The organism is Saccharopolyspora kobensis, from assembly GCF_900108315.1.
Classification (GTDB): domain Bacteria; phylum Actinomycetota; class Actinomycetes; order Mycobacteriales; family Pseudonocardiaceae; genus Saccharopolyspora; species Saccharopolyspora kobensis.
Genome location: NZ_FNVB01000009.1, coordinates 115,343 through 171,333, shown reverse-complemented (window position 1 = coordinate 171,333; position 55,991 = coordinate 115,343). Strand labels below are relative to the sequence as shown.

The 55,991-nt window shown below is 71.2% G+C and carries 53 protein-coding genes, 2 tRNA genes and 1 pseudogene (2 of these 56 running past the window's edge); 27 read left to right on the top strand and 29 right to left on the bottom strand.

What is annotated here, in order from left to right; translation table 11 throughout:
- The 5 genes from C4T78_RS27960 to C4T78_RS27940 form a co-directional block, all read right to left on the bottom strand.
- A protein-coding gene (locus C4T78_RS27960; RefSeq protein ID WP_235863479.1) for a GNAT family N-acetyltransferase crosses the window boundary here: on the bottom strand, window positions 1-502 show its 5' portion. The gene continues 53 nt to the left of window position 1, outside the view; only the first 502 of its 555 coding nucleotides appear in the window; it begins with the start codon at window positions 500-502; its stop codon lies off the left edge, out of view.
- A 5-nt stretch (window positions 503-507) separates the two neighbouring features.
- Window positions 508-918: a nucleoside-diphosphate kinase gene (ndk, locus tag C4T78_RS27955; RefSeq protein ID WP_093152336.1), complete on the bottom strand. Its 411-nt coding sequence runs from the start codon at window positions 916-918 to the stop codon at window positions 508-510.
- A gap of 105 nt (window positions 919-1,023) precedes the next feature.
- On the bottom strand, window positions 1,024-1,452 hold the full coding sequence (locus tag C4T78_RS27950) for a type II toxin-antitoxin system VapC family toxin (protein WP_093351543.1): 429 nt from the start codon (window positions 1,450-1,452) through the stop codon (window positions 1,024-1,026).
- Window positions 1,442-1,672 carry an AbrB/MazE/SpoVT family DNA-binding domain-containing protein gene (locus C4T78_RS27945; protein ID WP_093351541.1) on the bottom strand — a complete coding sequence of 77 codons (231 nt, stop codon included), beginning with the start codon at window positions 1,670-1,672 and terminating at the stop codon, window positions 1,442-1,444. The genes C4T78_RS27950 and C4T78_RS27945 overlap by 11 nt, the downstream gene beginning before the upstream one ends.
- 117 nt (window positions 1,673-1,789) lie before the next feature.
- Window positions 1,790-3,334: an alkaline phosphatase D family protein gene (locus tag C4T78_RS27940; RefSeq protein WP_093351539.1), complete on the bottom strand. Its 1,545-nt coding sequence runs from the start codon at window positions 3,332-3,334 to the stop codon at window positions 1,790-1,792.
- A 155-nt stretch (window positions 3,335-3,489) separates the two neighbouring features.
- Here C4T78_RS27940 and C4T78_RS27935 point away from each other — a divergent pair, with 155 nt between their 5' ends.
- The gene (locus tag C4T78_RS27935; protein WP_093351536.1) at window positions 3,490-4,590 is read left to right on the top strand and encodes a zinc-binding dehydrogenase; all 1,101 of its coding nucleotides are present in this window, start codon (window positions 3,490-3,492) and stop codon (window positions 4,588-4,590) included.
- Between the two features lie 3 nt (window positions 4,591-4,593).
- Here C4T78_RS27935 and C4T78_RS27930 read toward each other — a convergent pair whose 3' ends face one another.
- From C4T78_RS27930 to C4T78_RS27920, 3 genes are read right to left on the bottom strand one after another with little or no spacing between them, the layout of a single operon-like run.
- On the bottom strand, window positions 4,594-5,067 hold the full coding sequence (locus C4T78_RS27930; protein ID WP_093351534.1) for a DUF4233 domain-containing protein: 474 nt from the start codon (window positions 5,065-5,067) through the stop codon (window positions 4,594-4,596).
- Window positions 5,064-6,431: a bifunctional tetrahydrofolate synthase/dihydrofolate synthase gene (gene folC / locus C4T78_RS27925; protein ID WP_093351532.1), complete on the bottom strand. Its 1,368-nt coding sequence runs from the start codon at window positions 6,429-6,431 to the stop codon at window positions 5,064-5,066. Before folC ends, C4T78_RS27930 begins: the two co-directional genes overlap by 4 nt.
- Window positions 6,432-6,471: 40 nt before the next feature.
- Window positions 6,472-6,921 (bottom strand): helix-turn-helix domain-containing protein, encoded by a 450-nt coding sequence (locus C4T78_RS27920; RefSeq protein WP_093351530.1) that lies wholly within the window; start codon window positions 6,919-6,921, stop codon window positions 6,472-6,474.
- 28 nt (window positions 6,922-6,949) lie between these two features.
- Here C4T78_RS27920 and C4T78_RS27915 point away from each other — a divergent pair, with 28 nt between their 5' ends.
- Window positions 6,950-7,678, top strand: coding sequence for a methyltransferase domain-containing protein (locus C4T78_RS27915; protein ID WP_093351528.1), 729 nt, complete (start codon window positions 6,950-6,952; stop codon window positions 7,676-7,678).
- 54 nt (window positions 7,679-7,732) lie between these two features.
- Here the strand turns inward: C4T78_RS27915 and C4T78_RS27910 are convergent, their stop codons facing one another.
- Entirely contained in the window at window positions 7,733-10,366 is a 2,634-nt protein-coding gene (locus C4T78_RS27910) for a valine--tRNA ligase (RefSeq protein WP_093351525.1), read from the bottom strand.
- Between the two features lie 124 nt (window positions 10,367-10,490).
- Between C4T78_RS27910 and C4T78_RS27905 the strand changes: the two genes are divergently transcribed.
- The gene (locus C4T78_RS27905; protein ID WP_093351523.1) at window positions 10,491-12,773 is read left to right on the top strand and encodes an FdhF/YdeP family oxidoreductase; all 2,283 of its coding nucleotides are present in this window, start codon (window positions 10,491-10,493) and stop codon (window positions 12,771-12,773) included.
- A gap of 42 nt (window positions 12,774-12,815) precedes the next feature.
- On the opposite strand, the gene C4T78_RS27900 is transcribed toward C4T78_RS27905, so the two are convergent.
- The 3 genes from C4T78_RS27900 to C4T78_RS27890 all read right to left on the bottom strand — a co-directional run bounded on the left by C4T78_RS27900 (window position 12,816) and on the right by C4T78_RS27890 (window position 15,475).
- Window positions 12,816-13,430, bottom strand: a complete 615-nt coding sequence (locus C4T78_RS27900) for a YwqG family protein (RefSeq protein WP_093351520.1) — start codon at window positions 13,428-13,430, stop codon at window positions 12,816-12,818.
- 87 nt (window positions 13,431-13,517) lie between these two features.
- Window positions 13,518-14,303, bottom strand: coding sequence for an SDR family NAD(P)-dependent oxidoreductase (locus C4T78_RS27895; protein ID WP_093351518.1), 786 nt, complete (start codon window positions 14,301-14,303; stop codon window positions 13,518-13,520).
- 11 nt (window positions 14,304-14,314) lie between these two features.
- Window positions 14,315-15,475, bottom strand: coding sequence for an SDR family oxidoreductase (locus tag C4T78_RS27890; RefSeq protein ID WP_093351516.1), 1,161 nt, complete (start codon window positions 15,473-15,475; stop codon window positions 14,315-14,317).
- 71 nt (window positions 15,476-15,546) lie between these two features.
- Here C4T78_RS27890 and C4T78_RS27885 point away from each other — a divergent pair, with 71 nt between their 5' ends.
- Window positions 15,547-16,461: a LysR family transcriptional regulator gene (locus C4T78_RS27885; RefSeq protein ID WP_093351513.1), complete on the top strand. Its 915-nt coding sequence runs from the start codon at window positions 15,547-15,549 to the stop codon at window positions 16,459-16,461.
- Window positions 16,462-16,508: 47 nt separating this feature from the next.
- On the top strand, window positions 16,509-17,333 hold the full coding sequence (locus C4T78_RS27880; RefSeq protein WP_235863478.1) for an LLM class flavin-dependent oxidoreductase: 825 nt from the start codon (window positions 16,509-16,511) through the stop codon (window positions 17,331-17,333).
- On the opposite strand, the gene C4T78_RS37495 is transcribed toward C4T78_RS27880, so the two are convergent.
- Both C4T78_RS37495 and C4T78_RS27875 read right to left on the bottom strand, forming a co-directional pair.
- Window positions 17,323-17,430: an MFS transporter small subunit gene (locus C4T78_RS37495; RefSeq protein WP_434094043.1), complete on the bottom strand. Its 108-nt coding sequence runs from the start codon at window positions 17,428-17,430 to the stop codon at window positions 17,323-17,325. The two genes, C4T78_RS27880 and C4T78_RS37495, sit on opposite strands and share 11 nt — an antisense overlap.
- A complete protein-coding gene (locus C4T78_RS27875; RefSeq protein WP_093351511.1) occupies window positions 17,427-18,755 on the bottom strand; it encodes an OFA family MFS transporter in 1,329 nt (442 codons plus the stop codon). The genes C4T78_RS37495 and C4T78_RS27875 overlap by 4 nt, the downstream gene beginning before the upstream one ends.
- 107 nt (window positions 18,756-18,862) lie before the next feature.
- Here C4T78_RS27875 and fdhD point away from each other — a divergent pair, with 107 nt between their 5' ends.
- Together fdhD and C4T78_RS27865 are read left to right on the top strand one after the other, a co-directional pair.
- Entirely contained in the window at window positions 18,863-19,702 is an 840-nt protein-coding gene (gene fdhD / locus C4T78_RS27870) for a formate dehydrogenase accessory sulfurtransferase FdhD (protein WP_093351508.1), read from the top strand.
- Window positions 19,703-19,761: 59 nt separating this feature from the next.
- Window positions 19,762-20,637: an alpha/beta hydrolase gene (locus C4T78_RS27865; protein ID WP_093351505.1), complete on the top strand. Its 876-nt coding sequence runs from the start codon at window positions 19,762-19,764 to the stop codon at window positions 20,635-20,637.
- 4 nt (window positions 20,638-20,641) lie between these two features.
- Here the strand turns inward: C4T78_RS27865 and C4T78_RS27860 are convergent, their stop codons facing one another.
- From C4T78_RS27860 to tig, 5 genes are all read right to left on the bottom strand, one after another.
- Window positions 20,642-21,280 (bottom strand): RBBP9/YdeN family alpha/beta hydrolase, encoded by a 639-nt coding sequence (locus C4T78_RS27860; protein WP_093351503.1) that lies wholly within the window; start codon window positions 21,278-21,280, stop codon window positions 20,642-20,644.
- Window positions 21,281-21,482: 202 nt separating this feature from the next.
- Window positions 21,483-22,760 (bottom strand): ATP-dependent Clp protease ATP-binding subunit ClpX, encoded by a 1,278-nt coding sequence (clpX, locus tag C4T78_RS27855; RefSeq protein ID WP_093351501.1) that lies wholly within the window; start codon window positions 22,758-22,760, stop codon window positions 21,483-21,485.
- Window positions 22,761-23,369: 609 nt separating this feature from the next.
- Window positions 23,370-24,002 (bottom strand): ATP-dependent Clp protease proteolytic subunit, encoded by a 633-nt coding sequence (locus tag C4T78_RS27850; RefSeq protein WP_093152379.1) that lies wholly within the window; start codon window positions 24,000-24,002, stop codon window positions 23,370-23,372.
- Between the two features lie 40 nt (window positions 24,003-24,042).
- A complete protein-coding gene (locus C4T78_RS27845) occupies window positions 24,043-24,666 on the bottom strand; it encodes an ATP-dependent Clp protease proteolytic subunit (RefSeq protein ID WP_218161572.1) in 624 nt (207 codons plus the stop codon).
- 238 nt (window positions 24,667-24,904) lie between these two features.
- Window positions 24,905-26,263 (bottom strand): trigger factor, encoded by a 1,359-nt coding sequence (tig, locus tag C4T78_RS27840; RefSeq protein ID WP_093351499.1) that lies wholly within the window; start codon window positions 26,261-26,263, stop codon window positions 24,905-24,907.
- Window positions 26,264-26,462: 199 nt separating this feature from the next.
- On the opposite strand from tig, the gene C4T78_RS27835 reads away from it, so the two are divergent.
- Window positions 26,463-27,404, top strand: coding sequence for a ferredoxin family protein (locus tag C4T78_RS27835; protein WP_093351496.1), 942 nt, complete (start codon window positions 26,463-26,465; stop codon window positions 27,402-27,404).
- On the opposite strand, the gene C4T78_RS36185 is transcribed toward C4T78_RS27835, so the two are convergent.
- Together C4T78_RS36185 and C4T78_RS27830 are read right to left on the bottom strand one after the other, a co-directional pair.
- On the bottom strand, window positions 27,352-27,543 hold the full coding sequence (locus tag C4T78_RS36185; protein ID WP_143185823.1) for a hypothetical protein: 192 nt from the start codon (window positions 27,541-27,543) through the stop codon (window positions 27,352-27,354). The two genes, C4T78_RS27835 and C4T78_RS36185, sit on opposite strands and share 53 nt — an antisense overlap.
- Window positions 27,544-27,687: 144 nt before the next feature.
- Window positions 27,688-27,761: transfer RNA gene (locus C4T78_RS27830), tRNA-Pro, on the bottom strand.
- A 115-nt stretch (window positions 27,762-27,876) separates the two neighbouring features.
- On the opposite strand from C4T78_RS27830, the gene C4T78_RS27825 reads away from it, so the two are divergent.
- The 5 genes from C4T78_RS27825 to C4T78_RS27805 all read left to right on the top strand — a co-directional run bounded on the left by C4T78_RS27825 (window position 27,877) and on the right by C4T78_RS27805 (window position 32,350).
- Window positions 27,877-27,950 (top strand) — tRNA-Gly (locus C4T78_RS27825).
- A gap of 646 nt (window positions 27,951-28,596) precedes the next feature.
- On the top strand, window positions 28,597-30,054 hold the full coding sequence (locus C4T78_RS27820) for an MDR family MFS transporter (RefSeq protein ID WP_093351494.1): 1,458 nt from the start codon (window positions 28,597-28,599) through the stop codon (window positions 30,052-30,054).
- Between the two features lie 55 nt (window positions 30,055-30,109).
- Window positions 30,110-30,736 carry a 2'-5' RNA ligase family protein gene (locus tag C4T78_RS27815; protein WP_093351491.1) on the top strand — a complete coding sequence of 209 codons (627 nt, stop codon included), beginning with the start codon at window positions 30,110-30,112 and terminating at the stop codon, window positions 30,734-30,736.
- A 313-nt stretch (window positions 30,737-31,049) separates the two neighbouring features.
- Complete coding sequence (locus C4T78_RS37160) at window positions 31,050-31,433, top strand: GNAT family N-acetyltransferase (RefSeq protein ID WP_093351490.1); 384 nt, start codon at window positions 31,050-31,052, stop codon at window positions 31,431-31,433.
- Window positions 31,434-31,504: 71 nt separating this feature from the next.
- Window positions 31,505-32,350, top strand: coding sequence for a hypothetical protein (locus C4T78_RS27805; protein WP_093351488.1), 846 nt, complete (start codon window positions 31,505-31,507; stop codon window positions 32,348-32,350).
- Window positions 32,351-32,507: 157 nt separating this feature from the next.
- Here C4T78_RS27805 and C4T78_RS27800 read toward each other — a convergent pair whose 3' ends face one another.
- From C4T78_RS27800 to C4T78_RS27790, 3 genes are read right to left on the bottom strand one after another with little or no spacing between them, the layout of a single operon-like run.
- Window positions 32,508-33,317 (bottom strand): Fpg/Nei family DNA glycosylase, encoded by an 810-nt coding sequence (locus C4T78_RS27800; protein ID WP_093351486.1) that lies wholly within the window; start codon window positions 33,315-33,317, stop codon window positions 32,508-32,510.
- Window positions 33,318-33,335: 18 nt separating this feature from the next.
- Window positions 33,336-33,650 (bottom strand): hypothetical protein, encoded by a 315-nt coding sequence (locus tag C4T78_RS27795; protein WP_093351484.1) that lies wholly within the window; start codon window positions 33,648-33,650, stop codon window positions 33,336-33,338.
- 3 nt (window positions 33,651-33,653) lie between these two features.
- A complete protein-coding gene (locus C4T78_RS27790; RefSeq protein WP_093351482.1) occupies window positions 33,654-34,124 on the bottom strand; it encodes a ribose-5-phosphate isomerase in 471 nt (156 codons plus the stop codon).
- A gap of 161 nt (window positions 34,125-34,285) precedes the next feature.
- Here C4T78_RS27790 and C4T78_RS27785 point away from each other — a divergent pair, with 161 nt between their 5' ends.
- The 6 genes from C4T78_RS27785 to C4T78_RS27760 all read left to right on the top strand — a co-directional run bounded on the left by C4T78_RS27785 (window position 34,286) and on the right by C4T78_RS27760 (window position 42,019).
- Entirely contained in the window at window positions 34,286-34,963 is a 678-nt protein-coding gene (locus C4T78_RS27785) for a 2-phosphosulfolactate phosphatase (protein WP_093351480.1), read from the top strand.
- Window positions 34,964-35,000: 37 nt separating this feature from the next.
- Window positions 35,001-35,804 carry an MBL fold metallo-hydrolase gene (locus C4T78_RS27780; protein ID WP_235863477.1) on the top strand — a complete coding sequence of 268 codons (804 nt, stop codon included), beginning with the start codon at window positions 35,001-35,003 and terminating at the stop codon, window positions 35,802-35,804.
- Window positions 35,805-36,015: 211 nt separating this feature from the next.
- Complete coding sequence (locus C4T78_RS27775) at window positions 36,016-36,594, top strand: YbaB/EbfC family nucleoid-associated protein (protein WP_093351477.1); 579 nt, start codon at window positions 36,016-36,018, stop codon at window positions 36,592-36,594.
- Window positions 36,591-36,920, top strand: a complete 330-nt coding sequence (locus C4T78_RS27770) for a WXG100 family type VII secretion target (protein ID WP_235863476.1) — start codon at window positions 36,591-36,593, stop codon at window positions 36,918-36,920. Before C4T78_RS27775 ends, C4T78_RS27770 begins: the two co-directional genes overlap by 4 nt.
- Before the next feature lie 14 nt (window positions 36,921-36,934).
- Complete coding sequence (locus C4T78_RS27765; protein ID WP_093351475.1) at window positions 36,935-41,377, top strand: WXG100-like domain-containing protein; 4,443 nt, start codon at window positions 36,935-36,937, stop codon at window positions 41,375-41,377.
- 78 nt (window positions 41,378-41,455) lie between these two features.
- Window positions 41,456-42,019 (top strand): suppressor of fused domain protein, encoded by a 564-nt coding sequence (locus C4T78_RS27760; protein WP_093351472.1) that lies wholly within the window; start codon window positions 41,456-41,458, stop codon window positions 42,017-42,019.
- A 70-nt stretch (window positions 42,020-42,089) separates the two neighbouring features.
- On the opposite strand, the gene C4T78_RS27755 is transcribed toward C4T78_RS27760, so the two are convergent.
- Both C4T78_RS27755 and C4T78_RS27750 read right to left on the bottom strand, forming a co-directional pair.
- Window positions 42,090-42,737, bottom strand: coding sequence for an endonuclease V (locus C4T78_RS27755; protein ID WP_374703908.1), 648 nt, complete (start codon window positions 42,735-42,737; stop codon window positions 42,090-42,092).
- A gap of 104 nt (window positions 42,738-42,841) precedes the next feature.
- A complete protein-coding gene (locus tag C4T78_RS27750) occupies window positions 42,842-43,456 on the bottom strand; it encodes a mycothiol-dependent nitroreductase Rv2466c family protein (RefSeq protein WP_093351468.1) in 615 nt (204 codons plus the stop codon).
- A gap of 219 nt (window positions 43,457-43,675) precedes the next feature.
- On the opposite strand from C4T78_RS27750, the gene pepN reads away from it, so the two are divergent.
- Both pepN and C4T78_RS27740 read left to right on the top strand, forming a co-directional pair.
- Window positions 43,676-46,252, top strand: a complete 2,577-nt coding sequence (gene pepN / locus C4T78_RS27745; protein WP_093351465.1) for an aminopeptidase N — start codon at window positions 43,676-43,678, stop codon at window positions 46,250-46,252.
- Between the two features lie 305 nt (window positions 46,253-46,557).
- Window positions 46,558-47,340, top strand: a complete 783-nt coding sequence (locus C4T78_RS27740; protein WP_093351463.1) for a DNA-binding transcriptional response regulator — start codon at window positions 46,558-46,560, stop codon at window positions 47,338-47,340.
- 64 nt (window positions 47,341-47,404) lie between these two features.
- Here C4T78_RS27740 and C4T78_RS27735 read toward each other — a convergent pair whose 3' ends face one another.
- Complete coding sequence (locus C4T78_RS27735) at window positions 47,405-47,905, bottom strand: DUF5130 family protein (protein WP_093351460.1); 501 nt, start codon at window positions 47,903-47,905, stop codon at window positions 47,405-47,407.
- The gene (gene ctaJ / locus C4T78_RS27730) at window positions 47,892-48,227 is read right to left on the bottom strand and encodes an aa3-type cytochrome oxidase subunit CtaJ (protein ID WP_258958370.1); all 336 of its coding nucleotides are present in this window, start codon (window positions 48,225-48,227) and stop codon (window positions 47,892-47,894) included. The genes C4T78_RS27735 and ctaJ overlap by 14 nt, the downstream gene beginning before the upstream one ends.
- A gap of 324 nt (window positions 48,228-48,551) precedes the next feature.
- Here ctaJ and C4T78_RS37155 point away from each other — a divergent pair, with 324 nt between their 5' ends.
- A complete protein-coding gene (locus tag C4T78_RS37155; protein WP_258958369.1) occupies window positions 48,552-49,184 on the top strand; it encodes a hypothetical protein in 633 nt (210 codons plus the stop codon).
- 49 nt (window positions 49,185-49,233) lie between these two features.
- Here C4T78_RS37155 and C4T78_RS27720 read toward each other — a convergent pair whose 3' ends face one another.
- Window positions 49,234-49,878, bottom strand: a complete 645-nt coding sequence (locus tag C4T78_RS27720; RefSeq protein WP_235863474.1) for an HNH endonuclease — start codon at window positions 49,876-49,878, stop codon at window positions 49,234-49,236.
- Window positions 49,879-50,090: 212 nt separating this feature from the next.
- Between C4T78_RS27720 and C4T78_RS27715 the strand changes: the two genes are divergently transcribed.
- The 5 genes and pseudogenes from C4T78_RS27715 to C4T78_RS27695 all read left to right on the top strand — a co-directional run.
- The gene (locus tag C4T78_RS27715) at window positions 50,091-52,205 is read left to right on the top strand and encodes a prolyl oligopeptidase family serine peptidase (RefSeq protein WP_093351457.1); all 2,115 of its coding nucleotides are present in this window, start codon (window positions 50,091-50,093) and stop codon (window positions 52,203-52,205) included.
- Window positions 52,206-52,352: 147 nt separating this feature from the next.
- Window positions 52,353-53,330, top strand: a complete 978-nt coding sequence (locus C4T78_RS27710) for a mechanosensitive ion channel family protein (RefSeq protein ID WP_093352082.1) — start codon at window positions 52,353-52,355, stop codon at window positions 53,328-53,330.
- A 143-nt stretch (window positions 53,331-53,473) separates the two neighbouring features.
- Window positions 53,474-53,866, top strand: coding sequence for a globin (locus C4T78_RS27705; RefSeq protein WP_177247555.1), 393 nt, complete (start codon window positions 53,474-53,476; stop codon window positions 53,864-53,866).
- 802 nt (window positions 53,867-54,668) lie between these two features.
- Window positions 54,669-55,127, top strand: a pseudogene (locus tag C4T78_RS37490) (DUF3459 domain-containing protein); the annotation flags it as partial.
- A gap of 95 nt (window positions 55,128-55,222) precedes the next feature.
- On the top strand, window positions 55,223-55,991 hold the 5' portion of the coding sequence (locus C4T78_RS27695) for a heparan-alpha-glucosaminide N-acetyltransferase domain-containing protein (protein ID WP_107916107.1). It continues 524 nt past the right edge of the window; 769 of the gene's 1,293 nt are visible here — the first part of the coding sequence; its start codon is at window positions 55,223-55,225; the stop codon falls past the right edge of the window.

Genomic DNA, 55,991 nt, shown 5'->3' with positions numbered 1-55,991 from the left:
CGCCCGGCGCGACGCGGACCGCGCCCGGCCAGCGGCCCCGCTCGACCCAGCCGAGGCCCGCGTAGAAGCGCTCCAGGCCGTGCCCGCTGCGGGTGACCAGGTCCAGCATCTCCAGGCCGATCGCCTGCGCGTGCACCAGCGCCGCGTCGTGCAGCTGCTTGCCCCAGCCCCGGCCCTGCAGGGCCGGGTCGACGGCCAGCCAGACGAGCTCGCCGGTGTGCGTCCGGACCGGCAGCTGCCGCGGCCGCAGCACCGCGATGCCGACCAGCACGTGCTGCTGGCCGATGGTGATCAGGTGCGCCTGCTTGCCGCGCACCTCCTCGACCAGCTTCGCCGCCGCGGCCCGCAGCTCGTCCAGCGAGTCGGTCGGGCTGAACCCGGCCGCGCCGCCGGCCGCGGTGACCCGCGCCCACAACCCGGCCAGGGCCTCCGCCAGGTCCGGGTGGACGGCATCCACCCGGTGCGGCCCGGTGACGAAGCCGTCCGGGTCGATGCCGGTCACGGGTTTCAGACCTCCGGGAACCAGAGCTTGAGCTCGCGCGCGGCCGATTCCGGCGAGTCCGAGCCGTGCACCAGGTTGAACTGGACCTCCAGGCCGAAGTCGCCGCGGATGCTGCCCGGCGCCGCCTTCTCCACCGGGTCGGTGCCACCGGCCAGCTGGCGGAACGCGGCGATGGCGCGCGGGCCCTCGACGCACGCGGCCACGACCGGGCCGGAGGTGATGAACTCGATCAGCGAGCCGAAGAACGGCTTGCCGTCGTGCTCGGCGTAGTGCTGCTCGGCCAGCTCGCGGTCGACGTTCTTCAGCTCCAGAGCGACCAGCTTCAGGCCCTTGCGCTCGATCCGGCTGATCACCTCGCCGACCAGGCCGCGCTCGACTCCGTCGGGCTTGACCAGGACCAGGGTGCGCTCGCTCACGGTTCTCCTCCTTCGTCGCCTTGGGCGCCCGGTGCCGTCACGCACCGCGCCCGATTTGCCCGCCAGCGTATCGATGCAGGTGACACGCCCGACGGCGGGGCGGCATCACTCCGGGGCGATCAACTCCACCGTCGGGAAGTACGTGCGGTACCGGCGCGCGTCGCGCGTCAGCAGCCGCAGCCTGCTGACCGCCGCGTGCGCGCCGATGTAGAAGTCCGGCAGCGGCGATCGCTTCTCGCCGCCCCGCTTCCGGTACTGCTGGAAGCACTTCCCCGCGAGGAACCCCGCCGACCACGGCAGCGGCACGCGCACGAAGAAGTCGTCCGGGAACGCCTCGTCGACCTCCTCGATGCCTTGGAAGCGGACCGACACCTCGGAGAAGATCAACGGGTTGATCACCAGCGGTCCCTCGTCCGCGGCCTTCTCCAACGCGGCCGCCGACCAGTCGAACCACTCGGCGTCCGCGATCACGAGGTCCAGCAGCACGTCGGAGTCGACGAGAGTGGCCGGCGGTCGGGCCGGCTCACTCGCCACGGGTCAGTTCCATGATCTCGTCGGTGGTCATCCCCTCGCCGCTGGCCCGCCCCCGCAGGTGCTCGACGATCCGCTGCCCGCGGCTCGGCACCGAGTGGTCGCGGGTGAGGATCAGCGCGTCTCCCTCCAGCCTGATCGCGATCTGATCCCCGGGCCGTAATCCCAGTTCACGGCGCAGGTCGATCGGGATGGTGACCTGCCCCTTCTCCGTCATCTTCATGAAGTAAGAATACGACTTTTCCTACTCCTACTTCCACCGATTAACTCGATCGTGGCTGGTCAGCACGGCGCGCGACACCCGCCGGACCGCAGCCCGGCGGGTGTCGCGCGCGGCCGGTCAGCGCTGCGGGTCGAGGGTCTTCGCCCAGAGCGAGCGACCGCCCTGGTCGCGGAGGTCGACGCGCAGCCGGCCGGTGCGGGCGTCGATGTTGACCTCGCCGAAGTGCTGGAAACCTTCCAGCGGCGAGGCGCCCTGCCTGCTCGGCGCGCTGACGAACACCTGCTCAGGGCCGAAGGTCGGGTCCAGCTCGTTCGGGCCGAACGCGCCTGCGTGCAGCGGGCCGGAGACGAATTCCCAGAACGGGTCGAAGCCCTCGAAGGCGGCGCGCTCCGGGGAGTACTCGATCGCCGCCGAGTAGTGCACGTCCGCGGTCAGCCAGACCGTGTTGCGCACCCGTCGGCGGCTGATCTCCTGCAGCACCCACGCCAGCTCGGCCTCGCGGCCGTTGGGCGCACCGGGCAGTCCGTTGGCGACGCCCTCGATCGCGTCGCCGTCGGGCACCACGATGCCGATCGGCATGTCGGAAGCGATCACCTTCCAGGTCGCCCGGGACCGGCTGAGCTCGTCGACCAGCCACCGCGCCTGGCGCGCGCCGAGGATCCGCTCCGGGCCGGTGCCCGCCGAGTTCGGGTCGCGGTAGCTGCGCATGTCGAGCACGAACACGTCGAGCAGCGGGCCGTGCGACACCTTGCGGTACACCCGGCCGTCGACCGCGTCCTGGCGGCGGGCGGGCTGCCACTCGTGGAACGCCTGGAAGGCCCGCCGGGCGAGCACGTCGACGCGCTTCTCGGTGTACTTGTCGGAGTCCAGGACCTCCCCGGGGTACCAGTTGTTGGTGACCTCGTGGTCGTCCCACTGCACCAGTTGCGGCACCTGGGCGGCGAACCGGCGGAAGTTCTCGTCGAGCAGGTTGTAGGCGAACTGCCCGCGGTACTCGGCCAGCGTTTCGGCCACCTTGGACTTCTCCGGGGTGACGATGTTGCGCCACACCCGCCCGTCCGGCAGCACCACCGACTCCTGCAGCGGGCCGTCGGCGTACACGGTGTCGCCGCTGTGCAGGAAGAAGTCCGGGTTGCGGGCGGCCATCGCGTTGTAGATCGTCATGCCGCCGACGTCCGGGTTGATGCCCCAGCCCTGCCCGACGACGTCGCCCGACCACAGGAACCGCACGTCGCGGCGAGCGCGCGGCGCGGTGCGGAAGGTGCCGGTCAGCGGCTCGCTGTCGACCCGGCCGTCCAGGTCCTGGGCGACGACGCGGTAGTGCAGCCGCTGCCCGGGCGGCAGGTGCGGCAGCAGGAGTTCGCCGGTGCCGTCGGTCTCCGGGGTCAGCAGCGGGCCGGGGATCCGCCGCGCACCGCGGAAGTCGGCGTGGCGGGAGACCTCGACGAACATCCGCGACGGCCGGTCGGCGCGGGTCCACACCACGGCGCCGTCCGGACGCGGGTCGCCGAGCTGCACGCCGTGGGTCAGCACGGGACGTCCGGAGCGGGCGAAGGCCGGGGCACCGGCCAGCAGGCCGGAGGCGGCGAGTCCGGAAGCGGCGAGTCCGGTGGCGGCACCCCGCAGCAGGGTGCGCCGGTTCAGCGCGGGATTGGTGCTCATGCGCCGGTTCTATCCGCGCCAGGCGGCTGGTGGCTCACCTCGGACCGACGCCCAGGTGAAGAGTTCGTGCCGATCGCGGGCCTGGTGCGCGGCGGTGCGGCGCGATAGCTTCACCGGCGAACCGACTGGCCGGTCTGTCTGACGAGGAGACCCGGATGCGCGCTGCTGTGCACACCGCCGCGAACCAGCCGATGCGGATCGAGGAGCTCGCCGATCCGGTGCCGAGAGCGGGTGAGGTCGCCATCGACGTGCGGTCCTGCGGCGCCTGCCACTCCGACCTGCACGTGCTCAAGGGTGAGCTGCCGTTCCCGGTTCCGGCGGTGCTGGGGCACGAGGTCGCGGGTGTGATCTCCGAGGTCGGGCCCGGTGTCACCGGGCTCGCGGTGGGCGACCCGGTGGTCACCAGCTTCATCATGCCGTGCGGTCAGTGCGCGCAGTGCGCGCGCGGCAACGAGGAGATCTGCCTGCGGTTCTTCGAGTTCAACCGGGGCAAGGGGCGGCTCTACGACGACGAGACCAGGCTGTTCCGGCCGGACGGCGACGCGGTGTGGATGTACTCCCAGGGCGGGCTCGCCGAGCGGTGCGTCACCCCGGCGACCTCGGTGTACCGGGTGCCCGACGGCGTGGAGCTGACCGACGTGGCGTCGGTGGGCTGCTCGACCATGACCGCCTACGGCGCGCTGCGCCACGCGGCCGACCTGCGCGTCGGCGACACCGTCGCGGTGGTCGCGGCGGGCGGTGTCGGGTCGGCGCTGATCCAGCTCGCGTCGGTGTTCGGCGCGTCGATGATCATCGCGGTGGACATCAGCGAGGAGAAGCTGGCCGGTGCCCGCGAACTGGGTGCGACGCACGTGGTCAACTCGGCCGAGGTGGACGCCCCGGCCGCCATCCGCGAGCTCACCGGTGGCCGAGGTGTCGACGTCGCCTTCGAGGCGCTGGGCGCGGTGCCGACGTTCGACGTGGCGCGCGACTCGGTGGTCGAGGGCGGGCAGGTCGTGGTGGTCGGCATCGCCGCCCGCGGCACCGCTGGCGAGTTCGACCTGGCGACCATGGCGCGGCGGAAGCTGCAGATCAAGGGCTCCTACGGCGCCAAACCGCGCCGCGACATGCCGGTGCTGCTCGACCTGGTCGCCCGGGGCCTCCTGCGCCCGCAGGACGCGATCAGCCGCCGCTACGCCTTCGACGAGGCTCAAGAGGCCTACGACGCGCTCAACCGCGGCGAGATCATCGGCCGAGCCGTCATCGACATCGGCTGACCGTCAGTCGGTCTTGTCCTCCGGCGGGTGGCCGGGCGGGTGGCCGAGCTGGTCGTAGAGCTGGCCCTCGCGCATCCGGCGGGCGACGTCGTTGCGCAGGTAGAGGATGAAGCCCCAGATCGCCGCGAAGATCGCGCCCATGATGCCGACCGACGGGTGCACGAAGAAGCACAGCACCATCGCGCCCTGCAGCCCCAGCGCCACGGCGAGACCCCACGGGCGGCGCTGCACGAAGGCCGCCGCCAGCATCAGCACCGAGAGCACCGCGACGATGACGAACCCGGCGCTGGACACGCCGCCGCCGAACCGCCACACCACCGGCAGCGCCAGCATGAAGGTGATGAACTCCAGCACCAGCGTGCCCGCCATGATCCCGCGCAGGCCCTTCCACGGGTCGCGCACACCGGGCGGCGCCTCGGGCAACCCGTTGCCCGGTTCGGGCTTCTGCTCGTCGCTCAAGGCAGCTCCACCACTCATGCCGGTTCCTTGCCGAACAGGGCTCGGGCCTCGCCCGCGGTCACCACCGAGCCGGTGATCACCACGCCGCCGCCGGACACCGATTCACCCGGGTCGTCGGTCTCCTCGGCGAGCTGGATCGCGGTCTCCACCGCGTCGTCCAGCCGCGGTTCGACGACGATGCGGTCCGGGCCGAAGATGTCCTTGGCCACGCCCGCCAGCGCGTCGGGATCCATCGCCCGCGGCGAGGAGTTGCGGGTCAGCACGATCTCCTCGACCACCGGCTCCAGCTCGGCCAGGATGCCGCGCGCGTCCTTGTCGCCGAGCACGCCGACCACCGCGACCAGGCGGCGGAAGGAGAACTCCGAGCTGAGCGCGTCGGCCAGCGCCCGGGCGCCGTGCGGGTTGTGCGCGGCGTCGACGAGCACGGTCGGCGCGGAGCGCACCCGCTCCAGGCGGCCCGGGGTGATGACGCTCGCGAAGCCCTCGCGGACCCGCTCCACGTCCAGCTGGCGATCGGCGCCTGCGCCGAAGAACGCTTCCGCAGCGGCGAGCGCGAGCGCCGCGTTGCGGGCCTGGTGCTCGCCGTGCAGCGGCAGGAACACCTCGTCGTAGACGCCGCCCAGCCCCTGCAGGCTCAGCATCTGCCCGCCGACCGCGACGGTCCGGGACAGCACGCCGAACTCCTGGCCCTCGCGGGCGACCGTGGCGTCGACCTCCGCGACGCGCTCCATGATCACCTGCTGGGCCGCCGCGGGCTGCGCCGCGACCACCGCGATCGAACCGGGCTTGATGATCCCGGCCTTCTCGGCGGCGATCCCGGCGATGTCGTCGCCGAGGTACTCGGCGTGGTCCAGCGCGACCGGGCAGACCACCGCGATCTTGGCGTCGGCGACGTTGGTGGCGTCCCAGCTGCCTCCGAGCCCGACCTCGACCACCGCTGCCTCGACCGGCGCGTCGGCGAAGGCCGCGAAGGCCATTCCGGTGAGCACCTCGAACTTGCTCATCCGCACATCGCTGCGGGAGTCCACGATGGACACGTACGGCGCGACGTCGCGGTAGGCCTCGACGTAGGCCTCCGGGCTGATCGGCTTGCCGTCGATGCTGATCCGCTCGGTGGCGACCTGCAGGTGCGGGCTGGTGTAGCGGCCGGTGCGCAGACCGAGCCCGGACAGCAGGGCATCGGTCAGCCGGGAGGTCGACGACTTCCCGTTGGTCCCGGCGATGTGCACCACCGGGTAGCTGCGCTGCGGCTCGGCGAGCAGATCGGTGAGCGCCCGGATCCGGTCCAGCGACGGTTCGATCTTGGTCTCCGGCCAGCGTTCGTTGAGCTCGGCCTCCACGGCGCGCAGCTCCTGCAACGCGGCGGGATCGGTGCCGGACAAGTGCCCACTCCCCTGCGAACGACGAAATGTCGAGGTCAGTCTACGTCTCCGCCCCCGGTCGCGGAGGCCGCCCCGATCCGGCGGGCCGGACAAAGCGGCCGGCGACCGATTCGTCGAGCACCCGCTGGAAGTGCGGGCAGGTGGCGATGTCGGCGTGGTCGCAGTCCAGTGCGCACTCGATGAGGTCCAGCGAGGACCGGAGCTCGTCGATGCGCCGCCGGAGTTCGTCGCGGTGCTGCCGCATGATCCGCCGGCGCGCGCCGGGCTCCGCTGTCGACAGCACCTCGCGGATGGCTTCGAGGCCGAGGCCCGCCTGCTTGGCGCGGAGGATGATCGCCACGCGGTAGAGGTCGTCCTGGCCGTACCGGCGACGCCCGGAGACCCGGCGGGGTGCCAGCAGCCCCATCGACTCCCAGTGCCGCAGGACGTGCGCGGCGAGCCCGAAGTGCGCGGCGAGGTCGCCGATGGCGAACTCGGGTGTTGACTTCACGTCGACATGAAGTCGCAGGCTCGGCGGCATGTCAACCGAGAACCTGATCGAGATCCTCGACCGCTTCGACTCGCTGCCCGGCTCGGTGCGGCTGCGCGAGCGGTCCTACCAGCTGCTGCCCGCCGACGGGCTGGTGGCCGACATCGGCTGCGGAACCGGGCGGGCCGTTGGTGAGCTGCGAGAACGCGGTGTGGCGGCGATCGGGCTGGACGTCGACCGGGACATGCTCGCGACGGCGCGCGAGCGGCTGCCCGGCGTCGACTTCCGGCTGGCCGACGCCGGTGCGCTGCCCTTCGCCGACGGCGAGCTCGCGGGCTACCGCGCGGAGCGGGTCTTCCACGCGATCGCCGATCCGGCGGCGGCGCTGGCCGAGGCCAGGCGGGTGCTGGCGCCGGGCGGCCGCATCGTGCTGCTCGGCCAGGACTGGGAGGGAATCCTGATCGACTCCGACGACGTGGCGACCACGCGCGCGGCGGTGCGGGCGCGGCTCCGCACCGTCGCCCAGCCGCACGTCGCCCGCCAGTACCGGAACCTCCTGCTGGACAGCGGTTTTCGCGACGTCACCGTCGAGGTCCACACCGGGTTCTTCACCGACGGCATCGTCTTGCCGATGCTGCTCGGGCTGGCCGGGGCCGCTCGCGGCGTGCTCGCCGACGCACGAGTGGAGTCGTGGATCGCCGAGCAGCGCCGCCGGGCGGAGGCAGACCGCCTCAGCTGCGCCATCCCGATCTTCCTCGCCGCCGCCACCAACCCGTGACGAACGCGAAGGGCGCCCCCGGAGTCCGGGAGCGCCCTTCGCAACGGCAGTCGATCAGCCCTGCGGGAGACCGTCCAGGCGGGCCTTGATGCGGTCGATCTCGGTCTGCGCCGCTTCGCGGCGGGCCTTGATCTTCTCCACCACCTCGGCCGGGGCCTTGTCCAGGAACGCCGGGTTGGTCAGCTTCTTGTCCGTGCCGGTCAGCTCCTTCTCGGCCGCCGCCAGGTCCTTCTCCAGGCGCTTGCGCTCGGCGGCGATGTCCACCGCCCCGGAGAGGTCCAGCTCCACCGACACGTTGCCGCCGGTCAGGCCGACCTCGATGGAGGCCGAGGAGGTGAAGCCGTCGGCGGGCTCGGTGATGCGGGCCAGCGACCGCACCGCGGGCACGTGCTCGGCCAGGCCGAGCTCGACGGCGCCGCCGAGCTTGGCCGCCACCCGCTGCCCCGGCTTGAGGCCCTGGTCGGACCGGAACCGGCGGATCTCGGTGATCAGCTTCTGCACCGCGGCGATCCGCTGCGCGGCGGCCTCGTCGGCCACCGCACCGGACGGCTTCGGCCACTCCGCGACGACCACCGACTCGCGACCGGTCAGCGCGGTCCACAGCGTCTCGGTGATGAACGGGATCGTCGGGTGCAGCAGGCGCAGCAGCACGTCGAGGACGTGCCCGAGGACCTCGCGGGTCCGCTCCGCCCGGTCACCGCCTGCGTCCAGCTGGACCTTGGTCAGCTCCAGGTACCAGTCGCAGAACTCGTCCCACGTGAAGTGGTAGAGCGCTTCGGTGGCCTTGGCGAACTGGAAGTCCTCCAGCAGCTCGTCCACATCGGACACCAGCTGGTCGGTGCGGTCCAGGATCCACCGGTCGGCGTCGGTGAGCTCGGAGCGGTCGGCCAGCCGCTCCGGCACCTTCGCGCCGTTCATCATGGCGAACTTGGTGGCGTTGAACAGCTTCGTGCAGAAGCTGCGGGAGGCCGCCACCCACTCGTCGCTGATCGGCGAGTCGGTGCCCGGGTTGGCGCCGCGGGCCAGCGTGAAGCGCAGCGCGTCGGTGCCGTAGGTGTCCATCCACTCCAGCGGGTCCACGGTGTTGCCCGCGGACTTGGACATCTTCTTGCCGTGCGCGTCGCGGACCATGCCGTGCAGCACGATCTCCTTGAACGGCTCGACGCCGTCCATCGCGTACAGGCCCATCATCATCATCCGGGCGACCCAGAAGAAGAGGATGTCGTAGCCGGTGACCAGGACGCTGGTCGGGTAGAACTTGCGCAGGTCCGGGGTGTCCTCCGGCCAGCCGAGCGTGGAGAACGGCCACAGGCCCGAGGAGAACCAGGTGTCGAGCACGTCCTCGTCCTGGTACCAGCCCTCGCCCGACGGCGGTTCCTCGTCCGGCCCGACGCACACGACCTCGCCGCCGGGGCCGTACCAGATCGGGATCCGGTGGCCCCACCACAGCTGCCGCGAGATGGCCCAGTCGTGCAGGTTGTCGACCCAGTCGAAGTAGCGCTTGGACATCTCCGGCGGGTGGATCGCCACCCGGCCGTCGCGGACCGCGTCACCGGCCGCCTTCGCCAGCGGGCCGACCTTGACGAACCACTGCAGCGACAGCCGCGGCTCGATCGGCTCCTTGGAGCGCGAGCTGTGCCCGACGCTGTGCCGGTACGGGCGCTTCTCCTCGACGATGCGGCCCTGCTCGCGCAGCGCCTCGCGGACGGCGACCCGCGCTTCGAAGCGGTCCATGCCGTCGAACTGCGTGCCGGTGTGGGCGATGCGGCCCTGCTCGTCCATGATCGTCATCATCGGCAGGTCGTGCCGCTTGCCGATCTCGAAGTCGTTCGGGTCGTGCGCCGGGGTGACCTTGACGGCGCCGGTGCCGAACTCCGGGTCGACGTGCTCGTCGGTGACGACCGGGATCTTGCGGCCGGTCAGCGGCAGCTCGATCTCGGTGCCGACCAGGTGCCGGTAGCGCTCGTCGTCGGGGTGGACCGCGATGGCGGTGTCGCCGAGCATGGTCTCGATCCGAGTGGTGGCCACCACGATCGAGCTCTCCCCGTCGCCGTAGCGCATGGAGACCAGCTCGCCGTCGACCTCCTTGTGCTCCACCTCGATGTCGCTGATCGTCGAGCGCAGCGCGGGCGACCAGTTCACCAGCCGCTCGGCCCGGTAGATCAGGCCGTCGTCGTAGAGCTTCTTGAAGATCGTCTGCACCGCGCGGGACAGCCCCGCGTCCATGGTGAAGCGCTCGCGCGACCAGTCGACGCTCTCACCGAGGCGCTTCATCTGCCCCAGGATCGCGCCGCCGTACTGCTCCTTCCACTGCCACACCCGCTCCACGAACGCTTCGCGGCCGAGTTCGCGGTGGTCGATGCCCTGGTCGCGAAGCTGGCGCTCGACCAGCGTCTGCACCGCGATGCTGGCGTGGTCCATGCCCGGCAGCCACAGCGCCTCGTAGCCCTGCATCCGGCGGCGCCGGGTGATGATGTCGATCTGGGTGTGCTCGTAGGCGTGCCCGATGTGCAGGTTGCCGGTGACGTTCGGCGGCGGGATGACGATGGAGAACGGCGGCTTGTCGCTGCCTGCGTCCGCGGTGAAGTATTCGGCGTCTACCCAGCGCTGGTACAGCTCGGCCTCTACGTCGGCTGGATTCCAGGTCGACGGAAGTTCACGGTGCTGAGCGGCATGGGTCTGTGTCACGGGGTGGATTCTACGAGCCCCGGTCCAGCGGGTTTTCCGGGCATCACCCGGGTCGCGACCAGCGCTGACGTGGCGCTGGACACCCCGCCGCGCCGCGCCGCGCGCGGTGTCGCAGGCTAGGCCCATGTCGCGTGGAGCTCCTGAGCAGGACATCGACGAGAACGCCCTCCGTGTCGGCGAGCCCGGCCACGCCGCGGCCGGTGTCAAAGGCGTGCTGGTCTCGCTGCGGCGCGGCTGGGAGCAGATGGGCGTGACCCGCACCGCGCGCACGTTGCCGCTGCTCAACCAGCGCGACGGCTTCGACTGCCCAGGCTGCGCGTGGCCCGATCCGCGCGAGGCCGAGGGCGACAAGCGCAAGATCGCCGAGTTCTGCGAGAACGGCGCCAAAGCGGTCGCCGAGGAGGCCACCACCCGCCGGGTCGGGCCGGAGTTCTTCGCCCGGCACAGCGTGGCCGAGCTGGCCGAGCGCACCGACTACTGGCTGGGCCAGCAGGGACGGCTCACGCACCCGGTGATCCTGCGCGACGGCGACACCCATTACCGCCCGATCGAGTGGTCCGAGGCGTTCGAGGTGATCGCGGAGCGGCTGCGGGCACTCGGTTCGCCGGACGAGGCCGCGTTCTACACCTCGGGCCGCACCAGCAACGAGGCCGCTTTCCTGTACCAGCTGCTGGTGCGCAGCTTCGGCACGAACAACCTGCCGGACTGCTCGAACATGTGCCACGAGTCGTCCGGGTCGGCGCTGACCGAGACCATCGGCATCGGCAAGGGATCGGTGTCGCTGTCCGATGTGGAGCACGCCGACCTGGTGCTGGTGGTCGGTCAGAACCCGGGCACCAACCACCCGCGGATGCTGGCCTCGCTGGAGAAGGTCAAGCGGCGCGGCGGGCGGATCATCGCGGTCAACCCGCTGCCGGAGACCGGGCTGATGCGGTTCAAGAACCCGCAGAACGCCCGCGGCGTGGTCGGCGACGGCACCCAGCTGGCCGACGAGTTCGCGCAGATCCGCATCGGCGGCGACCTGGCGCTGTTCAAGGCGATCAACGCGCTGGTGCTCAAGGCGGGCGCGGTGGACCAGGACTTCGTCGACGGCTGGACGCACGGCTTCGCGGAGTTCGCCGCGCAGGCCGCCGACGTCGACTGGGAGGCCACCGCGGAGGCCACCGGGCTGCCGCGGGAACAGATCGAGCGGATCGCCGAGATGGTGATGTCCTCGCAGCGCACCGTGGCCTGCTGGGCGATGGGGCTCACCCAGCACAAGCAGGGCGTGGCGACGATCCGCGAGGTGGTCAACCTCCTGCTGCTGCGCGGCATGATCGGCAAGCCCGGTGCCGGGGTGTGCCCGGTGCGCGGCCACTCCAACGTGCAGGGCGACCGCACGATGGGCATCTGGGAGAAGATGCCGGAGAAGTTCCTGGCCGCGCTGGAGGACGAGTTCGGCGTGCCGGTGCCCCGCGAGCACGGCCTGGACACGGTGGACACCATCCGCGCGATGCGCTCCGGCCGGGTCAAGGCGTTCCTCGGGATGGGCGGCAACTTCGTCTCGGCCACGCCGGACACCGAGGCCACGATCCGCGCCCTGCGCGACTGCGAGCTGACCGTGCAGGTGTCGACCAAGCTCAACCGCTCGCACGCGACGCCGGGCCGCACCGCGCTGATCCTGCCGACGCTCGGCCGCACCGAACGCGACGTGCAGGCCGGCGGCGAGCAGTTCGTGACCGTCGAGGACTCGATGTCGGTGGTGCACCGCTCGCGCGGCCGCCTCAAGCCCGCTTCGGACCGGCTGCTGTCCGAGGTCGCGATCGTCTGCCGCCTGGCCCGCGAGCTGCTCGGCCCGCAGCACCCGGTGCGCTGGGAGTCCTTCGAGCGCGACTACGACGTGATCCGCGACCACATCGCGAACGTGGTGCCGGGCTGCGCGGACTACAACCGCAAGGTCCGCGAACCGGACGGCTTCGTCCTGCCGCACCCACCGCGCGACAGCCGGACGTTCCCGACCGCGACCGGCAAGGCGAACTTCACGGTGAACGTCCCGGAACCCATCGAGGTCCCGGCCGGCCGCCTGCTGCTGCAGACCCTGCGCAGCCACGACCAGTACAACACCACGATCTACGGCCTGTCCGACCGCTACCGCGGCATCGAGGACGGCCGCCGAGTGGTGCTGGTCCACCCGGACGACATCGCCGAACTCGGCTTCGCAGCGGGAGATCTGGTCGACGTGGTCTCCGAGTGGGAGGGCGAGGAGCGCCGGGCGGAACGCTTCCGCATCGTCGCCTACCCGACGGCCCGGGGCTGCGCGGCGGCCTACTACCCGGAGGCCAACCCGCTGATCCCGCTGAACTCGGTGGCCGAGAAGTCCAACACCCCGGTCTCCAAGGCGATCATCGTCCGCCTGGAGCGGATCTGAGGTGCGCTTCGGGGCGTCGTGGCGCCCCGAAGCGCTCGGTGGTCAGCCGCACTGCCAGAGGAAGCGGCCTTGGCCGGTCTTCTCGTCGAGGAAGGCGTAGGCGACTCCTCCGTCGCCCAGGTTCATGCCGAACGGTTCGTCCTCGCTGTCGATCTGCGCCACGAAGCGCCAGGTGCCGGGTTCGTCCGGCCACTCCTCCTGCTGCATCCAGCTCGGTTCGCCCCACAGGCGGCTGCGCAGGAAGCCCTCGTCGTCGTCATCCTCGTCCGCCTCGTCGTCTTCGTGCGGGGTCAGTTCCGCGTGGTGGTCCGGGCCGAAGGTCGGGCCGCGGCGGATGCTGGCGACCTGGTAGAAGTCCGGCAGCCGGCCGGGCTGGGCGAAGAAGGCGTTCTCGCCGGCCGTCGGTGAGTAGGTCGTGTCGATCCAGTCGTCGCCGCCCTCGTCGGTCATGAACAGGTAGCCGAGCCGGACTTCGTCGCCGGGCAGCCGGATCTGGCCAATGAACCGCATCGGCCTGCCGGTCTCCGCCGACAGCGGCCAGGTCGGGTCGTCGAGCCAGACCGGCTGACCGCCGAACTTGGTGATCGGTTCGGTGATCGGTTCCGGTGCCTCCACGAAGGCCAGGTCCTGCCGGGCGGGAGCGCTGCTGCTGGTCATCCGAGTCCTCACTCTGCGGTTGCGCGACCGACCGTAGCGCGATCGGGCGACCGCGGAGAGGCACTTCGGCGCAACGGGGCTCGCCGTTCAGAGCTGGCGGAGGGCTCCGCCGTCGACCGACCACTCCGCTCCGGTGACCTGGGCGGCCAGCGGGGACAGCAGGTAGGTGATCACGCGGGCCACGTCCTCCGGGGTGCCGAGACGGCCCGAGGGCAGCCGGCGGACCTCGTTGACGAAGTGGTCGATCGCCTCGTCCACCGGGCGGTCGTACTGGGCGGCGAGCTGGTCGGCGAAGCCGCCGGGGGCGTCCCAGAGCCAGGTCCTCGTCGGGCCGGGCGCGACGACGTTGGACCGCACGCCGCTGGGCCCGAACTCGGCCGCCAGGGACTTCGACACCGCCAGCAGCGCCGTCTTCGACGCCGCGTAGTCGACCAGCGGGGCGTCCGGCAGGCGGGCTGCTTCGCTGGTCACGTGCACCAGGCTGCCCGCGCCGGTCGCCAGCAGCGCGGGCAGCGCCGCGCGGGTGGTGCGGACCGCCGAGTGGAGGTTCAGGTCGAAGGTCCGCTTCCACTCCTCGTCGGTCACGTCCAGGAATCCCGCGCGGGAGCGCAGGCCGCCGACGTTGTTCACCAGGCCGTCCAGTCGGCCGTGCCGCTTGAGCGCGGTCGCGACGACGTGCTCCGCGGCGTCCGGATCGGTGAGGTCGGCCGGAACTCCGCTCACGCCGCTGCCGAGTTCGCAGATCGAGTGCGGGTTCCGCGCCACGCCAACGACTTTCGCACCTTCGGCCGCCAGCAGGCGCACCGTGGCCTCGCCGATCCCGGCGGACGCCCCGGTCACCAGGAAGACCTTGTCGGTCAACTGCAGATCCATCTCGGCTCCTCTCAGGGGATGATGCGGCGCTCGCGCAGGTCGTCGAAGACCTTCCGGAACATCTCCTCGGTGTCGACGAACTCGTGGAAGCCGGAGCGGCGCGCCTTGGAGCCGTCGGCGAACACGTCGTAGTCCCAGGAGAAGACGAAGTCGCCGAATCCCCAGGACGAAACCTCTTGGTAGGAAACCGGTTCCAGGTCGTACTCGGCGACCATGCGCTGCCACAGCTCGGCCTTGTCGGCCATCACCTCGGTCAGCGACATCGGCAGCGGGTCGCCCACCGGCAGGCCGAAGTGCGCCGCGATCTTCGGCCACATCTCCCGCCAGCGGAACAGATCACCGTTGTTGATGTTGAACGCCTGGTTCTGCGCCTGCTCGGCCGTCGCCGCCCAGACGGTGGCCTTGGCCAGCAGGCGCGCGTCGGTCATCTCCAGCAGCGAGTCGTAGGCCCCGGGCTTGCCCGGGAACCGCAGCGGCAGGCCGAGCTCCTTCGAGATCGCCGCGTAGACGGCGATCACCAGCGCCAGGTTCATCGGATTGCCGAGCGCGACACCGGCCACCACCGACGGGCGCAGCGCGGTCCAGGTCCACCGCTTGCCCTGCTGGCGCTGCTCCAGGAATTCCTGCTGGGCGGCCATGAACTCGGGCGGCATCGGGCGGGCGTCGGTCTCCCGCGCCGGGGTCTTGAACGGCCCGAGGTGCGCGCCGTAGACCTTGTAGCCCTGCATGAGGCTGATGTGGCTCAGGCCGGGCGCGGCGGCTTCGACCGCGTCGACGACGTTGGTCAGCATCGCCATGTTCGGCGGCACCAGCCCGGCCCAGGTCGGCCGGTCCTGGTAGGCCGCGTAGAAGAGGTGCGTGACACCGGTCAGCCCGCTCAGCTTCTCCCAGGTGTCCTGCGCGTCCATCAGGTCGACGGCCAGGTACCGGACCCGGTCGGTGTCCTCGCCGCCGCGCCGGGACACCCCGATCACCTCCCAGTCCGGCAGGCTGACCAGGTGCTCCACGAGGTTGCGCCCGATGACGCCGTTCGCGCCGACGACCAGCGCTGTTGCGCCTTTCCGCGATTCACCGCGGTGGTCGCGTTCGACGTCGATCTCAGGTTTCGCGGTTGCGCCGGATTCCGCTGAGGTGCGGTTGCGCTGGGCTCGGGTCGGTACAGGACTGCTCATGCCGACAACACTCGTCGGCGCCGATCGATAAGTCCAAAGCTTGTTCTTTCTGCTGGTGATAACTTCTGCTCATGGCAACGCTCCGGCAGTTCGAGTACCTGGTCACCGTGGTCGACACCGGGTCGTTCACCCGGGCCGCCGAGCTGCTGCACGTCACGCAGCCCGCGCTGTCGCACCAGGTCCGCGCCTTGGAGCGGGACGCAGGCGGGCCGCTGCTGGAACGGCTGCCGCGCGCCGTCCGGCTCACGCCGATGGGCCGCGCGATGCTGCCGCACGCGCGAGCCGCGCTCGCCGACGCGGAGCGGGCGCGCTCGGCCGCCCGACAGGTCTCCGGCCTGGAGAGCGGCGAACTCCAGCTCGCCACGGTGTACTCGGCGAGCCTCGGCGTGCTGCCACCGGTTCTGCGCGCGTGGCGGCGGGAGCACGGCGGCGTGCGCATCCGGCTCTTCGAGCACCGCCACGGCGACGAGCTCAAGGCCTCGATGGCCGCCGGGCAAGCGGACGTCGCCGTCGGGCCTGCACCGTCCGATTGGGACGGTCCGGTGCACGCGCTCGGCGTGGAGGAGTTCGTGGTGGTGCTGCCGCCGGACGACCCGGTGGCCGTCGGCGGCGCGACGCGCGTCGAGCTGGCGATGCTCGCCGACCGCGGCTGGGTGCACTACAGCCCGGAGAACGGCCTCTCCGAGGTGCTGGACGCGGCTTGCGCCGGTGCCGGTTTCCAGGCCCGCGCCGCGGTCCGCTCCGAGCAGACGGCGGCGGCACCGATGCTCGCCGCGGCCGGACTGGGCCCGGCGCTGGTACCGGCGAACATCATCCCGAAGCAGTTCGACGGCGAGCTCCTGCGACCCGACCCGCCGGTCCACCGCACCCTGACCGCCTACACCCGGAGCGGGCCCGACCCGCTCACCGCGGCGTTCGTCGACACCCTCGCCCGCAAGGCGAGCGTCCTCCCCGACCACGTCCGCCGCCGCCTCGCACCCGGCTGAGGTCCTCCGGTGGCGCCACACCGCCCCGCCAGGTGGCTCGGAGCGCTGTGACCACCGATGCTCGGGAGGTCGCCGACCACGGAGTGCCGATGCGCCACGCCTTGTACCTACCGCCGTTCGGGGAGCTGGCCGATCCCGGCGTGCTCGCCGAGCTCTCCGCGCGGGCCGAGGCCGCCGGGTTCGACGGGGTGTTCCTCTGGGACCACGTCGTGCGGCCCCGGCAGCCGGGGCTCGGCGTGTGCGATCCGTGGATCGCGCTGGCGGCCATCGCCGCGCGCACCGAGCGGATCCGGATCGGCACCAGGATCACTCCGCTCTCGCGGCGCAGGCCGCACGACGTCGCCCGGCAGGCCGCGGCCGTCGACCAGCTCAGCGCGGGGCGGCTCGTGCTCGGCGTCGGGCTCGGCGCGGACAACGGCGGCGAGCTGTCCAGGCTGGGCGAGGCCGACGACCCGCGCACCCGGGCGGAGATGCTCGACGAGGGCTTGGACGTCATCTGCGCGCTGTGGTCCGGCGAGCCGGTCACCCACCGCGGCCGGCACTTCCGGGTCGACGGGCTGCGGTTCCTCCCGCGACCGGTGCAGCGCCCGCGCATCCCGATCTGGGTCGCCGCCCAGTCCGTCAAGCGGGCGCCGCTGCACCGGGCGGCCCGGTTCGACGGGCTGTGCCCCGAGACCACGCCGGACGGGCTGCGGGCGATGCTGGACGTCGTCGCCCGCCACCGCGGCGGGCTGGACGGCTACGAAGTCGCGGTCGGCGGCCCGCCCGACGACGATCCCGGCCCCTTCCGGGCGGCCGGCGCGAGCTGGTGGCTCGTGCAGTTCCCCGAGATCACCACGGTTGCCGAGGTGGAAGCGGCGATCAGCCGGTGAACAGCTGCGAGACCTTCTGGATGAGTTCGTACACGCCGTAGGCGAAGGGCAGGCCCACCCACGCCCAGGACACCACCAGGACGGTTCGGCGGTTCATCGCGCCTCCGGTTCGTGGAACTTCGGGTTGACCGGGCGGACCAGCTCGTTGGCCGCGAAGCCGACCACCAGCAGCCCGATCATGATCACCAGCGAGGTCGTGTAGAGGTCCGGGCCGGTGGCACCGGCCGCCTCGCGCGCGTCGGCCACCGCGTTGACGATCAGCGGGCCCAGCACGCCGGCCGCCGACCACGCGGTGAGCAGCCGACCGTGGATCGCGCCCACCTGCGCGGTGCCGAACAGGTCCTTCAGGTAGGCCGGGACGGTGGAGAAGCCGCCGCCGTAGAAGGACAGGATGAGCATCGCGCACAGCACGAACACGGGAATCCCGGACGAGCCCGCCAGCAGGATGCCCAGGTACAGCAGCGCACCGCCGCCCAGGTAGACGCGGTAGATGTTCTTGCGCCCAACCAGGTCCGATGTGGACGACCAGATGAACCGGCCCGCCATGTTGGTCAGCGACAGCAGCGCGACGAACCCGGCCGCCGCGCCCGCCGCCACCGGCGTCGTGCTGGTCGCGAAGAACCCGGTGATCATCGGCGCGGCCTTCTCCAGGATGCCGATGCCCGCGGTGACGTTGCAGCACAGCACGATCCACAGCAGCCAGAACTGCGGAGTGCGCACCGCGTTGCGGGCCGTCACGTTCGCGGTGGTGATCATCGGCCGGGACGCCTGCCGCACCGCGGGTTCCGGGTTCCAGCTCGGCGGCGGCGTCCGGATCAGCAGCACGCCCAGCGACATGAACACCGCGTAGACCACGCCGTGCACCAGGAAGGTCAGCGCGATGCCGGACTGGTCGTCGCCGAAGGACGCCAGCATCTGCGTCGACCACGGCGAGGCGATCAGCGCACCACCGCCGAAGCCCATGATGGCGATCCCGGTGGCCATGCCCGGCCGGTCCGGGAACCACTTGATCAGCGTCGACACCGGCGAGATGTAGCCGATGCCGAGCCCGATGCCGCCGACGAACCCGTAGCCGAGCACCACCAGCCAGTACTGGCCGAGCGCGATGCCCACCGCGGAGATCAGGAATCCCAGCGAGAAGCACGTGGTCGCGACGGCCATCGCCCACCGCGGCCCGCGGCGCTCCACCAGCGTCCCGCCCAGCGCCGCGGACAGCCCGAGCATCACGATCCCGAGCTGGAACGGCAGCGCGCTGAGCGTGCCGCTCAGGCCGAGCGCGCCCTCCAGCGGCGGTTTGAACACGCTCCACGCGTAGACCTGACCGATCGCCAGGTGCACGGCCAGCGCGGCGGGCGGCACCAGCCAGCGGTTCCAGCCCTCCGGCGCGACGATGCGGGCGGGGGAGAGCAGATCTGCGGCCATCAGGCCTCCCGGCCAAGTGCTGTTGATCGAGGAGCGCTGAGCATACTTGTGCGCGGGCGGCCGATCGAGGGTCGTCTTCCGCCGAGCGAACGCGCGAGGAGGGGCCGATGGGACGCGTCACGGTGCGGCGACCGGTGCTGAGGATCGCCGCCGATGGGACCAGGAGCAGGCCGGACGTGCTCGCGGCCGAGGAGCCGATGGAGATCCGCGTCGACGGGCGGCCGCTGTCGGTGACCATGCGCACACCCGGGCACGACGTCGAACTCGCCCACGGGTTCCTGCTGACCGAGGGCGTCATCCACGACCGCGAGCAGCTGTCGACGGCGCGCTACTGCGACAGCCCCGGCCCGGACGGCCGCAACACCTACAACGTGCTCGACGTCGTGCTCGCGCCCGGCGTGCGGCCGCCCGAGGCCTCGGTGACCCGGAACTTCTACACCACCTCCTCGTGCGGTGTGTGCGGCAAGGCGGCGCTGGACTCGGTCCGGCTGACCACCCGCCACTCCCCCGCCGACGACCCGCTCACCGTCACCGCGGAGACGCTCATCGGCATCCCCGACCGGCTGCGCGCCGCCCAGCGCGTCTTCGACACGACCGGCGGCCTGCACGCGGCCGGGCTGTTCAGCGGCGACGGCGAACTGCTGGTGGTGCGGGAGGACGTCGGGCGGCACAACGCCGTCGACAAGGTGCTCGGCTGGGCCCTGCTGGCGGAGCGCGTGCCGCTGTCCGGATGCGTGCTGATGGTGTCCGGCCGGGCGTCGTTCGAACTGGTGCAGAAGGCCGCGATGGCCGGCGTGCCGATGCTCGCCGCGGTCTCCGCACCGTCCTCGCTGGCGGTCGACCTCGCCGCCGAGCAGGGCATCACGCTGGTCGGGTTCCTGCGCGGGCGGTCCATGAACGTCTACACCGGCGCCGAGCGCATCGTGACCAAGAACATCGCGGGTTAGCGGCGAATGCCGCGCCGCGTTGGCACGATGGAGAGCAGGAGCCGCCACTGGAGGGATGCATGCGCGATTCGCAGGGTCGTCACCTGCTGCCGCGCCGCAGCGTCCTCGCCGCCGGCATCACCGGCGCCGCCGCCCTCGGGCTGGGGCTGGGCGGCCGGTTCGGGTCGACGCCGCCCGGCACTCCGGTGCCGCTGGCCAACCAGTCGAACGTGTCCGTGGAACGGCTCTACTCGCACGCCCGCAACTGCTTCATCAACTTCGTGCTGATGTCCCCGAAAGGCGTTCCGCGCCAAGGACTTCCGGTGTGCCTGATGCTGCACGGGCGGTTCGGCGACGCGCGCAAGTCGGTGGGCGGGCTGCCGGGCTGGCTGTCGGACTCGGTGGCCTCGGGCCGCATTCCACCGTTCGCGTTCCTGGCCGTGGACGGCGGCGGGAACAACTACTGGCACCGGCGCCCCAACGACGATCCGCTGTGGATGCTGCTCGGCGAGGTGCCGCGCTGGCTGGCCGAGCGCAACCTCGGCGGGCCCGAGCACCGCCCCTTCGCCGCGGCGGGCATCTCGATGGGCGGCTTCGGCGCGCTGCTCTACGCGCGGCGCAGGCGTGAGATGGGGCACCCGCTGTCGGCGGCAGCGGTGGTGTCCCCGGCGCTGATCACCAGCTGGCCGGAGATGCGCAAGCGCAAGGCGTTCACCACCGAGGCCGAGTGGGCGGAGATCGATCCGCTGCGCCACATCGGCTCGCTCGGCAACCTGCCGCTGGGCGTGTGGTGCGGCACCGAGGACCGCTTCATCGAGGGCACCCGCCGCTTCATCCGCATGGCCGAGCCCGACTACGCGTCCACGACCCCGGGCGGCCACAACAGCCGCTACTACCGCAAGGCGCTGCCCGAGGTGGTGGACTTCATCGGCGGTGAACTGCCGGCCGCGAGATGAGCCGTCAGGCCAGCCGGAGGCGGGCCTGGGACTGCCCGGCGGTGTAGGGATCGGCGTCGAAGCGGTCGTTGAGCGGCACCGTGCCGTAAAGGGCCCAGCTCAGCACCGCAGGCCAGGGACCGTAGCCCGCGTCGGTGTTCAGGTGCTCGCCGTCGAGGATCACGTCCATCTCGACCTGGAGCGACTCGGCCAGGGCGTGCGCCCGGTACATCGACAGGTACGGGTCGCCGGTGCCGACCACGAGCCGCGTGATGCCCGCCGCGCGGCGCAGCGCCGCCGCATCCGTCGGGTACGGGGTGATGTCCTGGGCATCCGGGTGCTGCCAGTCCGGCGGCGGCGGGGCCACCAGCAGCACCCGGTCCGCGCGCCTGGCGCTCCCGCCGACCGTCGCCGCGTGGTGCAGCCACAGCGCCACTCCGCAGGAGTGCGCGGCCACCACGAGCTCGGCCTCCTTCGGCACCGCGGCCAGCCGCTCGCGCAGCACCGGCAGCCACTCCGCCAGCACCGGCCGGTCCGGATCGGGGAACGACGGCAGGTCCACCTCGACGCCCTGTTCGCGGAGCTGACCGGCGAGCCACTGCTGCCAGTGCCAGGGTCCGGAACCGGTCATCCCGTGAACCAGCAGGACGTGCATCTCGCTCATGGCAGGCGCTCCCCGGGAAGATGATCTGGTCAGTACCCAGGATCATCTAACCGGGCCGGGTTCGCAGCGTTCGCGCCCGGGCCACAAGAGTGAAACGGCCCGCGATGCGAGAGGCATCGCGGGCCGGGATGTTTCAGCTCTCCGGACTCGAAAACCGCTGGTGCTGAAGCCAGTTCCGCGTCAGTTCAGCGGAACGGGCGGATTACGCGGACTTCTCGCGGCGTTCGCGGCGCGTCGCCTGGCGCGCCACGATCGTCGGGTTCACGTTCTCCCGGACGGTCTGCTCGGTGATCACGACCTTGGCGACGTCCGACCGGCTCGGGATGTCGTACATCACCGGCAGCAGGACCTCTTCGAGGATCGCGCGCAGACCGCGGGCGCCCGTGCCGCGCAGGATCGCCTGGTCGGCGATCGCCTCCAGCGCGGTCTTGGTGAACTCCAGCTCCACGTTGTCCATCTCGAACAAGCGCTTGTACTGCTTCACCAGCGCGTTGCGCGGCTCGGTGAGGATCTGCACCAGGGACGGCTTGTCCAGGTTCGTCACGCTGGCCACCGTGGGCAGCCGGCCGATGAACTCCGGGATCAGGCCGTACTTGATCAGGTCCTCGGGCATCACGTCGGCGAAGTGGTCGGCGGTGTCGATCTGGGACTTGGAGCGCAGCTCCGCACCGAAGCCGACGCTGTGCTTGCCGACCCGCTCCTCGACGATCTTCTCCAGCCCGGCGAACGCACCTGCCACGATGAACAGCACGTTCGTCGTGTCGATCTGGATGAACTCCTGGTGCGGGTGCTTGCGGCCGCCCTGCGGCGGCACGCTGGCCGTGGTGCCCTCCAGGATCTTCAGCAGCGCCTGCTGCACGCCCTCGCCGGAGACGTCGCGGGTGATCGACGGGTTCTCGCTCTTGCGGGCGATCTTGTCGACCTCGTCGATGTAGATGATGCCGGTCTCGGCGCGCTTGACGTCGTAGTCGGCCGCCTGGATCAGCTTGAGCAGGATGTTCTCGACGTCCTCGCCCACGTACCCGGCCTCGGTCAGCGCGGTGGCGTCGGCGATGGCGAACGGCACGTTCAGCATCTTCGCCAGCGTCTGCGCGAGGTAGGTCTTGCCGCAGCCCGTCGGGCCGAGCATCAGGATGTTGGACTTGGCCAGCTCGACGGCCTCTTCACCGCGGCTCTGGCGCTCTCCGGCCTGGATGCGCTTGTAGTGGTTGTAGACCGCTACCGACAGGTTCCGCTTCGCCGGGTCCTGCCCGATGACGTACTGGTCGAGGAACTCGTGGATCTCCGCGGGCTTGGGCAGCTCGTCGAGCTTGACCTCACCGGCCTCGGCCAGCTCCTCCTCGATGATCTCGTTGCAGAGATCGATGCACTCATCGCAGATGTACACGCCGGGGCCGGCGATGAGTTTCTTCACCTGCTTCTGGCTCTTCCCGCAGAAGGAGCACTTCAGCAGGTCGCCGCCGTCACCGATACGTGCCATGACCGCTGACCCCGTCCCCTCCGGCGCGCCGTCCGGTAGCGCGCCTGACCGTATGTGCTTCCGACGGTACCTGGCGTTCCCCGAGTTCGGGGAGACTCACAGTGTCCGCCATTGCCAAGCGTGATGTGACCAGCGCCGCGCTCGGCGTGTCGTGACCCCGCACCCGGGCGTGCCGCCCCACCACGTGGCCGGGACGTTACGCGTTCCCGCAGCTCGCAGCAGCTGTTTTCGCCGGGAACCGGAAAAACCGCGCGCCGCGCGCCGCAGGAGGACGGCTCCGCGGTCGACACCAGCCGAGAAGCAGGCCCACCACCTGCGAGAACGAGAGATGACTCACGCCTCGAACAATCAGAGGTGCCGCGCCCGCCCCGGCCATTCCCGCTGATCAGCGCCACCGCGAAGAGCGACCGGCACCCCGTGGCAAAGGCCGCGCGCCGCAGGCGCACAACCGCCCCTCGCAACTCGCACCGCCGCGGGTTCTCAGCGGCCGCCTGGCGAGGACAGCCCGTTCGCCGTGTCGGACACGTGAGAACGGGATCCCGCAGCCAGGCGGCCGCTGAGGTTCCGCTACCCGCACCGCTACGCAGGGCGAGTCCGGAGGACCTGCTTTTAGGCCTTCTGCTCGGAGAGCTTGCGGTAGGGCACGACCTCGTCGATGATCCCGTACTCCACGGACTGCTCCGCGGTCAGGATCTTGTCGCGGTCGACGTCCTGGCGGACCTGCTCCTGCGAGCGGCTGGTGTGCTTGGCCAGCGTCGACTCCATCAGGTCGCGCATCCGCTGGACCTCGGCGGCCTGGATCTCCAGGTCCGACACCTGGCCGTAGATGCCCTCCACCGACGGCTGGTGGATCAGCACCCGCGAGTTCGGCAGCGCCTGGCGCTTGCCCTTGGTGCCCGCGGCCAGCAGCACCGCCGCCGCCGACGCCGCCTGGCCGAGGCAGATGGTGCGCACGTCCGGGCGCACGTACTGGATGGTGTCGTAGATGGCCATCATCGCGGTGAACGAGCCACCCGGGGAGTTGATGTACATCTGGATCTCGCGGTCCGGGTCATCGGACTCCAGGAAGAGCAGCTGCGCCATCACGTCGTTGGCGGAGGCGTCGTCGACCTGGACGCCGAGGAACACGATGCGCTCCTCGAACAGCTTGTTGTACGGGTTGGACTCCTTGACCCCGTACGCGGTGCGCTCGACGAACGAGGGCAGCACGTACCGGGACTGCAGGGACTGGTAAGGGTTCACGGCCGGTGACTCCTCAGTTGCTAGGTCCGGGCGGGGATGATCAGCTGCGCGGCAGGTTCGCGGCGCTGGCCACGTGGTCGACGAACCCGTACTCGCGGGCCTCCTCCGCGGTGAACCACCGGTCGCGGTCGGAGTCCTGGGTGATCCGCTCCACCGTCTGACCGGTCTGCTCCGCGATCAGCTCGGCCATCTCCTTCTTGTGCCTGGAGAACATCTTGGCCTGGATCTCGATGTCCGAGGCCGTGCCGCCGAGGCCGGCCGACGGCTGGTGCATCATGATCCGCGCGTGCGGCAGCGCGAACCGCTTGCCCTTGGCGCCCGCGGACAGCAGGAACTGCCCCATCGAGGCGGCCATGCCCATCGCCACGGTGGCCACGTCCGGCTTGATCAGCTGCATGGTGTCGTAGATGGCCATGCCCGCCGTCACCGAGCCGCCCGGCGAGTTGATGTAGAGCGAGATGTCGCGGTCCGGGTCCTCAGCCGCCAGCAGCAGCAGCTGCGAGCAGATCTGGTTCGAGATCGAGTCCTCGACCTGGGAGCCGAGGACGATGATGCGCTCCCGCAGCAGCCGCTCGTAAACCGAGTCGTTGAGCGAGAGTCCGTTGGTACCCGTCCGCATGGACGGCGCCTGCGCGTCGGACGCCGGAGTCAGGTGCTGCGTCACGTCTCCCTGCCTTCTCCCACATTGGGCTCTTTCACGTGGGCCACTCAGGTCACTCGCGCCGCTCCCGATCCGCTTCCAAAGTGGACCGAGCGGGTCCGCGGGCGACTTCGAGGGCCCTGCTTCCCTCTCGGGTGATCCGCTACAACCGACCCTAACGAAAGTGGGCGGCACCAGCTTCCCAGTACCGCCCACTTTCGCTTAGAGCATGTTTATCGAGTTGTCGAGCGCGCGAGCCGGATCACTCCGACTTCGCGGTCTCGGCCTCCTCCTCGCCCTGCTGCGGGCCGAACAGCTCGTCCAGGTCCAGCTCGTTGCCCGCGGCGTCGGTGACCGTCGCCTGGCGGACCACCGAGAACAGCGCCTTGCTGCGGCGGACGTCGGCGTAGAGCGCACCGAGCTGGCCCGACTGCTGGGCCTGCTGGACGAACTGGTCCGGGCTCACGCCGAACCGCTGCGCCTGGTAGATGATCCGCTGGGTGAGCTCGTCGTCGGAGACCGAGACGTCCTCGGCGTCGGCGATGGTGTCCAGGACCAGCTGGGTCCGGACCGCCTTCTCCGCCTCCTCGCGGGTCTCCGCGTCGAACTGCTCGCGGGTCTTCTCCTGCTGCTCAAGCCACTCTTCGAAGCGCTTCTCGTCGTGGTCGAACGGGTGCACCGCGTCGTGCTGGCGCACCTCGACCTCGGACTCGACGACCTTCTCCGGCAGCGGCACCTCGACGGTCTCCAGCAGCGCGTCCAGGACCTTGTCCCGGGCCTGCATGCCCTGCTGCATCTTCTTGACCCGGCCCAGCCGCTCCCGCAGGTCGGCGATCAGCTCGTCGACGGTGTCGAACTCGCTGGCCAGCTGCGCGAACTCGTCGTCGGCCTCGGGCAGCTGGCGCTCCTTGACGGAGTTCAGCTTGACCGTCACCTCGGCGTCCTTGCCGGCGTGCTCACCGGCCACCAGGTTGGTGGTGAAGGTCTTGGTGTCGCCCTCGCTCGCGCCGATCAGCGCCTCGTCGATGCCCTCGATCAGCTGGCCGGAGCCGATCTCGTAGGACAGACCGCTGGTCTGGGCGTCCTCGACCTCTTCGCCGTCGACGGTGGCCGACAGGTCGATGCTGACGAAGTCGCCGTCCTGCGCGGGCCGGTCCACCCCGGCGAGAGTGCCGAAGCGGGCGCGCAGCGAGTCCAGCTGCTCGGTCACCTCGTCCTCGGTGACCTCGACGTCGTCCACGCTCACCGACAGCTCGCCGAAGGCGGGCACGGTGATCTCCGGGCGGACGTCGACCTCGGCGGTGAACGCGATCTCGGCGCCGTCCTCGATCTTGGTCACCTCGATGTCCGGGCGACCGAGGGTGCGCACCTCGCTGCTGTTGACCGCTTCCAGGTACTTGGCCGGGACCGCCTCGTTGACGACCTCGTCGAGCACGGGGCCCCGACCGATGCGGCTCTCCAGCACCCGCGCCGGAACCTTGCCCGGCCGGAAGCCGGGGATGCGAACCTGCTGGGCCAGTGCCTTGTACGCGCGGTCGAAGTTCGGCTTGAGCTCGTCGAACGGCACCTCGACGTTGATCCGGACGCGCGTCGGGCTCAGGTGCTCGACGGTGCTCTTCACGTGGTCTCCTAGTGCGAACGTGCTTTGATTCCCGGCGCTGCCAGCGGGCGCGGCGCAACACCACCCCCAATGCCGGGCTGACCACCGAGTCTATTGCTTCCCACCGGCGACCACGGGCCGGGGTTGCGGGAAGCCGCACCGGCGACCGTCCGGCCAACTCGTTTCGCGGCGGTCAGCGGCCGCGTGCTTGGGTGGGATCGTGCAGCACACCACCGCCGATCCCGCCACTTGCGCCGCGCTGTCCACCGCGCACGCCGAGCCGCTCACCGGCACCGCCGCGGTCGCCCGCGGCTGGCTCTGCCTGGAGCAGCGCGGCCCGTGGGGGCGCAACGCGCTGGTCCAGAGCCACCTCGACCCCGAACTGGGCCGGGCGCTGGACGCGAAGGCGAGCGAGCACGGCGTGCGGGTGCAGCTCATCCGGCACCCGGGACGCCACGCGGACACCCCGGAGGCGACCGCGCGCCGGGTGCTGCTCGCCAACACCGCGCCCGGCTCCGGCTGGCTGCGCGAGCTGACCACCACCGACCCGGCCGAGCTGCTCGACCTCGACTTCGAGCGCATCGCCGCCGGGCACCACGACGGCTGGGGGCGGCCGGTGGCCGGACCGGTCCTGCTGGTGTGCACCAACGGCCGCCGCGACCGGTGCTGCGCCGTGCTCGGACGCGAGCTGATCAACGACCTCGCGGGCGAGGACGCCATCTGGGAGACCTCGCACACCGGCGGACACCGCTTCGCCCCCGCCGCGGTCCTGCTGCCCAGCGGGTACACCTACGGGCGCCTGACCGCCGAAGCCGTCGGGAAGATCCTGTCCGCGGCCGCGGCCGGCGAAGTCGCGCTCGAGCTCTGCCGCGGCCGGTCGACGTGGAACCACGCAGGTCAAGCCGCCGAACTGGCCGTGCGCGAGCACCTCGGCGAACACCGGGCCGACGCGCTGCGCGTCACCGGCGGCACCGCCGAGCTGGTCGACGTCGCCCACCAGGACGGCCGCCGCTGGCAGGTGACCGTGCGAACCCGCGAACTCGACCCTCCCCGGCCCAACAGCTGCGGCAAGGCAGCGGTCCGCCCCACCGCGACCACCGCGGTGGCCATCACTGACCGTTCAACACCGAACCGACCGCCGCGCCCAGCTTCGTCGGAGTGACCGCCGTCACGACCCCGTCGGCCGGGGCCAGCTCGGCCACCCCGACCGGCCCGGGAACGACGAACGACACCACGACCAGCAGCACCAACGCGGCGCCCAGCACCGCGCACACCACCGCTGCGGGAAGGTGAGCGCGCAACTCCGGAATCCCATCGCGCACGAACGGGAAATCGGCACCTCGCGCCCGACCGTTACCAACCGTCACGCCCGGCTGCGAGCCAGATCACCGACCGGGAGACGAAAAACCGGCCGCCCGCGAGAAGCGGGCGACCGGCCGCGGACGTCGGGGTGGCGGGATTTGAACCCACGACCCCTCGCACCCAAAGCGAGTGCGCTACCAAACTGCGCCACACCCCGTCCGACGTGCGACGCACCCGAGAACCCCGGGTGCGTTGCGAAGAGCCTATCGCGACCCGCTAAGCTGTGGCACGCAAGGTCGCCCGAACCCCAGCAGGAACGGCGAAACCGGCACGCGGGCGTAGCTCAATGGTAGAGCCCCAGTCTTCCAAACTGGCTACGCGGGTTCGATTCCCGTCGCCCGCTCCAGAGGTGGGAGAGGTGTGTCGGCGGAAAGCGCCGACCTTTCCTCTTCCGCCATTGCATCTGGGGGCCGAGCCCCCAGGCCCCCACGGTGCGGGGGTTGCTTTCTCGGCGGCTCCGCGGCTTGGCGGGGTTCCCGGCCTGGGTTCTCACCAGCCCGTTGTTCGGGGTGTCCATCACCGCACCATCGCCTCGGCGTGCGGTGCCGGAACTCCGCGATTTCGGTTGAAATTGGATGCCCCTAACCGCAGGTTCCGCCGAGAACGTCACGGATCCAATTTCAATTGAAATCGCTGCGCCACTCAGGGTGACCACGCACCGCTTTGAACCTTCGCGGTGCCGAACCCGGCCGTACCCCTCTCGCCGGGCCCACCTCGTATCACGCCTACACCCAGTCGCGACGGGCCTCGCCTGGTCACTCCGGGCCACCGGCTGCAGCTCGGGGGTGATGTTCCGTTCGGACGCCGCTTCGCCTCCCATGCTGCGGGCGAGGTTTCGATCTCGTGCCTGCGCTCCGGGGTGTTGTTGATCTCCTGGGGTCGGTGGTGGGTGTGAAATCGGTTGGGTTTTGTCAGGGGCTTGCGTCACTCTGGGGGTGGTTCGTCTTTCTGGGCGGGCGGGTTGTTCTTCTTTCGGTCTTCTTGGGGGTTTCGTGCGGCGGCTCGAGTACAAGTGGCTCGTCGGGATCACGTTCGTGCTGGCGCTGATCATGCAGATCCTCGACGTCACCATCCTGAACGTGGCGCTCGCCACGCTCGGGCGGGAGTTCCAGGTCGGGCCGGGGGCGCTGCAGTGGGTGCTGACCGGGTACATGATCAGCCTCGCCGTGTTCATCCCGTCCTCCGGCTGGATCGCCGACCGGTTCGGCAGCAAGCGGACCTTCCAGGCCGCCGTGATCATCTTCACCCTGGCCTCGGTGCTCTGCGGCGTGTCCAGCGAGCTGTGGATGCTCATCGCCGCGCGCGTCCTGCAGGGCGTCGGCGGCGGCATGCTGGTGCCCGTCGGGCAGGCCATGCTGTTCCGGGCGTTCCCCGCCAACGAGCGGGCGAAGGCCGGAGCGGTGCTGTCCATCCCGATCACCGTCGCGCCGATGCTCGGCCCGGTCCTCGGCGGCGTGCTCGTGGAGTACGCCGACTGGCGCTGGATCTTCTTCATCAACGTGCCCGTCGGGGCGCTCGCGCTGCTGTGCGCCGTGCTGTTCCTGCGCGAGGAGGAGCGCACCGGTCCGGGGCGCTTCGACCTGCCCGGCTTCCTGCTTGCCGGGATCGGCCTGGCCTCGCTGCTCTACGGCCTCGAACAAGGTGCCCAGCTCGGCTGGACCACCCCGCAGGTGTGGGTGAGCCTGCTCGTCGCCGGGCTGCTCATCGCCGGGCTGATCTGGCGGGAGCTGACCGTCCGCCACCCGATTCTGGACCTGCGGCTGCTGGCCGACCGGATGTTCGGCACCGGCAACCTGCTGCTGCTGTGCCAGACCGGATCGATGTTCGGCATCCTCTTCCTGCTGCCGCTCTACCTGCAGAACCTGCGCGGGGTGTCGCCGATGGGGGCCGGGCTGGTGCTCATGCCGCAGGCGGTGGCCATGCTGCTGACGACCCAGGTGGTCAGCCGGGTCTACGGCCGGATCGGCCCGAAGCGGCTGATCCTGGCCGGGTTCGCGGTCCAGGTGGCGATCTGCGCCGGGCTGCAGCTGCAGGGGCTGGCCACCTCGCTGGGCTACCTGGTCGCGCTGCTCGTGGTGCAGGGCGTGGCCATGGGCCTGCTGATGACCCCGCTGCAGACCGCCACCTTCGCGGGCGTCTCCGGCCCGAAGATGGGGCAGGCCAGCTCGCTGTTCAACGTCAGCAGGCAGGTCGCCACCGCGCTCGGCACCGCCATCGTCGCCACCGTGCTGGTCGTGCTCACCGAACGCGGACAGTCCTCAATGGACCCCGGAACCCCGTTGGCCGAGGTCCAGCTCGGCGCATACCACGGAGCGTTCCTGGTCTCGGCGGCGTTCGCGGTGCTGGGTATCCTGCTGGCGCTGCGAGTGCGCGACGCCGACGCCGCGGCCAGCCTCGACCGCCCGACCCGGCGCCGGGGCGACCGCGAACCGGCCGAGACCGTGAGATAGGTCAAGCGCACCCCGCCACCGGAAAGCTCCGGGCAGTATGTGAGGGGTGACCGATATGCCGCACGTCGACCAGGTCCGCAACCACGCCCGCTGGCGCCCGGGCTGGCGCGCCGGGCGCACCGGCTACGCCTGGTTGCTGCCGCTCTCCGACCAGCCCGGGCTGCGCAAGCTGGTCAACGACTACCAGTACGCGCTGCGCGATCTGCCCGGCTTCGACCTGGTCCCGCTGGAGTGGATGCACATCCTGGTCCAGGAGGTCGGGTTCACCGACGAGATCGACGAGGCGCGGATCGAACCGCTCGTCGCGGCCACCCGCAAGCGGCTCGAAGCGGTGCTGCCGCTCACCCTGGCCTTCCACCACGCCGTGGTGCAGCCGGAGTCGCTGTCGCTGCCCGCCGAGCCGCAGTCGACGATCATCGAGCTCCGGACCGCGGTGCGCGAGGCGCTCGCGGACGTGCTCGGCGAAGCGGCCGTGCCGCCGGAGCCCGAGGACGTCGACAAGCACGTCAGCCTGGCCCACTCCACCACCGACGGCCCGGCGATCTTCGCGGTCGCCACGCTCAGCGGAACCCAGGTGGAGCCGACCACGGCCAAGCTCCCGACGCTGTCGCTGGTGAAGCTCAACCGCGACCACTCCTGCTCGGAGTGGGAGAAGGTCGCCGAAGTCCCCCTCGGCTCCTGACGACGCGCCCCGCGTCGATCCCGTAGGAGATTGGCGTTCACCCCGGTCGTCCGGCCTCGACTGGATCGGCATCAAGGCGGCATGGGTGAGCTCTTCACGCGCAGCCTCCGGGCCGGTGAAGCCGAGGCGTTCTTCGACGTCTTCTCCGCCGCGTTCCTAAACGACTCGCTGAAGTCCGCACACGAGGCTTACGGCCCCGCGTTCCGCATGGAACACGCGCACGGTGTGTTCGACGGCGACGAGGTGATCGGCGGGGCCGCGCGGCTGGAGCAGGAGATCACCGTGCCGGGACCAGCGCTGCCCGGTCGGTGCGGTGGGCGTCGCACCGGGCAACCGGCGGCGCGGCGTGCTGACCGCGCTGATGCGCGCCCAGCTGGAGGCGTTGCACGAGAACGGCACGCCGATCGCGGCTCCGGTCGACGTGGTCCTCGACGTCACCGACCGCTTCTGCCCGTGGAACGAAGGCCGCTGGCGGCTGCGCACCGACGCCGCCGGCTCGGCCACCGCGATCCGGACGGAGGACGCCGGGCAGCTCTCGCTGGACATCACCGACCTCGCGGCCGCGTACCTGGGCGGCAGCGCGCTGGCCGCGCTGGCGCGCTCCGGGAGGGTCGTCGAGCACGAGCCGGGGGCGCTGGTCGCGACGCCCCGGGCGTTCGCGACCGATTGCGCACCGCATTGCCAGGAAGGCTTCTGATCACCCGTTCGAGCGACAGCCGAGGTACTGTCGATGTGGACCGATTAGTCCGGTTTCGGGGAGGTCCTCCGGTGAACACCGCCGTCCTGATCATCGTGGTCGCACTCGTGGTGATCGCCGCCGCGATCTGGTGGTCCCGCAAGAAGGCGATGGAGCACCAGCAGAAGCAGCTGGCGGACGCGAAGGCCGAAGCGCGCCGCTGGGTGGAGCGGCTGGGCGGGCAGGTGCTCAACCTGATCGGAACCAACGAGGCCGCCAAGCAGGCGCTGGCCGATGCCTCGGAGCGGCACGGCGCCGCCGTCTCCCAGCTGGAGCAGGCCACCACCGAGCAGCAGGCCCGGCTGACCAGCGAATCCGCGCTGGAGGGCCTCTACTACGTGCGGGCGGCGAGGGTCGCCATGGACATGGACCCGGGTCCCGAGCTGCCCGACCTGTCCGGCCAGCGCGGCGCGGGCAAGGTCACCGAGGTCCGCGAGGTCGAGGTGGAGGGGCGCCAGCAGGTGGCCTCGCCGAATCCGAGCGAGCAGACGCCGCACTTCTACCCCGGCGGCACGGTGGCCGGTCGTCCGGTGCCGCAGGGCTGGTACAGCGAGCCGTGGTGGAAGCCCGCTCTGGTCGCAGGAGCCTGGGGCGTGGGCTCGTTCGTGCTGATGAGCGCCCTGTTCAGCGGAATGGCGGGAGTCCCGTCGGAAGCGGCCTACGCGGAGGGCTACCAGGACGGCATGGCCGCAGACGACCCGGGCGGCGCAGACGACCCGGGCGGCGCCGACTTCGGCGACGCGAACACCGGAGGTGACGCGGACACCGGAGGTGACGCGGACACCGGAGGTGACGCGGACACCGGAGGTGACGCGGACACCGGCGGCGACTTCGGGGACTTCGGCGACATGGGCGGCTTCGGCGACTTCGACTTCTGACAACCCGACGAACTCCCTCGTCGGCCACCCACCGCTCCCGGTCCGATGCAATTTCAATTGAAATCACAGGGCTGATTTCAATTGAAATTGCGGACGTCTGCCCCGGACGGGCGAGATGGTGGTGTGTTGGGATGCGACGCGCCGGTGGTGTGTCGGGTCACTCGGGTTGGCAGGTGGGGCACCAGTAGAGCTTGCGGCCGGAGAGGTCCGCGGTGGCGACCGGTGTGCCGCAGATCAGGCACGGCATGGCCGCCCGGCGGTAGACGTAGACCTCGCCGCCGTGCCGGTCCTGGCGCGGCGCGCGGCCGGTGGCCTCGGGCATGTGCTCCGGTCGAACCGTGTCGATGCGGCCCACCCGGACCCCGTCGGTCATCAGCTCGACCAGGTCGGCCCAGATCAGTTCCCACTGCTCGCGGGTGAGCGCACGCCCGGGCGTGTAGGGCGGGATGCCGTGCCGGAACAGCACTTCCGCGCGGTAGACGTTGCCGACCCCGGCCAGCACCTTCTGGTCCAGCAGCAGCGCCGCGATGCTCGTGCGGGAGCGGGAGATCCGCGTCCAGGCGCGTTCCGGGTCGGCGTCGGCGCGCAGCGGGTCCGGGCCCAGCCGGGCCCGCAAGGCCACCACCTCGTCGCCGGTCAGCAGTTCGCAGGCCGTCGGGCCGCGGAGATCCGTCCAGTGCGTCTCGCCGACGATCCGCATCCGCACCTGGCCGCGCGGCTCCAGCACCGGGAGCTCGGATTCGCTGAACGTGCCGTAGAGCCCGAGGTGGACGTGGACGATCCGGTCCGGGCCGTAGTGGTGGAACAGGTGCTTTCCGTGCGCTTCCGCGCGTTCCAGCACCGAGCCGTCGAGCAGCGAAGCGCTCGAGGCGAAGCGCCCCTGCGGGCTGCCCACCCGGACTCGCGTGCCTGCGAACAGCTCGTCGTGCACCCCGGCGAGCCGGTGCAGGGTGTGGCCTTCGGGCATGTCAGCGCTTGTTCCCGGTCAGACGATGATCCACAGCACGACCGACTCGGCGAGGTAGGCCGCCACGCACCACAGCGCGATGTGCAGGCCGCGACCGACCGGCCGATCGCTGCGCCGGAGCAGGAGTCCGGCGATCAGGGAGATGAGCGGCGCCAGGACCGCTCCGGCCATCAGCCACAGGCCGATGCCGAGCGCGCAGTCCGGCGCTGGGCAGAGCGCCTCCACCAGGGTCAGCGAGAGCGCGCTCTGCCCGAAGAAGAGCACCAGCACGCCGACCACCGTCGCCGCCACCGCCACGAGCGGTGTCAGCACTGCGGGGCGTGCTGGTGCCATCGGTCAGTTCCCGGGCAGCGCCGGGGGCTGGCCGGTCTTCTCGTAGTCGGTGAGCAGGTCGATGCGCCGCTGGTGGCGGCCGCCCTCGAACTCCGTGGTCAGGAAGGCCTCGACGATCGCCTCGGCCTCCTCGACGGTGTGCATCCGCGCACCGACACCGGCCAGCAGCGCGTTGTTGTGCTGACGGGCCAGCTTCGCGGTCTCGACGCTCCAGGTCAGCGCGGCGCGCGCGCCGGGGACCTTGTTCGCGGCGATCTGCTCGCCGTTGCCCGAGCCACCGAGGACCAGTCCGAGGCTGCCCTCGTCGGCGACGACGCGGCGAGCGGTCTCGACGCAGAACGGCGGGTAGTCGTCCTGGGCGTCGTATTCCGCGGGGCCGATGTCGGTCACTTCGTGACCCTTGTCGGTCAGCCACTTGACGAGGTGGTTCTTGAGTTCGTATCCGGCGTGGTCGGAGCCGATGTAGACGCGCACACCGGCAGTGTGACAGAGCCACCTCCCCGCGATTCAAAGTGGTGGTCGCGCTTCGGGCGCTACCTGCCGCTTTCGGGATTTCCCGCGGCTGCGCCGCGCCACGGTTCCCGGACGTGCGGCCGGGCGGGGCCGGGGTTGTGACACTGGTTAACCTTCCCGGCATGACCAGCGTCGACGTGCACGTGGACTGGGGCTTGCCGGGGTTGCGCGCCATGTCGGACCTCCCGGTCCTGGTGATCGTCGACGTGCTCTCGTTCTGCACCGCCGTCGACATCGCGACGAGCCGCGGGGCGCAGGTGCTGCCCATGCGTTCGCGGTACGACGTGCCCCCGGAGGGCACCGTGCTGGCTTGGCCGCGCAGCCACGACCGCTGGTCGCTGAGCCCGTCCTCGCTGCAGACGCTCACGCCGGACGTCCGGCTGGGTCTGCCGTCGCCGAACGGCGCGACGCTGTGCGCCTCCGCCGGGAACGCGACCGTTTTCGCCGGTTGCCTGCGCAATGCCGACGCCGTGGCCGCGGCCGCAGCGCGCGTCGGCGGGCCGATCGGCGTGGTCGCCGGCGGCGAGCGCCGGGACGGGGAGCTGCGGCCCGCCATCGAGGACCTGCTCGGCGCGGGCGCGATCGCCGCCGCGCTGCCCGGACGCCGCTCCCCCGAAGCCGAACTCGCAGCCACCGCTTTCCTCGCCGCGCGGAACGACATCGCGCGCCTGCTCGCCGACTGCGACTCCGGCCGCGAACTCGTCGAGATGGGATTCCCGCACGACGTGGAGCTGGCCGCAGCCGTCAACGCCAGCCGGACCGCGCCGGTGCTGCGCGGCGGCTTCCTGAGCGCGGCGTGAGCAGCCTGCAAGAAGAGCCGAGCGGGGAGGCGGGCCTGTGAACAGCGGCGAGGCGGAACTGCGCGAGGTCGCGCAGGATGTGTTCGTGCGGCGCTACGCCGAGCTCGACCTGTCCGTCGGATTGGTGCTCGGTGGCGAGTTCGCGCTGGTCATCGACACCCGTGGCGATCACGCGCAGGGTGCCGAGCTGGCCGCCGCGGTGCGGCGCATCACCGCGCTGCCCTGGCAGGTGGCGATCACGCACGGCCACTTCGACCACTGCTTCGGCACCAGCGCCTTCCTGCCCGCACCGGTCTGGGCGCACGAGCGCTGCCCCGGGTTCCTGGACTCGACAGCCGGTCAGCAGCGCGCCGAGTGGGTCGCGCACTACCGCCGCGAGGGTCGCGACGACATCGCCGACGCGCTCGCCGGGTCGGCCCCGGAACGGCCGGACCGACTGGTGTCGGACCGCGCCGACCTCGACCTGGGCGGTCGCACGGTCCAGCTGATCCACCCCGGCCCCGGCCACACCGATCACGACCTGGTCATCGCGGTGCCCGACGCCGGCGTGGTGTTCGCGGGCGACCTCGTCGAACAGGGCGCTCCGCCCGACTTCGGCGATGCCCGTCCCGAGGCCTGGCCCACCGCGGTGGACGGCATCCTCGCGCTCGACCCCGCCGTCGTCGTGCCGGGCCACGGCGAGCCCGTCGGCCCGGAGTTCGTGCGCGCCCAGCGCGCCGAGCTCGCGGCGGTCGCCCAGCTGTGCCGGGACCACCGGCTCGGCCGCCTTTCGGCGGAACGGGCACTCGGCCGCTCGCCCTATCCCGCGGAAACCACCCACATCGCGCTGAACCGGTCCTGACCAGCCCGGAATCCGGCACAACGCGCAGACGGCCCGAAAACGCTGCCCCGAACGCGCCTCCCGCTAGGCCGTTCAGAGTCATTTGCGCCACCTGCGGCACCGTTCCGATAACGCGAACGTCATTCTTCTATGAACACCCTGCGAACGGGTGTCCCGATTCCCGCACCCGCGGCTCGTGGTTTCGACGGCGAAGGACAGGTGGAAGGCGAACATGTCCGGACGTGACGACTTCGGGGCAGGTCGCCAGGACCTGGCCGCGCGCAACGCCGCACTGCGGGACCAGATCGACAACATGCTCTCCGACCTGCGCCGCCGCACCGCTGAGATCCAGGAGAAGCAGGACGCGGCCGCGCGCCAGACCTTCGAGGTCGCCTCGGACGACGGAATGGTGACCGTCCGGGTGGACGCGACCGGCACCGTGCAGGAGCTGGCCCTGTCGTCGAAGGCGTTCGAGCGCACCACTCCCGAGAAGCTGGCGCGCAGCATCACCAGCGTGATCCGCGAGGCGTCGGGCACCGCCCAGCGGCGGCTGCAGTCCGAGTTCGCGCCGCTGGCCGACACCTCCGACGTCCCGGACGTCCCCGGCGTCCCGTCGCTGGCCGGGCTGCTGAACCGGGGCCCGCTCGTCCAGCCGCCCGATCCCGAGCTCGAGCGCAGGCAGCGCCGCGAGGAGGACACCGCCGCCGCGTCGAGCCACCGGTCCGAACCGCCGCAGGTGCGCACCAAGCCGGAAGACGACTGGGACGACGACTGGAACTGGGACGACAACCGGCGAGGAGGCCGCCGATGAGCGACCAGATGCGGATGCAGCCCGAGGAGATCCGCACCGGTGGCAAGAAGATCGGCGACTCCGGTGACGACCTCGACCAGGTGCTGACCGCGCTGAAGTCCGCACTGGACGGCGAGGGCGAGTGCTGGGGCGGCGACGAGGCCGGGCAGACCTTCGCCAAGGACTACACCCAGGGCCGCGACAGCGTTTTCGAAAGCCTGCAGAAGGTCGTCGAAGCCCTGGGCAACATCGACGACAACCTCAAGGCCACCGCCGACGACACCGAGTCCAGCGATGCCGGATCGGCATCGGACATCGGCCGTTCCGGCTCGGGCATGCCCTCGTAGGGAGTGGATGTTTCATGAGCATCGAGATGCCCGACGAGGTCAAGTGGCTGCTGCCGATCGTGGTCGGCCAGTCCTGGCCGGAGGGCGACGAGGACGCCATGCGCCGCATGGCCGACGCGTGGCGCACCGCCGCGGACGGGATCGGCAGCGTCAACGACGCCGCGAACCGCGGCGCCGAGCAGGCCAAGGGCGCGATGGAGGGGCAGACCTCCGACGCGTTCGCCAAGCTGTGGAAGGACATCGGCGACGGCGGCGAAGCCGCGCTGCCGAAGCTGAAGGAGGCCTGCGAGAAGCTCGCGAAGGCCTGCGACGACGCGGCGCTGGACGTCGAGCACACCAAGCTGACCATCATCGCCTCGCTGATCGCGCTGGCCATCCAGATCGCGGCGATGATCGCGGCCGCGCCGGTCACCTTCGGCGCATCGACCGCGGGAGTCGCCGCCGCGCAGGCGGTCACCCGCACCGTGGTGATGCAGATCTTCCGGCAGCTCGTCATGAGCATCCTGAAGAACGTGGCCATCGAGATCGCCACCTCGGTCGCGATCGAGTTCGCGGTGCAGGGCGTGCAGATCGCCTCCGGTGAGCGCGACGGCTTCGACGGCGGCAAGTTCAAGGACGCGGCCATCTCCGGCGCCATCGGCGGAGCCGTCGGCGGCGTGTTCGAGGGCGCGGGCAAGGCCTTCGGCAAGCAGGCCGGCGAAGCCGTGGGCGACGCCGCAGGCGGAGCGGCCACCACCGCGGGCCGCGCAGCGGGCGACGCGGCGGGCGAAGCCGCAGGCGAAGCGGCGGAGAACGCCGCGGCGGCGCTCGGCAAGACGGCGCTGAAGGAGGGCGCGCTCGGCGCCGCCGAAGGCGCGGTGGGCAGCGTCGCGGAGCAGCTGATCACCGAGGGCAAGGTCGACTGGGGCGAGGTCGGCACGGGCGCGCTGTCCGGCGGTGTGACCGGCGCCGGGATGGGCGCGGGCGGTGAAGCCCTCGGCCGAGCGGGCAACGTCGACGTCCCCGACACCAGCACCGGCGGCATCGGCGGCGACGGCTCGGGCGGTGGGCCGACCTCGGGCGGGAACGGTCCGGGTGGCGACGGCGGATCGGGCTCCGGCGGCAACGGTCCCGGCGGCGATGGCACGAGCTCCGGTGGCAACGGCTCCGGCGACGGCAGCACGAGCTCCGACGGGAACGGCTCTGGCGGGCCGACTTCCGGTGGTAACGGCTCCGGTGGCGACGGCAGCGGTTCCAGCAGCACGGATCCGTCCAGCACGAGCTCCGGCGGTTCTGGGTCCGAAGGGGGGCCCACCGGCCGGTCCGGTGACGGCAGCAGCGGCACGGGTGGCGATTCCACCGCTGGCTCCGACGGCGGGGTGTCGCCGACGAGCCACGGTGGCGGCGACAGCGGCACCGGAGGCTCTCCCGGCGACGGTTCCCCGGGTGGCGGCTCCAGCTCGTCGCAAGGCGGTTCCCCGAGCGGCGGGACCGATTCCCCTGCCACGGCGGACGGTTCCGGCTCCTCGCACAGCAGCGGCGACGGAAACTCCGGAGGCGGCTCGAATTCCGCTTCCTCGCAAGGTGATTCACCGCGTTCGGAGACCGGGTCCACGAGTTCCTCGGATTCGCCGCGCTCGTCAGGCGAATCCGGTCAGTCCCGTGTGGACTCCAGCGGCTCTACGCAAGGCTCCGGCGACAGCGCGACGCCGCGCAGCTCCACTCCGGACACCAGCAGCGTGAGCCACTCGTCCGGCTCCGACCCGTCGAGCGGCAACCCGACGCCCGGTCCGCAAACCGACCACACCGCCGGATCGTCCCCCAGCGGCGGAACGTCCCACACGACCGCGGGCGATTCCCCCGGCGGCGGTGGGAACCCGGGCTCCAGTGGCAACAACCCGAGCGGCGGCGCAGGAGGCGCAAGCCCGCAGGGCGGCGGTGCTGGTGGCGGCGTCCCGCACGGCGGTGGCGGCGGAGCCGGTGGCGGGATCCCACACAGCGGCGGCGGAGCCGGTGGCGGCGTCCCGCACGGCGGCGGTGGCGGAGCCGGTGGCGGAATTCCCCACGGCGGCGGCGCGAGCGGCGGAGCACCGCCCGGTGGCGGTGCTGGCGGCGCAGCGCAGCCCGACACCAGCACCTCCCCCAACACCCCGGCCAGCACGACGTCGTCCAACGTGGACGCCCCGATGGCGGCGGGTCCGACCGCCGCCGGGCCGACGCCGACGACCAACGCACCGCGCCCCGATCAAGCGGGCTCCACCGGAGGTGCGGCAGCCGGTGGTGGCGCCATGGGCGGCATGGCCGGTGGCCCGGGAGGCGCCGCAGGCGGCGCACCGGCAGCTGGTGGCGGCGGCCGCCCGGGGTCGGGCGGTGGCTGGACCGGGACCGCAGGCACTCCCGGCGCGGCGGCCCGCCCGGTCGGCGGCGACCCGGGTCCTCGGCCGGACACCGGCCGTCCGAGCCCATCGCGCCCGGACGGCGGCCGCCCCGCCGACGCGGCATCACGCGGATCGACGGCACCACCGCACACCACGCCTCCGGGTGGCCCAGGAGCGCCACCTCACCGCGGCCCGGACGGCGGGCCACCGCGCCCGCAGCAGAACGGGCCGACCGCTCCCCCGTTCGGGCAGCGCCCCGACGGCGCAGCACCCCGGCCGGACGGCCCACCGCGCCCCGACGGAACCGGACCACGCCCGAACCCCGCGCCTCGACCGGACGGCTCGGGACCACGCCCGGACGGTTCAGCACCGCGCCCGGACGGCGGCCCGGCACGGCCGGACGCCACCCTGCGGCCCAACGGCCCGGCACGCCCCGACCCGAGCGCTCCACCGCGCCCGGACGGGACGACCAGCCCCACCGGGGCAGGACCACGCCCCGACACGGCTCCGCGACCGGACCCGACCGCACCGCGTCCGGACGCGACCGGCCCGCGCCCGGACGGCCCCACCCGCGACGGTTCGACGCCGGACCAGCGCCCGGACGGCCAGCGAACGCCCGACCCGCAGAACACCAAACCGGATGCGGGCGCCCACGACCCGAAGGACTCCGGCCCGGACCCGTCGCACCCGAAGGACTCGGACGGACCGGACAACCGCCCGGACACCGATCCGCACCGCGACGGCGACGCGGAACCGGGTACTCCGGAACGCCAGCAGCAGATCGACGAAGCCGAAGCCAACCGCGAGTCCACCCCGGGCGGTTCGTCGTTCCACACCGACCCGAACATGCGCGACCTCGCGCAGCGGGTGCCCGACGACGGCGTCCACCACACGGTCGACGTGCACGCCCTGCCGGACGGCCGCGTCCGCGTCGGCGACCGCACGTTCAGCGCGCAGGAGTTCGCGGACATGCTCCGCCGCGACCCGAACTGGGACGGCAAGCCGATCCGCCTGCTCTCCTGCGACGCGGGAACCAGCGGCCTGGCCCGCGACCTCTCCCGCGAGCTCGGCGTCCCGGTGACCGCACCCCGCGGTCTGGCCTGGACCGACGGCAACGGCCGGGTCTTCGCCTCCGACATGGGCCCCGACGGCCGTCCGGGCTGGCCGCCGAACGGCGGATGGGACACCCACAACCCGGACGGCACCCAGACCCCGGCCAGCAACGACGGCTTCCACCCGTCCCGGGACGGCGAGGACCCGGGCTCCCAACCCGACGACGCCGAGGCGCGGGGGAACCGCGAGCCGCTCGATCCCGACGAGATCGACAGGCGGCGCGACGCGCTTCCGCAGAAGTACTACCTCTACGACGGCGGGCACGAGGCCCGCCTGCGCAGCGGCGAGTCCGGCCCGCTGCTGCGCTGGGACGGTGACGCGGACAACGGCAACGGCGCGTGGGTCGAGCGCGAAGGCACGCTCGAACCGACGCCGGACACACCGGATCATCTCAGGAACGACGACACCCTGATGCGGTACGTCTACGAGGGCGATCGCCCATCGTTCTCGGCAGGCACGAAGTACGCCGTCTACCAGAACACCGCGATGAACGCGGACGGTTCCTACCGGTGCGCGGTGTCCGATCGCCCCATTCCGGTGATGATGCAGGACGACGGAACGACACCTCGGTTCTACGAGATCGAGAACGGCCGCCGAGTGGAGACGACTCCGCCGGACTGGTACGTCAACGGCGAGGAACCGCCGGCACCTCCGCACGACAAATTCACCATCCCGGAATCCGGTCGGTCCCACATGGGCCACCTCGACGACTACGAGTACTGGCGGCAGCGGCATTTCGCGCTCAACCACGAAATGACCACGCAGCAGTACGAAAGCATGTACGACCACCCCGGCCACTACCGGCTCGAGCTCAAGGAGGAGAACGAGGGACACGGGCACGAGTCGACGGACCCCGGTTACGGGGAATATCCGGCCCTGTTCAAGAAGCTCTTCCAGAACGAGACATTGGCGCCGATTCCACTCGCACCGACGGATACGGATCAGATTTACAAGGGAGCGCCGAAACTCGGCGATCCGCGCCGCTGATAGGGTCGCACCCCAGGATCAGCTCGTGCGCGCAGCACCACGTCCTCGAACCGGGAAACGCCAGGAAAAGGAGCTCCCGTGTCAACCTCCCAGCCGTCCCCCGGCCTCCTCGAACACCTCGAACAGCGGCTCGGCCCCGTGCAGCAGGTCGAATCCGCCAAGTCCGACAGGGGAAACCGCGGCTACGACCTGGCGTTCTACCGCGCGGAGGAATCGTCGGTCAGCACGGTGGTGACGAACGGACTGCGCTTCCAGACGATCACCTCGATGATGCCGGAGGAACTCGTCTGCTCGCTGCGATCGGATCAGCAGCACATCGCGCACTACCTGGTCGACTCGATCGCTTCGATGATCATCCGAAACCGAACGGGAATGGAATACGGCTCGATCTTCCAGAACGATCAGCCCATCATCGAGGGAACCGAGATCACCGCCGTCATCGCGCACACCAGCCCGTTGTTCGACGAAGCGTTCAACCTCTTCCCGAACGACCAGGCGCCGACCCTGCAGCTCATCTCGCTGGTTCCGATCACGAACGCCGAGGTCGAATTCGTGGAGAACGAAGGCGCGGACACGCTCTTCGAGGTCTTCCACCTCAACCGGACCGATCTCTTCGACGTCCGTCGCGGCTCCGCGGTCTGACCTCCACCGGGCGGCTCGCTTCCCGGTCTCCCGCGGACGAGGCACCGGGAGCTGCGAACGGGCCTGGTCCTCAAGGGTGCGTCCGGCCGAGGTGGTCGGCCGTTCGGGTGGTTTCCGGGAGGCGGTACTCCGGGGACAGGCGGAGGACCAGGTCGCAGGCCGCGTCGAGGGTGCAGCGGTGGCCGACCGAGACGAAGACCGGCTTCACGCCGCTCTGCGTGCGGAGGGCCCTGCCGACGACGTCGTCGTCCAGGCGCAGCGGTGACCACTCACCCCGCTCCTCGCCCGGCGGCTCGTAGCGGCCCATCGCCGTCTTGCCCACGCCGATCGCGGGCAGGTCCGCCAGGACGCCGAGGTGGCAGGCCAGGCCGAAGCGGCGCGGGTGGGCCAGCCCCTGGCCGTCGCAGACCAGGACGTCCGGCCGCACCGACAGCTCACCCAACGCGGCCAGCAGCGGCGGTGCCTCGCGGAAGGCGAAAAGACCTGGCACATAAGGGAATTCGGCCATCCCGCGCACCACTGCGCTGTCCACAACGGACAAGGTCGTCACGTCCAGGACGGTCACCGCGGCGACGATCTCGTCCGCATCGCGGTAGGCCACGTCCAGGCCCGCTGCCGTGCGGATCGGCGGTGGCTCTTCGATGCGGACCAGCGGGCGCAGGCGCTCCTGGATCGCGACGGCTTCGGACTCCGTCTTCGGCCACTCGTGCGGGATCACGCGGCAGATCCTAGTCGTGGGCGCGGCGACCGGTCGGCGCCGGTTTCCGCGCCCACCACCGGAAACTCTGGTAACACCGGGAAAAACTCGATCCCCGGCGGAGATCAGTCGAAGCGGGGCGATTCGGTGCGGGTGCGCTTCAGCTCGAAGAAGTACGGGTAGGAGGCCAGGGCGACCGCGCCGTCGAACAGCTTCGCGGCCTCCTCACCGCGCGGGATGCGGGTGATCACCGGGCCGAAGAACGCCACCCCGTCGACGTGCAGGGTCGGGGTGCCGACCTCGTCGCCGACCGGGTCCATGCCGGCGTGGTGGCTGGCGCGCAGCTCCTCGTCGTACTCGGTGCTGGTGGCCGCGTCGGCCAGCGACTCCGGGAGCCTCACCTCGGCCAGCGAGTCGCGGATGACCTGCGCGTAGTCCTTCTCACCGCGGTCGTGCAGGCGGGTTCCCAGCGCCGTGTACAGCGGCGACAGCACCTCGTCGCCGTGGTGCTTGGCCGCGGCGATGGCCACCCGGACCGGGCCCCACGCGTTGTCCAGCAGCTCCCGGTAGTCCGCGGGCAGATCGCGGCCCTCGTTGAGCACCGAAAGGCTCATCACCCGGAAGTGCAAGTCGATGTCGCGCACCTTCTCGACTTCGAGTATCCAGCGCGAGGACACCCAGGCGAACGGGCACACCGGGTCGAAGTAGAAGTCGACGCGCGGGCGGGCGGTGGACGTCATGCGGCCTCCAGGATCTCGGGGAATCGTCGGCGGGCGCTTTCGGATGTGCCCCTCCGAGGGAACAAACCCCGGTGAGGGCGATTATCTTCCCGACACGCCGAGCTTCCGCGCGGACCACGCCGGGGCGCGGGCCCGCACGCGGTCGTGATTTGATTCCTGCGCCAGGTCGCCGCCGGGCGTGCCTGGACGAACCAGTCCCGACGAGCAACGAGGTGATCCGTGGCCCCGCCGAACCTCACCCGCGAACAGGCCGAGCAGCGCGCCGCGCTGCTGGAGGTCCAGTCCTACGACATCGAACTGGATCTGTCCGCGGGCGCGGGTGGGCCGGACGTGGAGACGTTCGGTTCCACCACCACGGTGCGGTTCCGCAGCGCGCAGGCGGGGGTCGACAGCTGGATCGACCTGGTCGCCGACCGGGTGCGCGGTGCCGTGCTGAACGGCGTCGAGCTCGACGTCTCCGACTACGACGAGTCCACCGGCATCCGGCTGCCGAACCTGGCCGCCGAGAACGAGCTCGTGGTGCGCGCCGACTGCGCCTACACCAACACCGGTGAAGGCCTGCACCGGTTCATCGATCCGGTCGACGGCGGCGTCTACCTCTACAGCCAGTTCGAAACCGCCGACGCCAAGCGGATGTTCACCTGCTTCGACCAGCCGGACCTCAAGGCCGTCTACCGGATCACGGTGGACGCCCCGGCGTCGTGGAAGGTCATCTCCAACGCCACCGCCGAGGTCGCCGACGTGGCCGACGGCGTCAAGCGGCACACCTTCGCCACCACCGAGACGATGTCGACCTACCTGGTCGCGCTGGTGGCCGGGCCCTACGCGGAGTGGCGCGACGTCTTCCCCGGTGAGGACGGCCAGGCCGAGATCCCGCTGGGCATCTACTGCCGCGCCTCGCTGGCCGAGCACCTCGACGCGGAGCGGCTGTTCACCGAGACCAAGCAGGGTTTCGGCTTCTACCACAAGGCGTTCGGCGTGCCGTACCCGTTCGGCAAGTACGACCAGTGCTTCGTGCCGGAGTTCAACGCGGGCGCGATGGAGAACGCCGGCTGCGTGACCTTCCTGGAGGACTACGTCTTCCGGTCGAAGGTCACCGGCTACCTCTACGAGCGGCGCTGCGAGACGGTGCTGCACGAGATGGCGCACATGTGGTTCGGCGACCTGGTGACCATGCGCTGGTGGAACGACCTGTGGCTCAACGAGTCCTTCGCCACCTGGGCCAGCGTGCTCGCGCAGGTCGGCGCCACCGAGTACGACAGCGCGTGGACGACCTTCGCCAGCGTGGAGAAGTCCTGGGCGTACCGGCAGGACCAGCTGCCCTCCACCCACCCGGTGGCCGCCGACATCCCGGACCTGCAGGCCGTGGAGGTCAACTTCGACGGCATCACCTACGCCAAGGGCGCCTCGGTGCTCAAGCAGCTGGTGGCCTACGTCGGGCTGGAGAACTTCCTGGCCGGGCTGCGGGTCTACTTCGACCGGCACGCCTGGGGCAACGCGACCCTGGACGACCTGCTGCGCGCGCTGGAGGAGGCCTCCGGCCGCGACCTGTCGTGGTGGAGCGCGCAGTGGCTGGAGACCACCGGCCTGAACATGCTGCGGCCGCGGTTCAGCACCGATGACGAGGGCCGGTTCACCTCGTTCTCGGTGGTGCAGAACGGCGCCCGGCCCGGGGCCGGCGAGCTGCGCACGCACCGGCTCGCGATCGGCGTCTACGACGACGAGGGCGGCAAGCTGGTGCGCAAGCACCGCGTCGAGCTCGACGTGACCGGCGAGGTCACCGAGGTGCCGGACCTGGTGGGTGTGCACCGCGGCAAGCTGGTGCTGGTCAACGACGACGACCTGACCTACTGCTCGCTGCGCTTCGACCCCGAGTCGCTGGCGACGCTGATCGACCGGATCGGCGACGTCGAGGAGTCGCTGCCGCGCGCGCTGTGCTGGTCCACGGCGTGGGAGATGACCCGCGAGGCCGAGCTCAAGGCGCGCGACTTCGTCACCCTGGTGCTCGGCGCCTCCGCCGCGGGCGGCATCGGCGCGGAGAGCCAGATCGGCGTGGTGCAGCGGGTCCTGCTGCAGACCCAGACCGCGCTCGCGTCCTACGTGGACCCGTCGTGGCAGGCGGAGGGCTGGCGCCGGTTCAGCGCCCGCCTCTTCGAGCTGGCCCGCGCCGCCGAGCCCGGCTCGGACCACCAGCTGGCGTTCGTCAACTCGCTGGCCGGTTCGGTGCTGTCCGCCGAGCAGGTGACCGAGCTGCGCGGCTGGCTGGACGGGTCGGCCCCGCTGGCCGGCCTGACCGTCGACACCGACCTGCGCTGGGCGCTGCTGCAGGCGCTGGTCGCGCACGGCGCGGCCGGTGAGGCGGAGATCGACGCGGAGCTGGAGCAGGACCAGACCGCGACCGGCCGCCGCCGTGCGGAGCGGGCGCGGGCGCTGATCCCGACGCCGGAGTCCAAGGAGAAGGCGTGGCAGCGCGCGGTGCACGACGACCAGCTGCCGAACGCGGTCAGCGACGCGATCATCGCGGGTTTCCAGCACCCGGCCCAGCGCGAGCTGCTGGCCTCCTACGTGCAGCGCTACTTCGCGGAGATCGACGAGGTCTGGCAGCGCCGCTCCAGCGAGCGCGCGCAGCCGACGGTGATCGGCCTGTTCCCGTCGTGGGCGGTGACCGACGAGACGGTCTCGGCCGCGGACGCCTGGCTGGCCGGTGAGCACGCTCCGGCGCTGCGCCGCCTGGTCTCGGAAGGCCGCGCGGGCATCGTCCGCGCCCTGGCGGCCCGGGAGTTCGACCGCTCCTGACCCGATCCGGTGATGTGCGAAGGGCGTCTCCGACCGGAGGCGCCCTTCGTCCGTCCTGGGCGCAATTTCAATGGAAATCGGACCTCTGATTTCCATTGAAATTGCGTCCGGTCCTGACACGCGGCGGCGTGTCGGGAGGGAGGTCGTTCACCACTTGTGGCCTCGGCGGAGGCTCCACGCCAACCACCCGGGTGGGCGAGGTTCGGGGCGCAGGTCTTTGCAAGTCACCGCCCGGACACGCATGGTGATCGGACAGGTGCACAGCGTCAGGCCGTGCTCCGCGTGCGCGAGGGGTGGGAGCGGCGATGCCCGAGCTGATCACCGCGGTCGCCCAGCTGATGTGGCCGCTGATCGCGCTGCTGGCGATCGTCGTGTTCCGGCGCGCCATCGGGCGCGTGCTGCGCACCGCCGAGAAGCGCGAGCTGGAGTTCGAGATCGGCGGGCAGAAGCTCACCATGCACCAGGTCAACGACCAGCAGAACGAGATGATCCAGGACCTGCAGCGGCAGCTCAGCACGCTCAGCAAGGAGCTGGCCGAGCGCGACCGCGCCGGCGCCGCGGAGCCGCCGGTCAAGGCGGTCGTCCCGGTGCCCGCCCTGCCCGACGGCCCGGACTTCCCCGTCGACGGCAACGGCGAGCCGCCCGACCGGGTGCCGTCCGGCAACGGCGACGGCCACGGCGAGCTGCCCGCGGTGCGGGAACCGGTCGGCCCGGAACCGTTCGCCGTGCTCTGGGTCGCCGAGAAGCCGCAGGCGCACGCGATCCTGGCCGAGCAGCTCCGGGACAACGGGGTGCGGGTCACCATGGTCACGACCACCGACGCGGCGCTGGCCGAGCTCTCGCAGCGCCCCTACCGGCTGATCGTGGAGGACATGGGCAGGCAGGAGAACGGCAGGTGGCGGCCGGACGCCGGGCTCGCGCTGCTGCGCGAGCTCCGCGACCTCGGCGTGGACACGCCGGTGATCGTGTTCAGCAGCCAGCAGCTGCAGCAGCAGTACGGCGAGCAGGCGCGGCGCTCCGGCGCGGTCGGCACCACGTCGTCGACCTACGAGATGTTCCAGAACTTCCAGAGCTTCGACCTGCTCTGACGCGAACGGCCCGCGCACCTCGTCTGACGAGGCGAACGGGCCGTTGGCGGCAGAGAATGCGCTGTCAGTGGTGGGCGCGGGACTCCTGGTACGAGGTGCCCGCCGCGTCGGCGAGCATGCGCAGGGCGCCGATCAGCCCCTCGATCAGCTCGCCCTCCTTGAACGAGGCCACCATGCTCATGGCGGCCAGCTGGCAGCTGCGGTCCGGGATCCGCCGGTGCGCCTCGTCACCGGTGACGATCTCGAACTTGCGCTGACCCGGCGAGACCGCGATCAGCACGCCCTCGGCCGCGCGCGGACCGAGGTCGGCGTGCAGCTCCTCGGCCTGCTTGCGGGTGTCCTCGCCGAGGTCGCCGAGGTAGATGCCGAACTCCAGGCCGGTGCTGCGGCTGGACAGGGTCAGCGCCTCGTCGAGCCGCGCGAGCTGGCCGGGGTTGAACGGCAGCGCGGGGCGATCGGGCTCCACGCGGCGCGCGATCGAAAGCCGACCGGTGGCCGTGAGGGCCTCACCGGTGCTGAGCTCCCGCGCGTCCGCGGTCCGCCCCGCGACCTCACCAGTTGCCACGTGCGCCTCCCCGAGCAGTGCTGGGCCGCGCGTCCTCCGCCGCGGCCTCGGATTCCACGTCCGCCATCGGAACGGCGTTGTTCACGCCCGCCGGATTGGCCACCCACAACACCGGCGCGAAGTCCCACTTCTGCCCCGCTCGATAACGCGGGCGGGTGAGCTTCGGCCACATCGCGATGAGCACGATCAGGCCGTAGATGGCCGCTGGGATCACCGCCAGAGCGAGCACAGTCTCCACGACAGTCACGCCAGTACGGTAGCCGATGACCACCGCCTCATGCGCCACGACCTCGCACGGTGCATGATCGGCGTGATCGATCACCGCTCGGATCCGCCCCGCGTCGCCGCGGGCCGGCCGCCGCGAAGCCGGGGCTCCGCACGTCCCCGGTTCGGGTTTCCACTGGTCGAGGCAGAGGTGACACCCGAGGAACTACGTACGGTTACTAGTCAAGAGTGTTATACATCACTTAAAGTAACTCGTTCAGGCTAATCGCTGCCACCGAATGGAGTCCAACCAGACGGTTGCAATGCGCGGCGACTTGGCGGCTTGTTCCTGAGAGTCCCTGCTCCTAGTTTTTCACCTGTATGGGTCTTGCATATTTGATCACACGCGCTCAAAACCTCATTTGAATGCGGGAGGCACACAATGTCGATCATCGAAACCGCCACTCAGAGCAGCGACCTCACTCGTCTGACCGCAGGCCGACCACTGCGCGAACACAGCACCGTCCAGAGCGGTGTGCGCATCAGCGGCCTGGCGGGAGGGGTGCGGATCAGTGATCGACAGCAGGGCGTCCGCATCAGCGGCGAGCATGGTGTTCGCATCAGCGGGCGGAGCGGCGTGCGCATCAGCGGCGAGCACGGTGTTCGCATCAGCAGTGAGCGCGGTGTGCGGATCAGCGGACGAAGCGGCGTGCGGATCAGCGGGCAGCAGGGCGTTCGCATCAGTTGCCAGCACGGAGTTCGCATCAGCGGACGCCAGGAAGGCGTGCGCATCAGCGGACGGAGTGGTGTTCGCATCAGCGCGCAGCACGGTGTGCGGATCAGCGGACAGCAGGGTGTCCGGATCAGTGCGCAGCGCGGGGTTCGCATCAGCGCACAGCAGGGCGTGCGGATCAGCGCGCAGCACGGTGTGCGGATCAGCGCGCAGCAGGGGGTCCGGATCAGCGGCCAGCACGGCGTGCGCATCAGCGGGCGGAACGGCGTCCGGATTTCCAGCGGTGTGCGGATTAGCCGCGGTGTGCGGATCAGCGGGCAGCGCGGTGTGCGGATCAGCTGACCGGGCGTGGCGCAGTTCGCACCGCGTCACGGCCCGGCCCGCTTCCGCGTCAGGCCGCCGGTTCGCCCAGGTAGGGCAACCAGAGCGGGTCCGTCTCCGACAGTCCTGCCAGCAGTCGCCAGTGCCGTCCGCGCGGCGCGCGCGGCGCCACCGGCAGGCGCCAGCCCAGCTCGCTCAGCGTCTTGTCCGCCTTCCGGTGGTTGCACTTGGTGCAGCAGGCGACGCAGTTCTCCCACGTGTGGGGGCCGCCTCGGCTGCGCGGCACGACGTGATCTATCGTTTCGGCGCGAGCACCGCAGTACACGCACCGGTGGTTGTCCCGCAGCATCAAGGCCGCGCGGGTCAACGGCGTCCGGCCGCGGTACGGGACTCGCACGAAGTTGCTCAACCGGATGACGGACGGGACTTCGACGGCGGAGCTCGCCGAGTGCAGCACCATGCCGGCCGAATCGCCGTGCACCACTTCGGCCTTGCCGCAGACGAGCAGCACGATCGCGCGGCGCAGCGGGAGCGCCGTCAGCGGCTCGAACGTGGTGTTGAGCAGCAGGACCCGCCGCTTGCGCCAGGACGGCGCGTGACCGGGAGGCCGGTCGAGCTGCGGCAGCGCGCCACGGCTCGGCGGGCACAGCGAGGCCCGCGACGCGAGGCTCGTGGCCTTCAGCGCCGGTTGTCGGGTCGGTTGTCGGTCGGGCACGCGACCACCTCCACCGGTGTCGGGCAAAGTTCAGCACAGAACCCCGTCCGAACGCACGTGTGATTCGACACCCGCGGCGCCGAACCTGCGTCGATTCTTCTGGATCAAGGCCGCTTCCGGCAACGATGCGCGCCGGTGGCGATGCTCGTTTCCGGTGAAACGCGCGCGTCGAGATCAACTGGCCGACGCCCCGGGCACGTATCGTCGCGGACGTGACCGACGCTCAAGCCCAGCTGCGCTACCCCACCGCCGACCGCGACGACGTCGTCGAGGACCTGCACGGCCACCAGGTGGCCGATCCCTACCGGTGGCTGGAGGACCCGGCCGATCCGCGCACCCAGGCGTGGTCGGCGACGCAGGACCAGCTCGCCCGCACCTGGCTGGACGCGCTTCCGGGACGGGAAGCCGTCGCCGGGCGGATGCGCTCGCTGCTCGCGGCCGGTTCGGTCTCCGCGCCCGTGTGGCGCGCCGGACGCGCGTTCTTCACCCGCCGCGAGCCCGGCCAGGAGTTCCCGGTGCTCTACGTGCGCGATCGCGACGGCAGCGAGCGCGTGCTGCTGGACGTCGCGGCGCTGGACCCGTCCGGGCTGACCACGCTGGACAGCTGGTCGCCGAGCCTGGAGGGCGACCGGTTGGCGTACCAGATCTCGGTCGGCGGCGACGAGGAGTCGCTGCTGCACGTGCTGGACGTGACCACCGGCGAGCTGGTCGAGGGACCGATCGACCGCTGCCGCTACTCGACGATCGCCTGGATGCCGGGCGGCGCGGAGTACTTCTACGTCCGGCGGCTGGCCCCGGAGCTGGTGCCCGACGGCGAGGAGCAGTTCCACCGGCGGGTGTGGCGGCACCGCGTCGGCACCGACCCGGACACCGACCTGCTGGTGCACGGCGAGGGCCTGGACCACACCTTCTACTACGGCACCCGGGTGTCCCGGGACGGCCGCTGGCTGGTGATCGAGGGCAGCCCCGGCACCGCGCGGCGGGACTCGGTGTGGATCGCCGACCTGACCGCGGGCGCCGAGGTGCCCGAGATGCGGCAGGTCGTGGACACCTCGGACGGCTACCGGGTGGGCGCGTGGGTGGAGCGCGACGGCCGGTTGTACGTGATGACGACGCTGGACGCGCCGCGCTGGCGGCTGTGCGTGGCCGATCCCGAGCGGCCCGAGCCGGAGCACTGGACGGAGCTGATCGCCGAGCAGCCGGATTCGGTGCTGGAGGCGGTGCGCTGGTTCGACACCGGTGACGGCGACCCGCAGCTGGTCGTGCTCCGCACCCGGCACGCGGTGTCGGAGGTAACGCTGCACGACCCGGCCACCGGGGAGCGGACCGGCGAGGTCCCGCTGCCCGGCACCGGCCAGGTCACCGCGCTGACCTCGGTCGACGAGGACACCGACCACGACGGGGACCGGCTGTGGATCGGCTGGACCGACTTCGCCACCCCGCCGTGCGTGCACGCCTACGCGCACCGCACCGGCGAGGTCGCGCTGGACCAGCGCGCGCCGGGCGCCGTCGAGCTGCCCGCGGTGCACACCCAGCAGGTCACCTACCGGTCGCTGGACGGCACGCCGGTGCGGATGTTCCTGCTGAGCCCGGCCGCGAAACCGGACCGCCCGCGCCCGGTGTTCATGACCGGCTACGGCGGGTTCTCGCTGTCCCGCGAGCCCGGCTACACGCCGTCCGCGCTGGCCTGGGTGGCCGCCGGTGGCGTGTGGGCGCTGCCGTCGCTGCGCGGTGGCGGCGAGGAGGGCGAGCAGTGGCACGAAGCCGGCATGCGCGAGCAGAAGCAGCACACCTTCGACGACTTCCACGCCGCCGCGCAGCACCTGATCGACGAGGGTTGGACCACCGCCGATCAGCTGGCGATCTCCGGCGGCTCCAACGGCGGTCTGCTGGTCGGCGCGGCCCTCACCCAGCGCCCGGACCTCTACCGGGCCGTGGTGTGCTCGGCGCCGCTGCTGGACATGGTGCGCTACGAGAAGTTCCTGCTCGGCCGCACCTGGAACGACGAGTACGGCACCGCCGACGATCCGGAGGAGCTGGGCTGGCTGCTGTCCTACTCGCCGTACCACAACGTCGCCGAACAGACCGACTACCCGTCGGTGTTGTTCACCGTGTTCGAGTCGGACACCCGGGTTGACCCGAATCACGCCCGCAAGATGTGCGCGGCGTTGCAGCACGCCACGAGCTCTGACCCGGCGAAACGTCCGATTCTGCTGCGCCGCGAGACCGAGGTGGGGCATTCGGCGCGCTCGGTTTCCCGTACTGTGGGGCTCGCGACCGACCAGCTCGCCTTCCTCGCGGAGGCCACCGGGCTGATCCTGGACTGAGCCCCCGAACTCGGTCCGGCAGCCGATTGGTCGAGTTTCGTGCGCGGCGGGGCGCGCACGACGCTCGGGGCGGTGCGGTTCGCGTGCGAGTCGGTGCGGACACCGAACTCGCGGGACTTGAACGACAGCATGGAGACCCCCGAACCCATGGAACTGCCGCTTTTGACCGAACCGAAGTGCGCCAACGAACCGGGCTGGTGCAACACCGTCTACGGCTGGACCGGCAACAACTGGCTGGCGTCGTACTCCGAAGTGCTCATCGCGACGCCGCTGCACATCGCGCTCATCCTGCTCGTCGCGTTCATCGTGCGCTGGCTGGTGCACCGCACGATCAACCGGCTGACCCGCGGCAACGGCAAGCCCCCGAAGCTGCTGACCCCGCTGCGGGAGCGCCGCGCGGACTCGCTGACCGCCGAGCTGCTCTCGGAGCGGCGGATCCAGCGCGCCCGGACCATCGGCTCAGTGCTCAAGTCGATCGCCTCGCTGGTCATCTACGGGCTGGCCGCGATCTACGTGCTGCAGGAGCTGAGCATCCAGGTGGCGCCGGTGCTGGCCTCGGCCGGTGTGCTCGGCGTCGCGGTCGCCTTCGGCGCCCAGAACCTGGTGCGCGACTTCCTGTCCGGCATGTTCATGCTGGTCGAGGACCAGTACGGGGTCGGTGACGTGGTCGACCTCGGTGAGGCCAGCGGGACCGTGGAGGCCGTCGGCCTGCGCGTCACCACGCTGCGCGACATCAACGGCACCGTCTGGTACGTCCGCAACGGCGAGATCCTGCGGGTCGGCAACTCCAGCCAGGGCTTCGCCTTCGCGGTGGTGGACTTCCCGATCTCGCACACCAGCGACGTGGAGAAGGCCATCACGGTCGCCACCAAGGTGGCCACCGACGCCACCTCGCGCGAGCCGCTGTCCAAGGACGTCCTGGATCCGCCGGAGATGCTGGGCGTGGACAAGATCACCGCCGACACGATCACGCTGCGGCTGACCGTCAAGGTCCGGCCCGGCCGCCAGTGGTCGGTGCAGCGACGGCTGCGGGCGGAGATCAAGCGCGCCTACGACGAGGAGGACATCGAGCCGCCGTACCCCTACGGCCGGCCGGTTCCGCCGACGAGTCCGGCGCAGCCGTGACAACCGGCGGGCCGCCCCTGAGATGAGAGCCGGCAAGTGGTCGGGTCGCTCGGGTGGTCGCCCAGCGCTGAGTGCTTGCCCGCTCGAAGCGGCTGCCGCCGCTTGCACAAGCGCGGACGGCCACGCCGACAGGCTCTGAGAGGATGTGCCCCGTGACTTCCGTGACGAGCTTTTACGAGCAGGTCGGCGGCGAAGCGACCTTCCACCGCATCGTGGCGAAGTTCTACGAGGAGGTGGCCGGGGACGAGCTGCTGCGCCCGCTCTACCCCGAGGAGGACCTCGGCCCGGCCGAGGAGCGCCTCCGGCTCTTCCTGATGCAGTACTGGGGCGGCCCGCACACCTACTCCGAGCGGCGCGGGCACCCGCGGTTGCGGATGCGGCACGCGCCGTTCAAGATCGGCCCGGCCGAGCGCGACGCGTGGCTGCGCTGCATGCGGATCGCGGTGGACGAGGTCGAGCTCTCGCAGCAGCACCGCGACCAGCTCTGGCAGTACATGGAGATGGCCGCCGAGAGCATGGTCAACTCCTGGTTCTGAACTCAGCGGTGAGGCTCCGGGCCGGTTCCGCGTGGCGGAAGCTCAGCGCCGGCCTGGACTGCGGCCCGGCCTGATGCACGATCAGTGCACGGCGGGCGGACGTTGAGAACCCGCGGCGGCGCGAGCGCCGACGGTGGGCTGAGCGGCTTCGCCGCTTCGGAGAAGTGGCGGTATCGGTGGTGGAGAACTTCAAGAGAAGGATCCGGTGATGCGGGCGGCGGACGCACGGGGCCACGGCGATCGGCCGTGGTGGTGGGACGCGGTGTGCTACCAGGTCGACGTCGGCGCGTTCGCCGACGGCGACGGTGACGGGGTCGGCGACCTCGAAGGACTGCGCGGCCGGTTCGGCTACCTGGAGCTGCTCGGCGTGGACGCCATCCTGCTGGCGGGCACCGCGGGGCTGGACCCGGCGGCGGCGGACTTCGCCGAGCTGCTGGCCGAGGCGCACGACGCCGAGATGCGGGTGATGGTCGCGCTCGACGTCGATCCGGCGCGCGCCGACCCACGCGCGGTGCTCGAACCGTGGCTGGCGCACGGCGTGGACGGGTTCCACCTCGCGCCGCGCGAGGACCCGGCCGGGGCGATCCGGTCGGTGCTGGCCGGTTACCCGGACCGCGTGGTGATCGGTGCCGGTGACTGGCACCTGTCGTTCAACCTCGACCTGACGATCGCCGGCTTCGCCGCCGAGTCGCTGCGCAAGGTGATCACCGGTGCGCTGGGCGGCCCGGGGCCGCGCACGGCGTGGGCGATGGCCACCCGGGACAGCCGGCGCAGCCGGGACGACGCCGCGCTGACCCCGGTCCGCGCGATGGCGCTGGTGCAGCTGGCGCTGCCCGGGGCGGTGTGCCTGCGGCACGGCGAGGAGCTGGGGCTGCCGGGCACCGAGCGGATCCCGATGCCGTGGGAGGGCGCCCTGCCGCCGTTCGGGTTCTCCCGGGCCCCGGGCGACTGGTCGGCGATCCCGGCGGAGTGGGCGTCCTTCACCGTCGAATCGCAGCTGGAGGACGAGCAGTCCACGCTCTCGCTCTACCGGCACGCGCTGGAGACGCGCAGCAGCCACCCGGCGTTCACCGGTGACGAGGTGGAGTGGTTCGGCGCACCGGAGGACTGCTTCGCGTTCCGGCGCGTCGGCAGCAGCCTGATCTGCGCGCTGAACACCTCACCGGCTCCGGTGCCGCTGCCGCCCGGCGAGCTGCTGCTGTCCTCGCGCCCGGTGGACGGCGAGGATCTGCCGCCCGGTACCGCCGCTTGGCTGGTGTGAGCCTGGACTCGTAGCCGCAACAGGCGGTGCGGGGGCTCGTTCTAACCTGGGTACCGTTGTCCGTCGGAAGACGCCCCTAGACCCCGCTGGATGCCATGACTGCTATTGCGCCCGAAAAGAGCGCGGCTCGGACGCAACCACGCACCGGCCGACTGGTCGGGGTCGACGTCGCCCGCTTCCTCGCCGTCTTCGGCATGTTCTGCATCCACTTCGGGGTGCCGTTCCTGACCGGTGACGCGGAAGTGCTGGTCGCGCAGTTCTCCAGCGGCCGGTCCACCGCGCTGTTCACGCTGCTGGCCGGTGTTTCGCTGGCACTGCTGTCCGGGCGCACCACTCCCCCGACCGGCGAGGCGCTGCGCCAGGCCCGGTTGCGAATCGCGCTGCGGGCGGGACTGCTGCTGGTGCTCGGCCTCGCGCTGGCCAAGGCCACCGAGGCGACCGGCTTCCTGCTCACCGTGATCATCCCGTTCTACGGGCTGTACTTCCTGCTCGCGGTGCCCTTCATCCGGCTGCGGACCCGCGGCCTGCTGATCGCCGCGGCGATCGCGGCCGCGGTGGGACCGCAGCTGTCGTTCGTGCTGCGCAGCTGGATGGCCGGGGACACCCCGGTCGCGTGGCTGGTCAGCGCGGTCAACACGGTCGACCCCGGGCACCTGATCGCCGACGCCGGGGTCTTCGACCTGCTGCTGCTCGGCTTCTACCCGGCCGCCTCCTACCTGCCGCTGGTGCTGCTCGGGATGGCCGTCGGGCGCATGGACCTGCGGTCGACGAAGGTCCGGTGCTGGCTGGCGGTGGCCGGCCTGGCCGTGTCGCTGGCCGCGTGGCGGGTGTCGGAGTGGCTGCTGGAAGCGGTGGGCGGAACGC

Excerpts from the sequence above, each read along its gene's own strand:
- C4T78_RS27945 (WP_093351541.1), bottom strand. The coding sequence starts at position 1,672 with ATGAAGATGACGGAGAAGGGGCAGGTCACCATCCCGATCGACCTGCGC.
- C4T78_RS27940 (WP_093351539.1), bottom strand. The coding sequence starts at position 3,334 with ATGAGCACCAATCCCGCGCTGAACCGGCGCACCCTGCTGCGGGGTGCC.
- C4T78_RS27935 (WP_093351536.1), top strand. The coding sequence starts at position 3,490 with ATGCGCGCTGCTGTGCACACCGCCGCGAACCAGCCGATGCGGATCGAG.
- C4T78_RS27930 (WP_093351534.1), bottom strand. The coding sequence starts at position 5,067 with ATGAGTGGTGGAGCTGCCTTGAGCGACGAGCAGAAGCCCGAACCGGGC.
- C4T78_RS27915 (WP_093351528.1), top strand. The coding sequence starts at position 6,950 with ATGTCAACCGAGAACCTGATCGAGATCCTCGACCGCTTCGACTCGCTG.
- C4T78_RS27905 (WP_093351523.1), top strand. The coding sequence starts at position 10,491 with ATGTCGCGTGGAGCTCCTGAGCAGGACATCGACGAGAACGCCCTCCGT.
- C4T78_RS27900 (WP_093351520.1), bottom strand. The coding sequence starts at position 13,430 with ATGACCAGCAGCAGCGCTCCCGCCCGGCAGGACCTGGCCTTCGTGGAG.
- C4T78_RS27895 (WP_093351518.1), bottom strand. The coding sequence starts at position 14,303 with ATGGATCTGCAGTTGACCGACAAGGTCTTCCTGGTGACCGGGGCGTCC.
- C4T78_RS27890 (WP_093351516.1), bottom strand. The coding sequence starts at position 15,475 with ATGAGCAGTCCTGTACCGACCCGAGCCCAGCGCAACCGCACCTCAGCG.
- C4T78_RS27885 (WP_093351513.1), top strand. The coding sequence starts at position 15,547 with ATGGCAACGCTCCGGCAGTTCGAGTACCTGGTCACCGTGGTCGACACC.
- C4T78_RS37495 (WP_434094043.1), bottom strand. The coding sequence starts at position 17,430 with ATGAACCGCCGAACCGTCCTGGTGGTGTCCTGGGCGTGGGTGGGCCTG.
- C4T78_RS27875 (WP_093351511.1), bottom strand. The coding sequence starts at position 18,755 with ATGGCCGCAGATCTGCTCTCCCCCGCCCGCATCGTCGCGCCGGAGGGC.
- fdhD (WP_093351508.1), top strand. The coding sequence starts at position 18,863 with ATGGGACGCGTCACGGTGCGGCGACCGGTGCTGAGGATCGCCGCCGAT.
- C4T78_RS27865 (WP_093351505.1), top strand. The coding sequence starts at position 19,762 with ATGCGCGATTCGCAGGGTCGTCACCTGCTGCCGCGCCGCAGCGTCCTC.
- C4T78_RS27860 (WP_093351503.1), bottom strand. The coding sequence starts at position 21,280 with ATGAGCGAGATGCACGTCCTGCTGGTTCACGGGATGACCGGTTCCGGA.
- clpX (WP_093351501.1), bottom strand. The coding sequence starts at position 22,760 with ATGGCACGTATCGGTGACGGCGGCGACCTGCTGAAGTGCTCCTTCTGC.
- C4T78_RS27815 (WP_093351491.1), top strand. The coding sequence starts at position 30,110 with ATGCCGCACGTCGACCAGGTCCGCAACCACGCCCGCTGGCGCCCGGGC.
- C4T78_RS27800 (WP_093351486.1), bottom strand. The coding sequence starts at position 33,317 with ATGCCCGAAGGCCACACCCTGCACCGGCTCGCCGGGGTGCACGACGAG.
- C4T78_RS27795 (WP_093351484.1), bottom strand. The coding sequence starts at position 33,650 with ATGGCACCAGCACGCCCCGCAGTGCTGACACCGCTCGTGGCGGTGGCG.
- C4T78_RS27785 (WP_093351480.1), top strand. The coding sequence starts at position 34,286 with ATGACCAGCGTCGACGTGCACGTGGACTGGGGCTTGCCGGGGTTGCGC.
- C4T78_RS27775 (WP_093351477.1), top strand. The coding sequence starts at position 36,016 with ATGTCCGGACGTGACGACTTCGGGGCAGGTCGCCAGGACCTGGCCGCG.
- C4T78_RS27770 (WP_235863476.1), top strand. The coding sequence starts at position 36,591 with ATGAGCGACCAGATGCGGATGCAGCCCGAGGAGATCCGCACCGGTGGC.
- C4T78_RS27765 (WP_093351475.1), top strand. The coding sequence starts at position 36,935 with ATGAGCATCGAGATGCCCGACGAGGTCAAGTGGCTGCTGCCGATCGTG.
- C4T78_RS27750 (WP_093351468.1), bottom strand. The coding sequence starts at position 43,456 with ATGACGTCCACCGCCCGCCCGCGCGTCGACTTCTACTTCGACCCGGTG.
- C4T78_RS27740 (WP_093351463.1), top strand. The coding sequence starts at position 46,558 with ATGCCCGAGCTGATCACCGCGGTCGCCCAGCTGATGTGGCCGCTGATC.
- C4T78_RS37155 (WP_258958369.1), top strand. The coding sequence starts at position 48,552 with ATGTCGATCATCGAAACCGCCACTCAGAGCAGCGACCTCACTCGTCTG.
- C4T78_RS27710 (WP_093352082.1), top strand. The coding sequence starts at position 52,353 with ATGGAACTGCCGCTTTTGACCGAACCGAAGTGCGCCAACGAACCGGGC.
- C4T78_RS27705 (WP_177247555.1), top strand. The coding sequence starts at position 53,474 with ATGTGCCCCGTGACTTCCGTGACGAGCTTTTACGAGCAGGTCGGCGGC.